Annotated in this window: 53 protein-coding genes, 12 tRNA genes and 3 rRNA genes (2 of these 68 running past the window's edge); 59 read left to right on the top strand and 9 right to left on the bottom strand. The window is 37.4% G+C overall.

Going from position 1 to position 57,671, the window contains the following annotated elements; genetic code table 11:
* A protein-coding gene (locus G7081_RS06655; protein WP_238786679.1) for a YxeA family protein crosses the window boundary here: on the top strand, positions 1 to 225 show its 3' portion. 354 nt of this gene lie to the left of the window's left edge; the window shows 225 of its 579 coding nt (coding positions 355-579); its start codon lies off the left edge, out of view; it ends in the stop codon at positions 223 to 225.
* Between the two features lie 178 nt (positions 226 to 403).
* Positions 404 to 1,051 carry a CatB-related O-acetyltransferase gene (locus G7081_RS06650; RefSeq protein WP_166008154.1) on the top strand — a complete coding sequence of 216 codons (648 nt, stop codon included), beginning with the start codon at positions 404 to 406 and terminating at the stop codon, positions 1,049 to 1,051.
* 36 nt (positions 1,052 to 1,087) lie between these two features.
* Here the strand turns inward: G7081_RS06650 and mscL are convergent, their stop codons facing one another.
* On the bottom strand, positions 1,088 to 1,567 hold the full coding sequence (mscL, locus tag G7081_RS06645; protein WP_166008153.1) for a large conductance mechanosensitive channel protein MscL: 480 nt from the start codon (positions 1,565 to 1,567) through the stop codon (positions 1,088 to 1,090).
* A 197-nt stretch (positions 1,568 to 1,764) separates the two neighbouring features.
* Here mscL and G7081_RS06640 point away from each other — a divergent pair, with 197 nt between their 5' ends.
* The 3 genes from G7081_RS06640 to G7081_RS06630 all read left to right on the top strand — a co-directional run bounded on the left by G7081_RS06640 (position 1,765) and on the right by G7081_RS06630 (position 4,938).
* Entirely contained in the window at positions 1,765 to 2,190 is a 426-nt protein-coding gene (locus tag G7081_RS06640) for an N-acetyltransferase (protein ID WP_166008152.1), read from the top strand.
* Positions 2,191 to 2,333: 143 nt separating this feature from the next.
* Positions 2,334 to 3,104 (top strand): ABC transporter ATP-binding protein, encoded by a 771-nt coding sequence (locus G7081_RS06635; RefSeq protein WP_166008151.1) that lies wholly within the window; start codon positions 2,334 to 2,336, stop codon positions 3,102 to 3,104.
* A 4-nt stretch (positions 3,105 to 3,108) separates the two neighbouring features.
* Entirely contained in the window at positions 3,109 to 4,938 is a 1,830-nt protein-coding gene (locus G7081_RS06630; RefSeq protein ID WP_166008150.1) for an FtsX-like permease family protein, read from the top strand.
* Positions 4,939 to 4,970: 32 nt separating this feature from the next.
* Here G7081_RS06630 and G7081_RS06625 read toward each other — a convergent pair whose 3' ends face one another.
* Complete coding sequence (locus G7081_RS06625; RefSeq protein WP_166008149.1) at positions 4,971 to 5,402, bottom strand: GtrA family protein; 432 nt, start codon at positions 5,400 to 5,402, stop codon at positions 4,971 to 4,973.
* Positions 5,402 to 6,361, bottom strand: a complete 960-nt coding sequence (locus G7081_RS06620) for a glycosyltransferase family 2 protein (protein WP_166008148.1) — start codon at positions 6,359 to 6,361, stop codon at positions 5,402 to 5,404. Before G7081_RS06620 ends, G7081_RS06625 begins: the two co-directional genes overlap by 1 nt.
* 174 nt (positions 6,362 to 6,535) lie before the next feature.
* On the opposite strand from G7081_RS06620, the gene G7081_RS06615 reads away from it, so the two are divergent.
* The 3 genes from G7081_RS06615 to G7081_RS06605 all read left to right on the top strand — a co-directional run bounded on the left by G7081_RS06615 (position 6,536) and on the right by G7081_RS06605 (position 9,457).
* Positions 6,536 to 7,543 carry a YdcF family protein gene (locus tag G7081_RS06615; protein WP_166008147.1) on the top strand — a complete coding sequence of 336 codons (1,008 nt, stop codon included), beginning with the start codon at positions 6,536 to 6,538 and terminating at the stop codon, positions 7,541 to 7,543.
* A gap of 104 nt (positions 7,544 to 7,647) precedes the next feature.
* On the top strand, positions 7,648 to 7,971 hold the full coding sequence (locus tag G7081_RS06610; RefSeq protein WP_166008146.1) for a hypothetical protein: 324 nt from the start codon (positions 7,648 to 7,650) through the stop codon (positions 7,969 to 7,971).
* Positions 7,972 to 8,113: 142 nt separating this feature from the next.
* On the top strand, positions 8,114 to 9,457 hold the full coding sequence (locus tag G7081_RS06605) for an amino acid permease (protein ID WP_166008145.1): 1,344 nt from the start codon (positions 8,114 to 8,116) through the stop codon (positions 9,455 to 9,457).
* Positions 9,458 to 9,471: 14 nt separating this feature from the next.
* Here the strand turns inward: G7081_RS06605 and G7081_RS06600 are convergent, their stop codons facing one another.
* The 3 genes from G7081_RS06600 to G7081_RS06590 form a co-directional block, all read right to left on the bottom strand.
* Positions 9,472 to 10,806 carry an amino acid permease gene (locus G7081_RS06600; protein WP_166008144.1) on the bottom strand — a complete coding sequence of 445 codons (1,335 nt, stop codon included), beginning with the start codon at positions 10,804 to 10,806 and terminating at the stop codon, positions 9,472 to 9,474.
* A gap of 141 nt (positions 10,807 to 10,947) precedes the next feature.
* Positions 10,948 to 12,267 carry a Sapep family Mn(2+)-dependent dipeptidase gene (locus tag G7081_RS06595; RefSeq protein WP_202982263.1) on the bottom strand — a complete coding sequence of 440 codons (1,320 nt, stop codon included), beginning with the start codon at positions 12,265 to 12,267 and terminating at the stop codon, positions 10,948 to 10,950.
* 21 nt (positions 12,268 to 12,288) lie between these two features.
* Positions 12,289 to 13,014 (bottom strand): GntR family transcriptional regulator, LSA1692 subfamily, encoded by a 726-nt coding sequence (locus tag G7081_RS06590; RefSeq protein WP_166008142.1) that lies wholly within the window; start codon positions 13,012 to 13,014, stop codon positions 12,289 to 12,291.
* Between the two features lie 232 nt (positions 13,015 to 13,246).
* Here G7081_RS06590 and G7081_RS06585 point away from each other — a divergent pair, with 232 nt between their 5' ends.
* The 27 genes from G7081_RS06585 (at position 13,247) to G7081_RS06455 (ending at position 28,225) form a co-directional block, all read left to right on the top strand.
* Entirely contained in the window at positions 13,247 to 13,564 is a 318-nt protein-coding gene (locus G7081_RS06585; RefSeq protein WP_166008141.1) for a PTS lactose/cellobiose transporter subunit IIA, read from the top strand.
* A gap of 40 nt (positions 13,565 to 13,604) precedes the next feature.
* Positions 13,605 to 14,567: a glycosylasparaginase gene (locus G7081_RS06580; RefSeq protein ID WP_166008140.1), complete on the top strand. Its 963-nt coding sequence runs from the start codon at positions 13,605 to 13,607 to the stop codon at positions 14,565 to 14,567.
* 61 nt (positions 14,568 to 14,628) lie between these two features.
* Positions 14,629 to 14,955 (top strand): PTS sugar transporter subunit IIB, encoded by a 327-nt coding sequence (locus tag G7081_RS06575; protein ID WP_166008139.1) that lies wholly within the window; start codon positions 14,629 to 14,631, stop codon positions 14,953 to 14,955.
* A 20-nt stretch (positions 14,956 to 14,975) separates the two neighbouring features.
* Positions 14,976 to 16,328 (top strand): PTS sugar transporter subunit IIC, encoded by a 1,353-nt coding sequence (locus tag G7081_RS06570; RefSeq protein WP_166008138.1) that lies wholly within the window; start codon positions 14,976 to 14,978, stop codon positions 16,326 to 16,328.
* An 11-nt stretch (positions 16,329 to 16,339) separates the two neighbouring features.
* Entirely contained in the window at positions 16,340 to 16,861 is a 522-nt protein-coding gene (locus G7081_RS06565) for a GrdB-related putative oxidoreductase (RefSeq protein WP_166008137.1), read from the top strand.
* Between the two features lie 76 nt (positions 16,862 to 16,937).
* The gene (locus G7081_RS06560; protein WP_166008136.1) at positions 16,938 to 17,996 is read left to right on the top strand and encodes a M42 family metallopeptidase; all 1,059 of its coding nucleotides are present in this window, start codon (positions 16,938 to 16,940) and stop codon (positions 17,994 to 17,996) included.
* A gap of 23 nt (positions 17,997 to 18,019) precedes the next feature.
* The gene (locus tag G7081_RS06555; protein WP_166008135.1) at positions 18,020 to 19,120 is read left to right on the top strand and encodes a M42 family metallopeptidase; all 1,101 of its coding nucleotides are present in this window, start codon (positions 18,020 to 18,022) and stop codon (positions 19,118 to 19,120) included.
* A 62-nt stretch (positions 19,121 to 19,182) separates the two neighbouring features.
* Positions 19,183 to 19,461 carry a hypothetical protein gene (locus G7081_RS06550; protein WP_166008134.1) on the top strand — a complete coding sequence of 93 codons (279 nt, stop codon included), beginning with the start codon at positions 19,183 to 19,185 and terminating at the stop codon, positions 19,459 to 19,461.
* Positions 19,462 to 19,599: 138 nt separating this feature from the next.
* The gene (locus G7081_RS06545; protein WP_166008133.1) at positions 19,600 to 20,514 is read left to right on the top strand and encodes a hypothetical protein; all 915 of its coding nucleotides are present in this window, start codon (positions 19,600 to 19,602) and stop codon (positions 20,512 to 20,514) included.
* 76 nt (positions 20,515 to 20,590) lie between these two features.
* A complete protein-coding gene (gene perR, locus G7081_RS06540) occupies positions 20,591 to 21,010 on the top strand; it encodes a peroxide-responsive transcriptional repressor PerR (protein WP_166008132.1) in 420 nt (139 codons plus the stop codon).
* Positions 21,011 to 21,357: 347 nt separating this feature from the next.
* Positions 21,358 to 22,916 (top strand): 16S ribosomal RNA (locus G7081_RS06535).
* A 260-nt stretch (positions 22,917 to 23,176) separates the two neighbouring features.
* Positions 23,177 to 26,090 (top strand): 23S ribosomal RNA (locus tag G7081_RS06530).
* A 93-nt stretch (positions 26,091 to 26,183) separates the two neighbouring features.
* Positions 26,184 to 26,299: ribosomal RNA gene (gene rrf / locus G7081_RS06525) — 5S ribosomal RNA — on the top strand.
* Together the 16S, 23S and 5S rRNA genes with 12 tRNA genes alongside form the textbook arrangement of a ribosomal RNA operon.
* An 11-nt stretch (positions 26,300 to 26,310) precedes the next feature.
* Positions 26,311 to 26,384: transfer RNA gene (locus G7081_RS06520), tRNA-Asn, on the top strand.
* A gap of 32 nt (positions 26,385 to 26,416) precedes the next feature.
* Positions 26,417 to 26,503 (top strand) — tRNA-Ser (locus tag G7081_RS06515).
* A gap of 22 nt (positions 26,504 to 26,525) precedes the next feature.
* Positions 26,526 to 26,597 (top strand) — tRNA-Glu (locus G7081_RS06510).
* 39 nt (positions 26,598 to 26,636) lie between these two features.
* Positions 26,637 to 26,710 (top strand) — tRNA-Asp (locus G7081_RS06505).
* An 11-nt stretch (positions 26,711 to 26,721) separates the two neighbouring features.
* Positions 26,722 to 26,797: transfer RNA gene (locus tag G7081_RS06500), tRNA-Phe, on the top strand.
* 3 nt (positions 26,798 to 26,800) lie between these two features.
* A tRNA-Tyr gene (locus G7081_RS06495) sits at positions 26,801 to 26,881 on the top strand.
* 18 nt (positions 26,882 to 26,899) lie between these two features.
* Positions 26,900 to 26,970, top strand: a tRNA-Trp gene (locus G7081_RS06490).
* A gap of 12 nt (positions 26,971 to 26,982) precedes the next feature.
* Positions 26,983 to 27,055, top strand: a tRNA-His gene (locus G7081_RS06485).
* A gap of 29 nt (positions 27,056 to 27,084) precedes the next feature.
* A tRNA-His gene (locus tag G7081_RS06480) sits at positions 27,085 to 27,157 on the top strand.
* An 11-nt stretch (positions 27,158 to 27,168) separates the two neighbouring features.
* Positions 27,169 to 27,240 (top strand) — tRNA-Gln (locus tag G7081_RS06475).
* A gap of 11 nt (positions 27,241 to 27,251) precedes the next feature.
* Positions 27,252 to 27,322, top strand: a tRNA-Cys gene (locus G7081_RS06470).
* Between the two features lie 12 nt (positions 27,323 to 27,334).
* Positions 27,335 to 27,418: transfer RNA gene (locus G7081_RS06465), tRNA-Leu, on the top strand.
* Positions 27,419 to 27,544: 126 nt separating this feature from the next.
* Positions 27,545 to 27,772: a CsbD family protein gene (locus tag G7081_RS06460; RefSeq protein WP_166008131.1), complete on the top strand. Its 228-nt coding sequence runs from the start codon at positions 27,545 to 27,547 to the stop codon at positions 27,770 to 27,772.
* A gap of 252 nt (positions 27,773 to 28,024) precedes the next feature.
* Positions 28,025 to 28,225: a cold-shock protein gene (locus G7081_RS06455; protein WP_166008130.1), complete on the top strand. Its 201-nt coding sequence runs from the start codon at positions 28,025 to 28,027 to the stop codon at positions 28,223 to 28,225.
* A gap of 82 nt (positions 28,226 to 28,307) precedes the next feature.
* Here G7081_RS06455 and G7081_RS06450 read toward each other — a convergent pair whose 3' ends face one another.
* The gene (locus tag G7081_RS06450) at positions 28,308 to 28,850 is read right to left on the bottom strand and encodes an HdeD family acid-resistance protein (RefSeq protein ID WP_166008129.1); all 543 of its coding nucleotides are present in this window, start codon (positions 28,848 to 28,850) and stop codon (positions 28,308 to 28,310) included.
* 158 nt (positions 28,851 to 29,008) lie between these two features.
* On the opposite strand from G7081_RS06450, the gene racE reads away from it, so the two are divergent.
* From racE to ccpA, 7 genes are all read left to right on the top strand, one after another.
* Entirely contained in the window at positions 29,009 to 29,818 is an 810-nt protein-coding gene (gene racE / locus G7081_RS06445) for a glutamate racemase (protein WP_166008128.1), read from the top strand.
* Positions 29,819 to 29,829: 11 nt separating this feature from the next.
* Positions 29,830 to 31,179, top strand: coding sequence for a ribonuclease PH (gene rph / locus G7081_RS06440; RefSeq protein ID WP_166008127.1), 1,350 nt, complete (start codon positions 29,830 to 29,832; stop codon positions 31,177 to 31,179).
* A gap of 3 nt (positions 31,180 to 31,182) precedes the next feature.
* Positions 31,183 to 31,701 carry a metallophosphoesterase gene (locus G7081_RS06435; RefSeq protein WP_202982262.1) on the top strand — a complete coding sequence of 173 codons (519 nt, stop codon included), beginning with the start codon at positions 31,183 to 31,185 and terminating at the stop codon, positions 31,699 to 31,701.
* A gap of 98 nt (positions 31,702 to 31,799) precedes the next feature.
* Positions 31,800 to 32,252, top strand: coding sequence for a cyclic-di-AMP-binding protein CbpB (gene cbpB, locus G7081_RS06430; protein ID WP_166008126.1), 453 nt, complete (start codon positions 31,800 to 31,802; stop codon positions 32,250 to 32,252).
* A gap of 103 nt (positions 32,253 to 32,355) precedes the next feature.
* The gene (locus G7081_RS06425; protein ID WP_166008125.1) at positions 32,356 to 32,790 is read left to right on the top strand and encodes a DUF948 domain-containing protein; all 435 of its coding nucleotides are present in this window, start codon (positions 32,356 to 32,358) and stop codon (positions 32,788 to 32,790) included.
* 22 nt (positions 32,791 to 32,812) lie between these two features.
* Positions 32,813 to 33,283: a YtxH domain-containing protein gene (locus tag G7081_RS06420; protein WP_166008124.1), complete on the top strand. Its 471-nt coding sequence runs from the start codon at positions 32,813 to 32,815 to the stop codon at positions 33,281 to 33,283.
* A 166-nt stretch (positions 33,284 to 33,449) separates the two neighbouring features.
* Entirely contained in the window at positions 33,450 to 34,451 is a 1,002-nt protein-coding gene (ccpA, locus tag G7081_RS06415; protein ID WP_166008123.1) for a catabolite control protein A, read from the top strand.
* Positions 34,452 to 34,488: 37 nt separating this feature from the next.
* Here the strand turns inward: ccpA and G7081_RS06410 are convergent, their stop codons facing one another.
* Positions 34,489 to 36,903, bottom strand: coding sequence for a transglycosylase domain-containing protein (locus G7081_RS06410; protein WP_166008122.1), 2,415 nt, complete (start codon positions 36,901 to 36,903; stop codon positions 34,489 to 34,491).
* A gap of 191 nt (positions 36,904 to 37,094) precedes the next feature.
* Between G7081_RS06410 and G7081_RS06405 the strand changes: the two genes are divergently transcribed.
* The 5 genes from G7081_RS06405 to G7081_RS06385 all read left to right on the top strand — a co-directional run bounded on the left by G7081_RS06405 (position 37,095) and on the right by G7081_RS06385 (position 43,567).
* On the top strand, positions 37,095 to 37,982 hold the full coding sequence (locus G7081_RS06405) for a deoxyribonuclease IV (protein ID WP_166008121.1): 888 nt from the start codon (positions 37,095 to 37,097) through the stop codon (positions 37,980 to 37,982).
* A gap of 109 nt (positions 37,983 to 38,091) precedes the next feature.
* Positions 38,092 to 38,301, top strand: a complete 210-nt coding sequence (locus G7081_RS06400; protein WP_166008120.1) for a YneF family protein — start codon at positions 38,092 to 38,094, stop codon at positions 38,299 to 38,301.
* 88 nt (positions 38,302 to 38,389) lie between these two features.
* On the top strand, positions 38,390 to 40,144 hold the full coding sequence (locus G7081_RS06395) for an ABC transporter ATP-binding protein (RefSeq protein WP_166008119.1): 1,755 nt from the start codon (positions 38,390 to 38,392) through the stop codon (positions 40,142 to 40,144).
* Positions 40,144 to 41,925, top strand: coding sequence for an ABC transporter ATP-binding protein (locus G7081_RS06390; protein WP_166008118.1), 1,782 nt, complete (start codon positions 40,144 to 40,146; stop codon positions 41,923 to 41,925). Before G7081_RS06395 ends, G7081_RS06390 begins: the two co-directional genes overlap by 1 nt.
* A 166-nt stretch (positions 41,926 to 42,091) precedes the next feature.
* Positions 42,092 to 43,567 (top strand): leucine-rich repeat domain-containing protein, encoded by a 1,476-nt coding sequence (locus G7081_RS06385; protein ID WP_166008405.1) that lies wholly within the window; start codon positions 42,092 to 42,094, stop codon positions 43,565 to 43,567.
* A 28-nt stretch (positions 43,568 to 43,595) separates the two neighbouring features.
* On the opposite strand, the gene G7081_RS06380 is transcribed toward G7081_RS06385, so the two are convergent.
* The gene (locus G7081_RS06380; RefSeq protein WP_166008117.1) at positions 43,596 to 44,954 is read right to left on the bottom strand and encodes an MATE family efflux transporter; all 1,359 of its coding nucleotides are present in this window, start codon (positions 44,952 to 44,954) and stop codon (positions 43,596 to 43,598) included.
* A gap of 193 nt (positions 44,955 to 45,147) precedes the next feature.
* On the opposite strand from G7081_RS06380, the gene trxB reads away from it, so the two are divergent.
* From trxB to whiA, 12 genes are all read left to right on the top strand, one after another.
* Positions 45,148 to 46,065 (top strand): thioredoxin-disulfide reductase, encoded by a 918-nt coding sequence (gene trxB, locus G7081_RS06375; RefSeq protein ID WP_166008116.1) that lies wholly within the window; start codon positions 45,148 to 45,150, stop codon positions 46,063 to 46,065.
* Positions 46,066 to 46,146: 81 nt separating this feature from the next.
* Positions 46,147 to 47,322, top strand: a complete 1,176-nt coding sequence (locus G7081_RS06370; protein WP_166008115.1) for a nucleotidyltransferase — start codon at positions 46,147 to 46,149, stop codon at positions 47,320 to 47,322.
* Between the two features lie 74 nt (positions 47,323 to 47,396).
* A complete protein-coding gene (locus G7081_RS06365; RefSeq protein WP_166008114.1) occupies positions 47,397 to 48,110 on the top strand; it encodes a YebC/PmpR family DNA-binding transcriptional regulator in 714 nt (237 codons plus the stop codon).
* A gap of 191 nt (positions 48,111 to 48,301) precedes the next feature.
* Positions 48,302 to 48,814: a CDP-diacylglycerol--serine O-phosphatidyltransferase gene (gene pssA, locus G7081_RS06360; protein ID WP_238786673.1), complete on the top strand. Its 513-nt coding sequence runs from the start codon at positions 48,302 to 48,304 to the stop codon at positions 48,812 to 48,814.
* Between the two features lie 3 nt (positions 48,815 to 48,817).
* A complete protein-coding gene (asd, locus tag G7081_RS06355) occupies positions 48,818 to 49,591 on the top strand; it encodes an archaetidylserine decarboxylase (protein ID WP_238786632.1) in 774 nt (257 codons plus the stop codon).
* A 17-nt stretch (positions 49,592 to 49,608) separates the two neighbouring features.
* Complete coding sequence (locus tag G7081_RS06350) at positions 49,609 to 50,100, top strand: DedA family protein (RefSeq protein ID WP_166008111.1); 492 nt, start codon at positions 49,609 to 49,611, stop codon at positions 50,098 to 50,100.
* Positions 50,101 to 50,213: 113 nt separating this feature from the next.
* A complete protein-coding gene (locus tag G7081_RS06345; RefSeq protein WP_166008110.1) occupies positions 50,214 to 50,549 on the top strand; it encodes a thioredoxin family protein in 336 nt (111 codons plus the stop codon).
* A gap of 75 nt (positions 50,550 to 50,624) precedes the next feature.
* The gene (uvrB, locus tag G7081_RS06340) at positions 50,625 to 52,622 is read left to right on the top strand and encodes an excinuclease ABC subunit UvrB (protein ID WP_166008109.1); all 1,998 of its coding nucleotides are present in this window, start codon (positions 50,625 to 50,627) and stop codon (positions 52,620 to 52,622) included.
* Between the two features lie 13 nt (positions 52,623 to 52,635).
* Positions 52,636 to 55,458 carry an excinuclease ABC subunit UvrA gene (gene uvrA, locus G7081_RS06335; protein ID WP_166008108.1) on the top strand — a complete coding sequence of 941 codons (2,823 nt, stop codon included), beginning with the start codon at positions 52,636 to 52,638 and terminating at the stop codon, positions 55,456 to 55,458.
* Between the two features lie 99 nt (positions 55,459 to 55,557).
* Positions 55,558 to 56,442 (top strand): RNase adapter RapZ, encoded by an 885-nt coding sequence (gene rapZ / locus G7081_RS06330; RefSeq protein WP_166008404.1) that lies wholly within the window; start codon positions 55,558 to 55,560, stop codon positions 56,440 to 56,442.
* Entirely contained in the window at positions 56,439 to 57,431 is a 993-nt protein-coding gene (locus G7081_RS06325; protein WP_166008107.1) for a gluconeogenesis factor YvcK family protein, read from the top strand. Before rapZ ends, G7081_RS06325 begins: the two co-directional genes overlap by 4 nt.
* A gap of 14 nt (positions 57,432 to 57,445) precedes the next feature.
* On the top strand, positions 57,446 to 57,671 hold the beginning of the coding sequence (whiA, locus tag G7081_RS06320; protein ID WP_166008106.1) for a DNA-binding protein WhiA. The gene runs 704 nt beyond the window's last position; only the first 226 of its 930 coding nucleotides appear in the window; the start codon lies at positions 57,446 to 57,448; its stop codon lies beyond the right edge, outside the window.

Here is a 57,671-nt window from a genome sequence, read left to right as displayed (position 1 = left end):
CCTCAGTATCCAGATCCTTATAAGGATATTTGGGCAGTGACAGATGCTTTTGGTGGAGGACAAAGACTAACCTTCAAAGGTGGTCAAGCGCCAGAAGACAAAGGCTATGCCATGATTCGTCACAAAGGAATCTTTGTTAAACAAATGACATTTGTCTCTTGGGATACTATTCCAAAGTCAATCAGCAACCAAATGACAAAAGAGTATCTAGACTTCAACGAATAAAAGTCTCTCTATGAGAGGCTTTTTATGTTGACCTTCTTTAAAAGAGAGCGTAAAGTATAGTTATTAATTATAAAGGGAGTGACGTCAATGGTTCGTCGTTTAAAACAACTAAAAAATGTCGCTACGGTAAGTAGCTTCTAGGTTAACCAAATTAAAACTTAGAAGCGAGGAATTTATTATGACAACATTTAATCATTGGTCAGAAACAAAATACATTAAGGATATTATTACAAATCCGCTGATTGAAGCGGGGGAGTATTCCTATTATTCTGGCTATTTTATTAATCAAAATTTTGAAGACGGCTGTGTCCGTTATATGTGGGGAGACGCGGTCTCTCGTAGCATGTTTAATCCGATTGAACAAATGGGTTGGCATGTTGATAAACTAATCATTGGCAACTATGTTTGTATTGCTAGTGGTGTGATTATCTTAATGGGTGGTAACAATAACCACCAAGCAAGCAGTATTAGCGTCTATCCATTTCCAGAAACTATTGCAGATACGTATCAGCCAAAAGGTGATACACAAATTAAAAGTGATGCTTGGCTAGGGATGAATGCGATGCTTATGCCAGGGATAACAATTGGCGAAGGTGCCATCGTAGCGGCAGGTTCTGTCGTAACAAAAGATGTCGCACCGTATACAATCGTTGGCGGTAATCCTGCTAAAGAAATAAAAAAACGTTTTTCGGATAAAGAAATTGAGCAATTACTTGAAATACGTTGGTTTGATTGGCAACGTGAAAAGGTAGAACCGGTTTTACCAATTATTTCTAATGGAACAGTCCAAGAATTATATGACTATTATTTAAAAGAAGTGAAATAAAAAAAGACCTGACAACATGTCAGGTCTTTTTATTAATTATTTATTTTCTTCAATTTCTTCGTTATCTTTTTCAATTGCTTCAATTAATTTTTTGGCATCTGCCGCAGAAACACCGTTCATGTTTGCTAAGTATTTAGTCATTTCTTTCATTAAGTCACGAGTTTCCATGGCAACTTTTGTTGGATTTTCTAAACCTTCAACAGCAACTTTTTCTTTCGTTTTATCTAGACCTTTAATGATCATGAATAAAATGAAGGCAGTGATGATAAATGTAATAATAGCAGAAATTAAATCACCAATATGGAAGTTAACACCAAAAATGTTAAGTGTCATTTCAAATTCAGCATTTTTACTACCTGTAATTAATTTAACGATTAAACTGATTAAAGGTGTGATAACAGAACCAGATAACGCATTTACTAAAGTAGTGAACGCACCCCCGATTACTAACCCAATCGCAACGTTTAATTTGTCACCTAAGATAAAACTTTTAAACTCTTTTAAAATATTCTTCAACTTCTATTCCTCCAAATGTTTAATTAATACGGATTATTCGTATAGAGAATAATATAACACTTATTAGACGTTTTGGGAACAAAATATTCATTAGAATTCCAACAAAATTGTGATATATTTATGAGATTAAATAACTCATTAATAAATATTGACCTTAGGACTACCCGAAGGTTTATAATAATGATGAGGTGAAGGAAATGATTAGAAAATATAACGAGGGTGATCTGGATCGCTTAATGGAAATATGGTTGAATGAAAACTTATCTGCACACGAATTTGTAGATGCTGACTATTGGAAAAACAATGTTCCTTATGTCAGAGAAGCTTTGACAGAAGCAGATTTGTATATATATGAAGAAGATAATCAAATTAAAGGGTTTGCTGGAGTCGTTGATGGGTATTTAGCAGGTATATTTGTTACTAACAGCTATCACCGACAAGGCATTGGTCAAAGGTTGTTATCAACTGTTAAGGAAAACTACAATGAGATTGCGTTGGATGTTTATGAAAAGAACAAACAAGCTTATCAGTTTTATTTGAAGAATCAGTTTGACGTCATTGCTAAAAAGGTAGATGAAGAATCTAATGAAGTTGAATTAACAATGTTATATAAAGCAGAATAAGAAAAGAGTCCCGACTAACGTAGGGGCTCTTTTTGGTTAATAAGTCTGACTGGATAATCAGACTATAGGCTGATGGTTGAGATTTTTATTGGGTGTATGCTTATTTATGTAAGAAACAAAGAGATGAGATGGAGGAAAATAAAATGAAACAACCAGTTGTATCAGCAGAACACATCAAGAAAGTCTATGGTAAAAAAGGGGAACGTCAACATGAGGCGTTAAAGGATATTAATTTCCAAGTAGAATCAGGAGAGTTTGTAGGGATTATGGGACCATCAGGATCCGGTAAAACAACTTTATTAAATATTTTGTCAGCCTTAGATACACCAACTCAAGGAGATATTAAAATTTCGGGAAATAGTCTAAAAGGGTTAAATGATAACCAGTTATCAGATTTCAGAGCACAAAAGATTGGTTTTATTTTCCAAGATTTTAATCTGTTAGAAAACTTAACAATGGAACAAAATATTGCCTTGCCATTATCGTTACAAGGGGTTTCTAATCGTCAGATTAAATCAAAGGTACATCAAATTGCACGTATCTTAGGTATTCAACAAATTTTAAAAAGCTATCCAACAGAAGTTTCTGGTGGACAAAAACAACGTGTGGCAGCAGCGAGAGCGCTGGTTCACCAACCTGATTTATTATTAGGAGATGAACCAACAGGGGCGTTAGACTCGAAAAATGCCAAGAATTTGTTAGAAGCATTAAAACATTTAAACGAAGAGTACGATACAACAATTTTAATGGTGACTCATGATGCAGTCAGTGCAAGTTATTGTAAACGTATTTTATTCATTCAAGATGGTGAAATCTATCGCGAGTTAGAACGAAAAGGTAGTCAACCAGAGTTTTATCAAGAAATTTTGGGAGTCTTAGCGAACTTAGAATTACCTGAAGAAAGTTTGGTGTAGTCCTATGATGTTAAAACTTTCCTTAACTAACGTGAAAAAACGTTGGCAAGATTATTTAGTCCTAATGATGGGCTTAATTATTTCAGTCGCCATTTTTTATATGTTTCAAACAGTCTCACTGAATACAGAGTTCTTAAAAGATAATATTCCAAGTGTTCAAATGGTTTCATTTGTTTTCCAATTTGGAGCAATCTTATTGGGGATTATAACAGTCGTCTATATTATGTATGCCAATAGCTTCTTGTTATCTATGCGTAAAAAAGAATATGGAATGTACATGCTGTTAGGTGCGAAGAAACGTAAAATCAGTCAAATGATTGCAATTGAAACAATCTTTATCGGACTTGTTTCAATGTTTGTGGGAGTTATCTTGGGAACCTTATTAGCAATCGGGGTCGGTGGTTACTTAACAAAAGCGATTGACCTGCCATCACAAACCTATGTCCCATTTGTCCCAATGGCAATTATTGTGACAGTCATTTTCTTCGGCATTTTATTTGTTATAACAACCATTATGAATGTGTTGAAATTCAAACGTAGTAAAACATTAGAATTATTATATAGTGAAGCGACATCTGAGCGGAAGAAAAAACAACCAGTAAAAACATTGGTTAAATTTATCTTGTCATTAGTATTATTAGCGATTGGTTACTATGCGATGGCTAAAATTACGACGTTACAATTAGTTGCAGTACCACTGGCAATCTTTACTATTACCCCAGGGACATTTTTATTCTTTAGCGCAGTTTTCCCAACAGTGGTAGAAGCTATGAAGAATTGGAAGTGGTTTAGTCAACGCAAATTAAAAATGTTCACGTTGTCTCAACTAAGCTTTAAAGCAAGTTCGTTAACAAAAGTTTTGGGCTTGGTAACAATGCTCTTAGCTTTGTCACTAGGTGCGGTAACGGTAGGGCAATCCTTTGGAAACTTTTTAAATAGTGCCATGAAGTTAAATCCAAATGATGCGGTATCGTATAATCCAACAGCGGAAATTAAGGCAGAGATGGCTAAAATTGATGCCAAAGAATCATTTGTTTATCACGTTAAAGCGACAGATGACGGTATAACATATCGAGAAGATGAAGTGAAAGCTCATCCTTTATTGACACCTGCTCAAGATGTGACAACAACAATTGATTTCAATAAAGAGTTATTAGAGTTTTCTGATTTCAAATTGAATCAACCTTATACTTACGGAAACGATTCTTTTGAAGTGATGCAAGCGTTTAGCCAATTGAATAATCCTTATGAACAAGGTCAGCCGACACAATATTTAGTCGTTTCTGAGTCAGATTTTGATAGACTTGAAGGTGAAACAATTGTTGTTAATATCGTTCGTGCCGCAGATTTCAAAGGAGAATTAAGTCATTTGAAAGCTATTGAAAAGCTTGAAAAAGGTCGTACAGATACCTCTGATTATTCAATCTCGAAGTACCAGATGTATCAAGAAATAAATTCGATGTCTAGTGGTTTTATGTTTATGGGCTTCTTCTTAGGGATTGCTTTCCTAGCTATGTTAGCAAGTTGCTTAATGTTCAAAATTTTATCAGGTGCGTACCAAGATGTCTCACGTTACAAAATGTTAGATAAAATGGGTGTTCGAAGAAGTTTATTAAGCCGTTCGGTTAACAAAGAAATTTTGATTGTCTTTGGTGTTCCAGCAATTGTCGGTGTTGTGCACGTTTTATTTGGATTGAAGATGTTCAGTATCTTCTTAGGGGATCCGTACAAACATATTGCTATGCCGTTTATCTTATTCGGTGTCATCTACTTTGCATATTATTTAGTGACAGTCATATTATACAAACGAATTGTTTTACCAAAGAAAGTCTAATAAAAAAGCTAAGTGCTTAGGCACTTAGCTTTTTATTTTTTAAAGATAAATAATTTACTAAAAATATAGTTTAGGATTAAAACGACTACATTTGCTAAAACTTTAGCAATTAAAGGATTCATTTTAAGTAAACTAATACAAATCCACATAACGATTAAATCGAATACTAATGATAGAAGTCTTAAACTAAAGAAAGAAGTGATTTCTTTAAATAATTCAGAAGTCGTTAAACCGCGACTTTCAAAGACGTATAGTTTATTTGAAACATAAGCAAATAATACCGCTGCTACCCATGCTATGATGTTCGCAATAGTATAGTTCCAACCAATCACAGATTCAAATACCCAAAATGTCACGATGTTGATCAGGGTAGTGATACCACCAGTAATTAAATAGATTAAGATAGAATAGCGAGATTCGTTCATGAATGAAAAACTTAAGACAAATTCTTTGAATTGCTTCATTAGGTTATGTCCTCATAATCGTCTTCAATTTGATCAAAGTATTCTTGAATTAAATAGGGTGGACGGTTTTTAACTTCTGTATAAATCTTTCCAATATATTCTCCCATCACACCTAAGAAAATCAATTGTGTTCCACTTAAGAATAAAATGAGAATCGTTAAAGTTGGAAAACCAGGAGTAGAACTACCAGTTACAATTGTTTTAACAAAAATATAAATCATATAGATGAAGGAAATAAGTGAAATGATTAAACCTGAATAGAACGAAAAATGAAGAGGTTTCGTTGAATCAGAAATCATACCATTAACTGCAAGTTTAATAAGATGTTTTAAGCGCCATTTAGTTTTACCAGAATAACGTTCGTTAGAAGTGAATTGAACTTCTTTCTTTTCAAAACCAATCCACATGTACATGCTTTTTGTATACCGTTGGCTCTCTCGTAAGCGAATAATACTATTCACACACTTACGATCAAGTAATCTAAAATCACCAACAGCTGGCAAAACAGGGACTTTAGAAAACATACCTAAGATTTTATAATATACTTTTGATCCCAGTTTTTTGAAGAAAGATTCTCCTTTTCGAGCAATGCGTTTCCCATAAACATCATCATAACCATTTTCCCATTCGGTAATCATGCTGGGGATGATTTCTGGTGGATGTTGCAAATCGGCATCCATAGTAATAACGGCATCACCTTTTGCATGATCAAAACCAGCTAACATGGCCAGTTCTTTTCCGAAGTTTCGTGATAAATCGACAAAATTGATACGCTTGTCATCTTTTGCTATCTGACGAACAATATCTAAAGAATCATCTAAACTGCCATCATTTATAAATAAAAATTCAAATTTATAACGTGTATCATAGAAGTCTGCTAATTTTGTCAGTTCTTTATGCAAAGCAAGTATATTATCGCTCTCATTATACATGGGAATACATATCGTAATTAATTTCATTTTATCATCCTTAACTAATCTGTCATAATAGGCTAATGATACATGAAAAGGGGAAAAGTGTCTATTCTAGAAAGTTGAAAGCAGGTCAAAACCTTATCTTTAAACTTGCAAAAAAATCTGGTTTTAGTACTATTAAAAAGTAAAGAAATTTTGGAGAAAGAATAGGGTTTGAGTATGAATGTTTGGGTTATTGTTGTAGGAGCTATTAGTCTTTTATTTGGTGCTTATCGCTTAAGACAAGATTTAAGAGACTTCTTCGGGGCTATTTTTGTCAGTCTAGGAGGATTGATTGGCTTAGGTTGGTTGATCATCAAATTTTTAGAGTGGACTGGTAAGTATTCAATTATCTGGCCAATTCTTTTGTCGTATGGTGGAGGAAGCCTGATTATCATTGGAACAATTTGGCTGTTAATTAAAAATACGAGCGTCATGGAATCAAAAGAAGGACGCAGTACGGCAGGGAAACTTTCCCTAGTAATGGGTGTTAACTTAATTTTCATTTTAGTAGTTTCAATTTTCTTATATCAGTTTAGAGGGATCGATGCTCTGCATCATATTAACGTGATATTGATGACGATTTTGATGATTGATTTAACATTTACCTTATTATTTTTATGTTATTTATTATATTCCTTGTTTTATCAAATGGTTCCAATCAAAGAGCACATGAACTATATCATTGTGTTAGGTGCGGGGATTCGTAGTGAAGAAGTTACACCACTATTAAGAAGCCGTTTAGATAAAGGGATTCGTTATTACAAAAAAAATAACGGTGTAAAAATGATTGTCAGTGGTGGGCAAGGTCCGGATGAGCCAATCTCTGAAGCCGCAGCAATGAAACGCTATCTATTATCACAAGGGATACCTGAACACGATATCATTGAAGAAAATCAATCAAAAACAACTTATGAAAATATGTTATTCTCTAAAAAAATTATTGAGATGCGCGAAGGGGATAAAGACTATTCAGTCATGTTTACAACGAACAATTATCACGTCTTCCGTGCAGCCATGTATGCTCGTCGTGCTGGCTTAAAAGCAGATGGTGTGGGCTCGCCAACCGCATTATATTTCTTGCCGACCGCAATGATGCGAGAGTTCATTGGTATTTTATCTAGACAAAAAGTATTAGTAGCGCTTATTTGCCTATTTTGGATAGCCGTTGGCTGGTACAATTTTTAAACTACCTGACTAGGTAGTTTTTTATTTGATGAAAAATTTATAATGAAAGTGCTATTGATACGAATTTTTGGTATGATTAAGGAACTAAGCCTAAGGAGATTATCATGATCAGACTTGAAACATTTACAATCGAAGAATATGACGAAAAAGGAAGTACCACTTATACAGTAAAACAAGAGGAAAAAGAAGTGGGAGAGCTACGTTTAATCACAACTGATGGTCATCGCGTGAAAATTGATTTGATTGTAATCGAAGATGAATTTAAACGTCAAGGGAATGGAACAGCGGTTATTGATATCGTACGGAGTATGTATCCAGGAGCACATTTTTACGGCGAAGTTCTGACAAGAGAATCTTATAGTTTTTGGAAATCAATTATGCCGGATTTAATTCCGTATTATGGTCGTATGCCATTTGAATTCCAATAAAAAGAAGCCAAATGGCTTCTTTTTTTGTTATTTGTGAGTTATTTAATCATTTTCGGTAAAAATAAAGTTAATTAATTTCACAAATTTAAAGTATACTTGAGGTGTCACAGAAGCTTTTTTGCATGAAAGAAAGGGTGAGGAGATGGAACTTGAAAGAGGGTTAACCAATCGTCACGTTCAGTTAATTGCAATTGGAGGAGCTATCGGCACAGGATTATTCTTAGGATCTGGTAAAACAATTGAGTTAGCCGGACCGTCAATTTTATTGGCATATTTAATTATTGGTATTTTTATCTTGATTGTTATGCGTGCACTTGGAGAGTTGTTGCTATCTGATCTCGACAAACATTCTTTTGTTGATTTTGCGAATGTTTATTTAGGAAGACGGATTGCTTTTATTACCGGTTGGACCTATTGGTTTTGCTGGATTGCAGTAGCTATGACCGATTTGACGGCAGTTGGGATATATATTAGGTATTGGGCGCCTGGGGTTCCACAGTGGTTACCAGCGTTAGTTTGTTTAGTAATATTAGTCTTTTTAAACTTGTTGTCTGTAAAGTTATTTGGTGAAATAGAGTTTTGGATTTCGATGATTAAAATTGTTGCAATTATTGCCTTAATAGTGATTGGAGTTTACATGATTGCGACTAAATTTGAAACAGCTTCAGGCACAACTTCATTGAAAAATATTTATTCCCATGGTGGTTTCTTTCCAACGGGAGTTAAAGGGTTCATGCTTGGATTACAAGCTTCAGTGTTTGCGTTTGCTGGTGTTGAGTTAGTTGGCTTGACCGCTGCGGAAACAGATAATCCATTGAAGGTTATTCCAAGTGCGATTAATAGTATTCCGATTAGAATTTTATTATTTTATTTAGGTTCATTAACAGTTATCATGAGTATTCAACCGTGGGATACAATCGTAGCGAGTGAAAGTCCTTTCGTAACAGTCTTTGCGACTGTAGGAATTGCTGGTGCAGCTAGCATCGTCAACTTTGTGGTTCTAAGTTCAGCAATCTCAGCATGTAATAGTGCAGTGTTTAGTACGAGCAGAATGCTATATGGACTAAGTGAGAGTGAAAATGCCCCTAAATCATTTTCTAAATTAAGCTCTAAGAAGATACCGGCTGTGGCCTTGTATTCTTCTGCTTTAGTTATCACAACGACAGTTATTTTAAATTACATCATGCCTGAGGGCGTGTTTTTGTTAATAACATCTATTGCCACATCTTGCTTTATTGTCATCTGGGGAGTGATTGTTGTTTGTCACATGAAATTTGTGAAACAAACGAAAAAAAGACCAAACTTCAAGTTACCATTTACGCCTTATCTTAATTGGCTGACAATTCTATTCTTCATCATGATTGCCTGTTTACTAGGGGTCTTGCCAGAAAGTAGAGTTGCGTTGTTTGTTTCACCAGTTTGGTTTATTTTCTTAAATATTATGTATAGTCTATTTTATAAGAAGAGTGAACCTCCTAAAGAATAAAAAAACAGAAGCCTTTAGGCTTCTGTTTTTTTGTATTTAACTTGATACCAAATGTATAATCCGATGAACCATAAGGGGCTAATCATAAGTGATAAACGTGTATCAGGTAAAATTGCCAGGATAACAATAATCAACAGTAAGAATGCTAAAGAAGCATAGTTTGAATAGGGTGCGAAAGGCATTCTGAATTTACCACGTTCTTTTGTTTGTTGAACGTATTTTAAATGACAGATAACAATGATTGCCCAAATATATAAGAAACAAACGGTCGAGATACCAGCTACTAAACTAAAAGCTCCTTCGGGAATTAAATAGTTTAAAACAACTGTTGAACCAACAACAAGTGTTGAAAAGAATAAAGCTTTTGAAGGAGTATTGCGGCTTGATAAATCTTTGAAGCCTTTTGCGGCATGACCGTTACTAGATAAACCGTAAAGCATACGGCTAGTACTGAATAGCGCGCTGTTACCGGCTGATAAGGCAGAACTTAAAACAACAAAGTTAATAATGCTGGCTGCTCCTAAAATACCAATTGTTGAGAAAACTGTAACGAATGGGCTCTCCGCTGGATTAATAGTGTTCCATGGTTGGATACTCATAATAATAGCTAGCGATCCAATATAGAATAAAAGAATTCGAATCGGGATATTATTAATAGCTTTTGGAATCACTTTTTCAGGATTTTTTGTTTCACCAGCAGTTAATCCAACAAGCTCCACACCTGTGAATGAGAAGACTGCTAATTGGAAAGCTAAGATAAACCCTGAGAAACCGTTGGGGAAGAAACCACCATGTTTATAGATGTTGCTGAATGACGCAGTTCCTAAATCAGTTGTAAATTGAGTAGCAATCATGAATAATCCCACAGCGATTAAAGCAACAATGGCAATGATTTTGATTAATGCTAACCAGAACTCGATTTCACCGAAAAGTTTAACCGATGTTAAGTTAAGTAGCAATAATCCGATTAAAACGACTAGGGCAGGAATCCATTGATCTAAATTGGGGAACCAATATTTAGTATAAATACCGACTGCTGTTAAGTCTGACATCGCCACACTGATCCAACAGAACCAATACGTCCAACCAGTGATAAAGGCTGTTCTTTGACCTAGGTATTGGTTGGCTAAATCTACGAATGAGTGACAGTCTAGATTAGAGAGTAGTAACTCTCCTAAGCCTCTCATAATTAAAAAAATAAATGCTCCAACAATTAAATAAACTAATAGAATGGAAGGTCCGGCCAATTCAATTGATTTACCTGATGCTAAGAATAAACCAGTACCGATAGCTCCTCCGATTGAAATGAGTTGGACATGACGATTACTTAATCCACGTTCTAATGACATATAAACATCCTTTCTTACACATAAACTAAAATCTTATTTTATTAGTATACCGTAAGAATAATGAGAAAACAATTAAAATGAAAAGTGGTATTGAAAATATAAAAAGCCTTCCATTTCATATGGATAGGCTTTTTATATTTTCTATTTAATTAATTCCGCCAGAGTCAAGGTGTAGATTTCCATATTTTTCATCAAATCGTCTACAGTCATCCATTCGTTTTTGTTGTGCGCAATTCCTTTTTGACCAGGGAAAGATGGTCCAAATGCAATAATGTTAGGCATTGATCGAGCGTAAGTAGCTCCAGTTGTTGTAACGGGTGTACCGTCTAAACCAGTACATGTTTCATAGATGTCACTCATGATGTTAATCATTGGATGCGTTTTATCGAAAACAGTTGATGCCATTCGACGTGTCACGTTAATTTCACTATTTTGGAATAAGTTTTCTGTAATCGCAGAAATAACATCTTCCTCAGTTGCTGAGATAGGGTAGCGAATTGAAATTGATAAGATAGCTTGATTATTTTCTAGTTTTAATTCATAGGGTGTTAACTGAAGTGAACCAGAATCTTCATCTGAGAAGGTAGCTCCAACACCTTCACCTGAATGTTTATCATGGAAGCTAGTTGCCAACCAACTCATGTACTCGTGAAGTTCACCAGTTAACAACTCTTCTGTTTGATCTTTTAGAGCGAATAGAGTGATAACATTTTCACCCATTTCAGGTGCATTACTAGGAGCACGTTTTCCAGATAGTTCAACGATTGAACCGTTTGAAAGTTCAACTTTCAATGTGTCGGGTACGCTACTACGATCAAAGTTTCCAGAAAACTCTTTAACTTGTGATAGTGAATTATCAGAGAAGGTTGTGACGATATCAAAACCGACAACTCCGCGTTCACCATAAACAGCAGGGTATTTGCAGTCAGGTGTATAACCATAAGCGGGAGCTTTTTCAGCAGCTAAGTACATTGGAATATCAGCAGATCCACTTTCCTCATCTGATCCAAACACGATTCGAACTGTTTTGTTATTCTTAATACCTAGTTCTTTTAAAACAGATAAAGCGTATAAGTTACTCATAATAGGACCTTTATTATCAAGGACACCGCGACCATATAAAATACCATCGTCTTCAGTTAAATCAAATGGTTCATAATCCCAGCCAGTACCTTCTGTTACGACATCTAAATGACCGACTACACCAATGTAATCCTCATTGTCATTTCCCCACTGGGCGTAGCCCATAGCGTTGTTAACCATTTTTGTTTCAAATCCCATACTTTTAGCAATCTCTAAAGCTTTTAAAACAGCATCTTTCGCGCCTTGACCAAAAGGGGCGCCGTCGACTTCTTTAGCTTTCACGCTATTGATTTGCATGACAGATTTTAGACCAGTAAAAAAATCACCTTTTCTATTATAGACAGCCTCTTTGATTAATTGTTGTTGTTCATTCATCATGTAGTCTCCTTCAGAGTTTGTTTATTGATTTCTTTGTAAGATATTTTTGAAGATATATTTATCTGAGCGGTAGTATGAATTATCAATTAAAATTGGTCCGCCTTGGACAGAGTAGGTAGTTGTGTTAACTAATAAAATAGGTGAGCGGTGTTCAATTTCCAACAATTCCGATGAGGTACGAGAAACTAGCTCAGCACTGACTTCTTGTTGCGAGTAACCAATTAAAATTTGTTTTTCAATAACTTCAAAAATTGAATCATTTTCAAAATCAATCGAGTTGATATCGCCTAAAAATTTTTTAGGGATATGTAAATTCTCGATAACAAGTGGTTCATCGTTAGCATAGCGAACGCGTTTGATATAGATGACAGATTCATTTTTTTCTAATTGCAGTCTTTCGACAATATCTTGTTCTGGCAAATAAATCTCATTCATTTCAATTAATTTGGTAGTAGGAGTCATCCCTAAATTGCGGATACTTTCTGAAAAGCCAGCTAATCCCATTGCGCCACTTTGGATTTTACTTTGCTCAACCACGTAAGTTCCGTGGTTTTTTTGTTTGATTAAAACATTTCGTGCAATTAAATAGTCAATTGCTTTACGAATCGTTAAGCGGCTGACTTGAAATGTTTCAGCCAGCTCATATTCAGTTGGAAGTCGTTCGCCTCCAGCTAATGATCCAGATTTAATATCTTTTAAAAGTTCCTCAGCAATCTTCTTATATATAGGAAGAGTTTTATTGTTCAAGGTAGTGCTCCTTTCAGAATTTTGAGAATGTAATCGTTTTCCTTAAGTAGTTATATTTATTAGTATATACCTTTGTATATAAATAAACAAGGCTTATATATCAGTGTTTTTATATATGTCGTTTATCATTTTACATACAATATTAATAAAATATAAAATAAAGTATATACAATATCAAGAAAATGTTGTAAACTGTGTGTAAGCGGTTACGAATTATTAAGGAGGAATTAAGATGGATCAACAAATGATGGCATTTCAAATTATTGCCAAAGCGGGTGATGCTTTTTCAAAACAAATGGAAGCGTTAACAGAAGCTAAAAAAGGCGAATTTGAACGTGCAACAGAATTAGTTCGAGAAGGGAAAGATGATTTAACAGCAGCGCATCATGTCCAAACTGAAATTTTGACAGCGGAAGCACAAGGTGTAGAAATGCAAATTACACCAATCGTAGTGCATGCTCAAGATCATTTAACTAAAGCAATCATCGGTGATTTCTTTGTCAAAGAGTTAATTGGAATGCAAAAACAAATTAATGAGTTGAAAAAATAATACTTGTTTGTAGGATTGATAGAAAGAGAGTGTAAGACTTATGTGGGGAATTATTGCAACATGGCGCATGGCGCATGATGGTATCGTTGCTGCATCAGAACAGTTGAAAAATTCTGGAAAAGCAGGCGATGCTGCAGAAACTTGTATCAAAATGGTTGAGGACTATCCATATTATAAATCTGTTGGTTACGGCGGTTTACCAAATGAAGAAGGTATCTTAGAGATGGATGCTGCTTACATGGACGGTGACACTTTTAAAATTGGTGGTGTTGCTGGAATTGTTGATGTAGCGAATCCGGTATCGGTAGCACGTTCATTGAGTGATCACAAATTTAATAGTTTCAGAGTTGGAAATGGGGCAACTAAGTTTGCTCAATTAGAAGGCTTTGAACGTAAGAATATGATGACTGAACGCTCTAAAAAAATGTACGACCTACGATTGGAAGAAATGAAAGAAAAGGGTTTAAGTGCTTACGATGGTCACGATACTATTGGTGCTGTCAGCTTAGATCAAAGTGGTAGCATGGTTGCGGCAACATCAAGTTCAGGCTTGTTTATGAAAAAAGCTGGACGTGTTGGTGATTCACCGTTATCTGGTTCAGGTTTCTACGTCGATAGTGAAATTGGTGGAGCAGCTGCGACTGGGTTAGGTGAAGATTTAATGAAAGGTTGCCTAAGCTATGAAATCGTCCGTTTGATGGGCGAAGGAATGCATCCCCAAGAGGCTGCTGATAAAGCAATGTATAGCTTCCACCATAAATTAACAAAACGCTATGGTAAAGCAGGGGCATTTTCTTTAGTTGCAATGAACAATAAAGGGGACTGGGGCGTAGCTACTAACGTTGAATTCACTTTCTCAGTTGCCAATGACAAAGAAGAGCCGGCAATCTATATTGCACAAATGGGTGATGACGATAAAACAATTATCGAACCGATTACTCAAGAGTGGTTAGATGCTTATGAAAAACGGATTAAAACACCTATCGATCAATTAGGTAAATAATTGGCTTTAATCGTTCAACGTAGTTGGACTTAAAAAATAATTTTTAAGGAGTGTTTGGAACATGAAGAAGAAAATTTATTTATTTTGTAGTCAAGGTATGTCAACAAGCATGCTAGCTCGTAAAATGCAAGAGGTAGCAGATGCTAACAATATGCCGGTTATCGTGGAAGCGCATGCTCACGGTACATTGGATGAGAAAATCAAGACTGAACATCCAGATGTTATTTTACTTGGTCCACAAGTTAAATATTTATATAACGAAACTGTAGAACAGTTTGGTGATTATGGTGCTCCAATCGAAGTGATTAGTTCTGAGGACTATGGTGTTATGGATGGGGCAAAAGTTCTGAAGATGGCTCTTGTTGCTTTAAAAAACAATAAAAAATAATATTTTAGGAGGAGAAAGAAATGTTTGATAAGTTAGAAAAAGTTTTAATGCCGATGGCAGACAAGCTTGGTAAAAACAAGGTTTTGCTTGCAATTAGAGATGGTTTCTTGATAACAACACCATTAATCATTGTAGCTTCATTGTTCTTATTATTTGCGAATTTTCCGATTACAGGTTGGTCAGAGTTTTGGGCCGGTATGTTTGGTGAAGGCTGGGAGTCATGGTTTACAAATGTTTCCCGTCCAGTATTTGAAATGGTTGGTTTCTTATCTTGTTTTGGTACAGCTTATGCTTATGGGCGTCAGCTTGAAGGGGATGCAATTCAAAGTGCCGGAATTGGTATGATTGCTTTCTTAATATTAACACCAACTCGTATTTTCTTTGATGGTGTTCCAGCTGTTGAAGGTGGAGATGTCGCTGGTGGTCTAAGTTTCTTATACTTAGGTTCACAAGGTATTTTCTTAGGGTTATTCGTTTCAATTATTGCTGTATGGCTATTTAACTGGGTATATCGTCGCGGTTGGACTATTAAAATGCCAGATGGTGTTCCGCCTGCAGTGAGTCAGTCTTTCGAAGCATTAATTCCAAGTGCTGTAGTAATGTTATTATTCTTCTTTATCCGTATTGGATTCGAATTTACACCATATGAAACAGTTCATAATTTTATTTATTCAGTACTACAAACACCGTTAAAAGGTGCTGGTAATACATTGACTGCGCAATTAATTTATGGTGTTGCTACGACAGTGTTCTGGTTCTTTGGTATTAATGGACCTGCAGTTGCTAACTCTGTATTCGGACCAATCACAAAAGTTTTAACAATGGAAAACTTAGAAGCGTTCCAAAATGGTACTGATTTGCCAAATATCTTCACAGATCCATTTTCTAACTTCTTCACTAACTGGGGTGGTGGTGGTAGTACACTATCATTAGTTATCGTTATGATTCTATTCTGTAACTCAAAACGAATTAAACAATTAGGTAAACTTGCTTTAGTACCAGGTATTTTCGGAATCAACGAACCGATTATTTTTGGTTTGCCAATCGTTTTAAATCCGATTATTATTATTCCGTTTATTTTAGTACCACAAGTTAACTTGATTCTATCAACAATTGCAACTAACTTAGGTTGGATTCCGTATACAACAGGTGTAGCCTTACCTTGGACAACACCAATTGGTTTCTCAGGTTACTTATCAACAGGTAGTTTGTTTGCTGCTGTTTGGCAGATTGGTTTGTTAATCTTAGGTTGTGCAATGTACTATCCATTTATTAAGATTTTAGATAAAAAATATTTAGAAGAAGAAGCTTCAGCTGTTGCTGTTGAAGAAGAAGAAATTTCATTTGATGATATCTCATTTGATGATTTATAGGAGAGATTGATATGAAAGTAGTTATGATTTTTGACCAAACTCAAGCAGGATTAGGCGGGAAAGAAAATCCGATGTTGCCATTAGGTGGTAAAAACATGGTGATAGGTTCTGCTAATATGCTAGATCCGTATTTAAAGAAAAATGACATGCAAATTGCAGCTTGTTTATATTGTGGTGATGGCTTCTTTGAGGCAAATAAAGAAGAAGTGACTAAAAAAATGGCTGCAATGTGCAAGAAAATAGGTGCAGACGCAGTGTTATGTGGCCCAGCATTTAATTACGAAGGTTATGGTGAAATGTGTGCACATGTAGGTGAGTTCATTGAACAACATGTTGGTATTCCGACAGTTGCGGCAATGTCAAAAGAATGTGCATCGACAATTGAAGCTTTTAAAGATAAAGTAAACATTATTGATATGCCTAAAAAAGGTGGTATCGGTTTAACTGAGTCGTTATCAGCTATGTGCGAATTGGCTAAAATGAAAGTTGACGGTGTAGATACAACAGCATTTGTTGAAGCTCACTGTTACTAGTACTTAGATAACTTGGAGCTCTTAGTTAATCGTTAGATTGCTAAGAGCTTTTCGTTTAAAATCAAGGAGGTATAATATGAATACGTTAGAGTTATTAAAAAAATATACAGAAGTTAGTGGTATTTCTGGTAACGAAAAAAATGTGTCTAATCTATTAAAAGCTGAGTATGAAAAAATGTGTGATGAGGTAATTTATGATAATTTAGGTTCGATTTTTGGTGTTAAAAAAAGCGCGAAAAAAAATGCTCCAAAAGTTATGATTGCCGGTCACATGGATGAAGCAGGATTTATAGTAAGAGAGTTGTTAGATAATGGTTTAGTGAAATGTTTAGGTTTAGGCAAACACCACAAAAATGCCTTATTAGGTGCGGAGATTAAATTAGAAACTAGAACGGGTAAGGTGTTTCCTGGAACGATTGTTAGTTTAGATGACAAAGGGACAGTTCTTAACGATGAAGGTGATGTTTTAATTGATTTAGGAGCTGAATCTAAAGAAGAGTTATTATCTTTAGGACTAACTTTCGGTGATAGTGCTTCATTCAAACGAGATATGTCAGTTTCTCCAAATGGCAATCGTATATTCGCTAAAGCAATCAACGGTCGTTACGGTTGTGTTTTAGGTCTTGAATTATTAGACGCGGTTAAAGGTGAAGAGTTGGATTTTGACTTGTACGTCGGTGCGACTGTTCAAGAGGAAGTTGGATTACGAGGTGCTCAAACAGCTACGCAAATGATTAAACCTGATTTAGCTGTATGTTTAGACACTCTAGATGCTCTAGAAAACAAAGTAGAGTTCGATAAACAAGGCTTTCTTGGGAAAGGCATGCTAATTACATACTATGATAAAGTGATGCTTCCTAATCGCAAACTTGTTTCTGATTTGAAAGAGATTTGCAAGGAAAATGATATTCTTAGCCAACACTATTTCTCTATGGGGGATTCTGATGCTGGTTGGATTCATAAGTTAGTTTTAGGAACACCAACTTTATTTGGTAATATTCCAGTGCGTAATATTAATACATCTTCATCTGTGATGGACATTCGTGATTATAATGCTGCTAAGGAATCGCTGACGATTTTTATTAAAGGGTTAAATCCTGAATCTATTCAAGGTTATAAAGAAGAAAATAGATAATGCGAGAAAGGAGGTTGCGTGAAATGGAACAACCTTATGGAAATGTTGATTTAGAACTACTTAAAGAGTTAAGCGAACAGGGAGCGATAGGATCTTGCGAAAGACATGTTAGTCGTATTGTTAAAAAGCATCTAGAACCTATAGTTGACGAAATCACTTATGATAATTTTGGCTCTATTATTTGTAAAAAAACAGGAAGTGAGTCTGGACCGAAAATTATGATTTCATCACACATGGATGAGGTTGGGTTTATGGTTCGTTCAATTGATGAACAAGGATTTATTAATCTTTTACCTATAGGCGGCTGGTGGGGGCATGTTATGCCCGCTCAAGAAATGAAGGTGACTACTGAATCTGGTGATGAATTTATAGGTATAGTTGGCTGTCGAGCGCCCCACGGTATGTCAGCGGATGCGAAAAGTAAAGTTATTAATCCGATGGAACTTTATTTAGATATGGGTGTCAGCTGTAAGGGTGAAATTGAAGAGTTGGGAATTGACGTTGGCGATATGATTACTCCGAATTCTGATTTTCGTGTAATGGCTAACCCTAATTATCTTTCAGGTAAAGCATGGGATGATAGAATTTGTGTTGGGGTTGGAATCGATGTTATTCGTCAACTTCAAGATAAGGAACATGAATCACAAGTTTACATGGTTGGCTCAACACAAGAAGAAGTTGGGATACGTGGAGCCCGTGCGGCTGTACATCAAATAAAACCGGACGTAGCAATTGCATTAGATGTTACTACGAGTTTTGATACACCGTTAGATAATGGTGGTGGAATGGCATTGGGGAATGGAGCTATTCTGTCGGTTTTAGATGGATTAACAATCGCGAACAGAGGGCTTTTAGAGCATATGGAAAAACTAGGGATGAGTTTAAAGTTAGATTTGAACTATGACTTCATGACAATTGGCGGGACTGACGCATGTAATATTCATAAAGCGATGGATGGTGTTGTTACAATGACATTATCATTACCAACTCGCTATATGCATTCGTCTCATCTGATTATTCACCGTAAAGACTATTGGCAAACTGTTGAATTGTTAACTGAATTTTGTCGTAGTTTAACCCATGAGCAACTTGAAGATATAAAAAAATCATTCTTAGGTCAATAATATGTTTCAATAATTTCGAACATGTGTGCTAGACTATAACTATTAAAAGATGGAGTGTTAAAATGCAATCAAATAGAATTTTAAAAAATGCGTTCAAATTTGCTGGAATATTCTTTTTAATCAAATTAGGCAGTCAGAGTGTCTTTAATTTTTCTGACACTAAAGCGCTGTTTGTGGATATCACTTCATCAACAAATGGTTTTGGTCGAGGATTCTTAATGTTGATTTCTGTACTAATAGGCTATGTGATAGTTAGTTTGATATTTGCTTTAATAATGCTAGTATTCATGAAACTATATTCATGGCTAGATAAACGTAAAAAAGAAAAAATAATTAAATAATTATAAAAAAGGTGCAGATCATAGTCCGGCACCTTTTTTATTTGTTAAGACTTTATTAAGTGGAAGTTCTTAAAAATCATGTGTTCCGAGACACTAGTGTATAATAATAGTAATAGAGTGGCATATCGGAGGAATTAGATGTTTAAGAATAAAGTAAACAAACCAAAAGTGAAGAATAATTCAGTAGCTATTGTTAGGCAGTTGCTAAAGATACCAGGAGTTAAAGTGAAGCGTGATCAATACTTATTAGAAACTTTTTCTAAGCAAGTTAAAACAAGAGAGGCTAAGATGCGTTTGTTGGAAGAAGGACCTGTGTCGATGTTCTCTCAAACTGAGATTGATCAGATTGCTAAGAGATGTGTTATAGATGCAACTCATAAAGCAACAATGATGTCTTTTGTCACAGGTTTACCTGGAGGATTAGCAATATTAGGTACATTGCCAGCAGATATGATTCAAGTTTATGCGAGCACTTTGAAGATGGCCCAAGAACTTTCTTACCTATATGGCGCAGAAGATATTTGGCAAAGTCATAAAGAAATTGACAATGAGGCAGAGGATAAATTAATTGTTTATTTAGGAGTCATGTTAGGCGTTAACACTGCAGCTTCGGCAACGCGTTTATTATCAAGTACAGTGACTAAAGTTTTGATGGAGCAAGGTTCGCAACAATTGTCACATCAGGTCGCTAAAAAAGTACTGAAAGTAATTGGGATAAAATCAAGTAAAAAAGGATTATCTAAAGGAATGGCAAAAGCGATTCCGCTTGCAGGTGGCGTGATTTCTGGTAGCTTGACATACTTCGGTGTGAAACCGATGGGCTTACGGTTGCAAGCCGTATTAAGTGAAGGAGCTTATTCTTATAACAGGAAATCAATTTTAGATGATATTCAGGTAGTTGAGTCTGATAACGAAACAATTACTTCGGAGAATAAGTTTAGTATTAATTTGGAAAGTATGAGCGAGCGCTTTGATTCAGCGAAACGATTATTTGATAAGGGATTGATTAGTAAAGAAGATTTAATTAACTTAAAAGATAAACTTATTAAATGATAGTAAGTAAGGATGATTTCTTGAAACGAATCAAGAAAAGTAGTATCATTAATTAACTAATAAAGGAGGGTGAGTTATGGAAAAGAAATTAGCTGAAGCGTTACAACAACTAAAAGCATCTGATATCCGAATCACACCACAACGACAAGCGGTTTTAGAATTTCTAATTAATAGTCATGCTCATCCGACTGCAGATGATATTTATAAAGGATTAGTAGATAAGTTTCCAGGAATGAGCGTAGCGACCGTTTATAATAACCTACGCTTGTTTACAAAAATTGGGTTCGTTCAAGAGATGGCCTATGGCGATGCCTCAAGTCGATTTGATTTCTCGTCACAAAAGCATTACCATGCCATTTGTGAATCCTGTGGTAAAATCGTCGATACTTATTACCCAGGTTTAGATGATGTTGAAACGGCTGCTGAGCAGTTGACTGGTTTTAAGATAAACGAGCATCGGATGGAACTTTACGGTATTTGTCCAGATTGTCAGTAATATCTATTAATATAGTAGAAAGTAGTTAATCAGATTAGATTAGCTGCTTTTTTTTGTTTCTTTTTTGGACAGTAAAAATAACTTTAAATATTTTTTAGAAATATCCTAGAAATATTGTTGACAGAGTCAACTAATCTTGTTATTATGATTAAGTCGCTAAGGCACAGCCCGAACGACAGAATAGACCTTTGAAAACTGAACAAAGTAAGACGAACCAAACGTGTAGGATGTTGTTCTCATTAGTTGAGACAACAAACTAAATTTTAACGTTTTTTATAAAAACGTAAGTGAAGTAACATTCGCTAGCAAACAACAAATGAGCTGTTTCGTAAGAAACAATCAAAACTTTTATTGAGAGTTTGATCCTGGCTCAGGACGAACGCTGGCGGCGTGCCTAATACATGCAAGTCGAACGCTTCTCCGAACCGGTGCTTGCACCAGTTCATATGAGAAGAGTGGCGGACGGGTGAGTAACACGTGGGTAACCTGCCCTTCAGCGGGGGATAACATTTGGAAACAGATGCTAATACCGCATAATTGGTTTCACCGCATGGTGGAACTATGAAAGACGCTTTACGGTGTCACTGAAGGATGGACCCGCGCTGCATTAGTTAGTTGGTGAGGTAATAGCTCACCAAGACCGTGATGCATAGCCGACCTGAGAGGGTGATCGGCCACACTGGGACTGAGACACGGCCCAGACTCCTACGGGAGGCAGCAGTAGGGAATCTTCGGCAATGGACGAAAGTCTGACCGAGCAACGCCGCGTGAGTGAAGAAGGTTTTCGGATCGTAAAACTCTGTTGTTAGAGAAGAACAAGTGGGAGAGTAACTGTTCCCGCCTTGACGGTATCTAACCAGAAAGCCACGGCTAACTACGTGCCAGCAGCCGCGGTAATACGTAGGTGGCAAGCGTTGTCCGGATTTATTGGGCGTAAAGCGAGCGCAGGCGGTTCTTTAAGTCTGATGTGAAAGCCCCCGGCTCAACCGGGGAGGGTCATTGGAAACTGGGGAACTTGAGTGCAGAAGAGGAGAGTGGAATTCCATGTGTAGCGGTGAAATGCGTAGATATATGGAGGAACACCAGTGGCGAAGGCGACTCTCTGGTCTGTAACTGACGCTGAGGCTCGAAAGCGTGGGGAGCAAACAGGATTAGATACCCTGGTAGTCCACGCCGTAAACGATGAGTGCTAAGTGTTGGAGGGTTTCCGCCCTTCAGTGCTGCAGTTAACGCATTAAGCACTCCGCCTGGGGAGTACGACCGCAAGGTTGAAACTCAAAGGAATTGACGGGGGCCCGCACAAGCGGTGGAGCATGTGGTTTAATTCGAAGCAACGCGAAGAACCTTACCAGGTCTTGACATCCTTTGACCACTCTAGAGATAGAGCTTTCCCTTCGGGGACAAAGTGACAGGTGGTGCATGGTTGTCGTCAGCTCGTGTCGTGAGATGTTGGGTTAAGTCCCGCAACGAGCGCAACCCCTATTGTTAGTTGCCATCATTAAGTTGGGCACTCTAGCGAGACTGCCGGTGACAAACCGGAGGAAGGTGGGGATGACGTCAAATCATCATGCCCCTTATGACCTGGGCTACACACGTGCTACAATGGATGGTACAACGAGTCGCAAGGTCGCGAGGCCAAGCTAATCTCTTAAAGCCATTCTCAGTTCGGATTGTAGGCTGCAACTCGCCTACATGAAGCCGGAATCGCTAGTAATCGCGGATCAGAACGCCGCGGTGAATACGTTCCCGGGCCTTGTACACACCGCCCGTCACACCACGAGAGTTTGTAACACCCGAAGTCGGTGAGGTAACCTTTTGGAGCCAGCCGCCTAAGGTGGGATAGATGATTGGGGTGAAGTCGTAACAAGGTAGCCGTATCGGAAGGTGCGGCTGGATCACCTCCTTTCTAAGGAATATAACGGAATCCTACAGGTTCGTTCTTACTTTGCTCAGTTTTGAGAGGTCTACTCTCAAACATTTGCTCATTGAAAACTGGATAGTTAAAGAAATTAATCAAAACAAACCGAGAACACCGCGTTGTGATAGTACTTTAGTACTATTCATAAGAGTTTTTAAACAAAGTTCAAAACGCTGTTTAAAGGATCAGTGGAGCCTGTATCGCTACAGAGTGGAAACTGAAAGTCTAACATCATTGTTAGCAACATAGGTTAAGTTAATAAGGGCGCACGGTGGATGCCTTGGCACTAGAAGACGATGAAGGACGGGACTAACTCCGATATGCTTTGGGGAGCTGTAAGTAAGCTATGATCCAGAGATTTCCGAATGGGGAAACCCGGCAGCTGTTATAGGCTGTCATCATATACTGAATACATAGGTATATGAGGTGAGACGCAGAGAACTGAAACATCTAAGTACCTGCAGGAAGAGAAAGAAAATTCGATTACCTTAGTAGCGGCGAGCGAAACGGTAAGAGCCCAAACCAAGAAGCTTGCTTCTTGGGGTTGTAGGACTCAAATATGGTAGCTGTAGTTGATAGTCGAATTGACCTGGAAAGGTCAGCCGTAGTGGGTAAAAGCCCCGTAGGCGAAATGGACTGCACACCTATGAGTATCCTGAGTACGGCGGAACACGAGAAATTCCGTCGGAATCCGCGGGGACCATCCCGCAAGGCTAAATACTCTCTAGTGACCGATAGTGAACCAGTACCGTGAGGGAAAGGTGAAAAGCACCCCGGGAGGGGAGTGAAATAGATCCTGAAACCGTGTGCCTACAACAAGTTAAAGCCCGTTAATGGGTGATAGCGTGCCTTTTGTAGAATGAACCGGCGAGTTACGATAGCATGCGAGGTTAAGATGAAGAGTCGGAGCCGTAGCGAAAGCGAGTCTGAATAGGGCGAATGAGTATGTTGTCGTAGACCCGAAACCATGTGATCTACCCATGGCCAGGTTGAAGGTGCGGTAAAACGCACTGGAGGACCGAACCCACGTACGTTGAAAAGTGCGGGGATGAGCTGTGGGTAGCGGAGAAATTCCAATCGAACTTGGAGATAGCTGGTTCTCTCCGAAATAGCTTTAGGGCTAGCCTCGGATTAAGAATTGTGGAGGTAGAGCCACTGTTTGGACTAGGGGCCCATCTCGGGTTACCGAATTCAGATAAACTCCGAATGCCATATATTCATATCCGGGAGTCAGACTGCGAGTGATAAGATCCGTAGTCGAAAGGGAAACAGCCCAGACCACCAGCTAAGGTCCCAAAATATATGTTAAGTGGAAAAGGATGTGGGGTTGCATAAACAACTAGGATGTTGGCTTAGAAGCAGCCACCATTTAAAGAGTGCGTAATAGCTCACTAGTCGAGTGACCCTGCGCCGAAAATGTACCGGGGCTAAACATATTACCGAAGCTGTGGAGTGCACCATTAGGTGCATTGGTAGGAGAGCGTTCTAAGGGCGTTGAAGGTAGATCGTGAGGACTACTGGAGCGCTTAGAAGTGAGAATGCCGGTATGAGTAGCGAAAGACAGGTGAGAATCCTGTCCACCGTATGACTAAGGTTTCCTGGGGAAGGCTCGTCCTCCCAGGGTTAGTCGGGACCTAAGCCGAGGCCGATAGGCGTAGGCGATGGACAACAGGTTGATATTCCTGTACCAGTAATTATTGTTTGACCAATGGAGGGACGCAGTAGGCTAAGAAATCCGTGCGAATGGAAGTGCACGGCCAAGCAATGAGTTTTAGGGTGAGTCAAATGCTTACTCTTTTAAGAACAAGTTGTGATGGGGAGGGAAATTAAGTACCGAAGTTTCCGATGTCACACTGCCAAGAAAAGCTTCTAGTTAGATGATTACTGCCCGTACCGCAAACCGACACAGGTAGTCGAGGCGAGTAGCCTAAGGTGAGCGAGCGAACTCTCGTTAAGGAACTCGGCAAAATGACCCCGTAACTTCGGGAGAAGGGGTGCTGGTCTCCGGACCAGCCGCAGTGAATAGGCCCAAGCGACTGTTTATCAAAAACACAGGTCTCTGCAAAATCGAAAGATGACGTATAGGGGCTGACGCCTGCCCGGTGCTGGAAGGTTAAGAGGATGGGTTAGCTTCGGCGAAGCTCAGAATTGAAGCCCCAGTAAACGGCGGCCGTAACTATAACGGTCCTAAGGTAGCGAAATTCCTTGTCGGGTAAGTTCCGACCCGCACGAAAGGCGTAACGATTTGGGCACTGTCTCAACGAGAGACTCGGTGAAATTTTAGTACCTGTGAAGATGCAGGTTACCCGCGACAGGACGGAAAGACCCCATGGAGCTTTACTGTAGTTTGATATTGAATGTCTGTGACACATGTACAGGATAGGTAGGAGCCTTAGATGCCAGCACGCTAGTGTTGGTTGAGGCGTTGGTGGGATACTACCCTTGTGTTATGGCCATTCTAACCCGCACCACTAATCGTGGTGGGAGACAGTGTCAGATGGGCAGTTTGACTGGGGCGGTCGCCTCCTAAAGAGTAACGGAGGCGCTCAAAGGTTCGCTCAGAATGGTTGGAAATCATTCGTAGAGTGCAAAGGCATAAGCGAGCTTGACTGCGAGACCTACAAGTCGAGCAGGGTCGAAAGACGGACTTAGTGATCCGGTGGTTCCGCATGGAAGGGCCATCGCTCAACGGATAAAAGCTACCCTGGGGATAACAGGCTTATCTCCCCCAAGAGTCCACATCGACGGGGAGGTTTGGCACCTCGATGTCGGCTCGTCGCATCCTGGGGCTGTAGTCGGTCCCAAGGGTTGGGCTGTTCGCCCATTAAAGCGGCACGCGAGCTGGGTTCAGAACGTCGTGAGACAGTTCGGTCCCTATCCGTCGCGGGCGTAGGAAATTTGAGAGGAGCTGTCCTTAGTACGAGAGGACCGGGATGGACACACCGCTGGTGTACCAGTTGTTCTGCCAAGGGCATTGCTGGGTAGCTACGTGTGGACGGGATAAACGCTGAAAGCATCTAAGCGTGAAGCCCCCCTCAAGATGAGATTTCCCATTTCTTCGGAAAGTAAGACCCCTGAGAGACGATCAGGTAGATAGGCTAGAAGTGGAAGTACAGTGATGTATGGAGCGGACTAGTACTAATCGGTCGAGGACTTAACCAAGAATAAAACGTAGGATTCAAGGAATGTTTTGATTAAACTTTACTATCCAGTTTTGAGTGAGCAATTACTCAAAAGAAAATAATACATCACAAGTGTGGTGGCGATAGCAAGAAGGATACACCTGTTCCCATGCCGAACACAGTAGTTAAGCTTCTTAGCGCCGATGGTAGTTGGGGGTTTCCCCCTGTGAGAGTAGGACGTTGCCACGCTTTAGTATTATTCCGGCATAGCTCAGTTGGTAGTAGCGCATGACTGTTAATCATGATGTCGTAGGTTCGAGTCCTACTGCCGGAGTCATCTTTAATATAAGAGAAGTAAGAGAATCTGGAGAGTTGTCCGAGAGGCCGAAGGAGCACGCTTGGAAAGCGTGTAGGCGGGAAACTGTCTCAAGGGTTCGAATCCCTTACTCTCCGTAATAAAGAATGAATTTAATAAGGCCCGTTGGTCAAGCGGTTAAGACACCGCCCTTTCACGGCGGTATCACGGGTTCGATTCCCGTACGGGTCATTTAATGTATGTTATAATACATTAATACTTATATATAATGGTTTGGTAGTTCAGCTGGTTAGAATGCCTGCCTGTCACGCAGGAGGTCGCGGGTTCGAGTCCCGTCCAGACCGTTTTTATATTAGGCTTGATAGCTCAGTTGGTAGAGCACTTGATTGAAGCTCAAGGTGTCGGCAGTTCGATTCTGTCTCAAGCCACCATTTGGAGGAATAGCGAAGTGGCTAAACGCGACGGACTGTAAATCCGTTCCTTAGGGTTCAGTGGTTCGAATCCACTTTCCTCCATTTTTTATGTTTTATGCTAGGGGTATAGTTTAGTGGTAGAACTACGGTCTCCAACACCGTCAGCGTGGGTTCGAGTCCTACTACCCCTGTTAATATTTATGGCGGATGTGGTGAAGTGGTTAACACATCGGATTGTGGTTCCGACATGCGTGGGTTCGATTCCCATCATCCGCCTATTTTAATATTATGTCATTTTTATTATGGCGGATGTGGTGAAGTGGTTAACACATCGGATTGTGGTTCCGACACGCGTGGGTTCGATTCCCATCATCCGCCTATTTTATTTATGGGCTATCGCCAAGCGGTAAGGCAACAGACTTTGACTCTGTCATTCGTTGGTTCGAATCCAGCTAGCCCAGTTTTATATTACGGCGGTATAGCCAAGTGGTAAGGCAGAGGTCTGCAACACCTTTATCATCGGTTCAAATCCGGTTACCGCCTTATTTATAATTTGCCGGTGTGGCGGAATTGGCAGACGCGCTGGACTCAAAATCCTGTGATCTCACGATCGTGCCGGTTCGACCCCGGCCACCGGTACTATATGAAAACACTAAATCCTTTGATTTAGTGTTTTTTATTTTTGATAAGTCACTTTATTAGACATAATTTAGTTTATTGGATACAGTAAGGGTGTAGTAAAAATAAATTATTGGAGGTTTTTTCATGACAGACAAAGGCGCAATGGATGAAGTAAAAGGTAAAGCAAAAGAAGTTGCAGGAACTGTTACAGGTGATGGCAAGAAAAAAGCTGAAGGTATTTTAGATCAAGCTATTGGTAAAGCGAAGAAAGTAGCTTCTGATGTTAAGGAATCTGCAGAACACGTAGTTGATGATGTTAAAGAGTCGACAGAACATGTTATTGACGAAGTAAAAGAAAAGTTTGATAAATAGTTTAACATATTATTATTAATGAAAACGTTGTCCTTTGGACAACGTTTTTTTTTCTGAAATTTAGAAAAGAAAATGATTTGAGGTTTTTAAGGTTTTACTGTTTACTTATTAAGAATTGTGAGCTATACTAAGTATTGTAATAAGTTAGATACACATACAGGTAATTAAACATTTATTGTTTTGAGACACCTCTTTTGTAGCATCGATATTTATTGCAATAATAAGCGCTATGCGCACTAGGAGGAAACAACAATGGCTCAAGGAACAGTAAAATGGTTTAACGCAGACAAAGGTTTCGGTTTCATCACTCAAGAAGACGGTTCAGACGTGTTCGCACACTTCTCAGCTATCCAAGGTGAAGGATTCAAAACTTTAGAAGAAGGTCAAGCAGTAACTTTCGACGTTGAAGAAGGTCAACGCGGATTACAAGCGACTAACATCGAAAAAGCTTAATTTGAATTTAAACTTTCAACAACTAAACTTCGGTTTAGTTGTTTTTTTGTGCAAAAAAAAGAAGCCGAAGCTTCTTTTTAGTTTATAGTAAGTATTGATCTTTAGTGTAGTGGTTTAATAATTCTGCTGCACCCATCACAACTAATACTGTTCCGAAGACACGTAGCATTGTTGTATCAGTTCCAAATGGATTGAAAATTAATGTAATACCAGCGATTAATACCATAACGCTATAAATAATGATTGTTAAACGATATTTAGGATTTACCTCTTTAATTGAAGCACCTAAGCTTAATTGGATTAAAGCATTTAGAATTAATAAGACACCTAAAATAATTGGAATGGATTTAGTAATTAAGTCCATGAAAACAATGTTGATGATTGCTAAAAGAATTAGCATCGCACCAATGATAAATTCAATACCGAATAGGTTGCCTGTTTCTTGTTTACGTTTAAAGGCAGTTACTAAGTTCATGATTCCGAAGAATCCTAGGTAAGCACTAATTAAGTAAAATAAAACTTTCTTAACTGCTAGTGGTGCGAATAAAATAACAATTCCTAAAACGATGTAAATGATACTGCGTGTTAATGAATAATTGCGTAGTTGATCTAAAATATTTTTCAAAATAACCCTCCTAAAATTGTGTAGACTTTATTTTATAATAAAATAACTTCAGATGCCAACTATAAGCTATTCTGTAGTTGGTTTTGTTTATTTATGTACTGGTTTTAGGGTATAATAGATGGGTGAGAGAAATCAGATGATAATTGAGGTGAAATGAAATGAGTAATAATAATCCAATCGGCTTTATTGATTCAGGAGTGGGTGGCTTGACAGTTGTAAAGGAAGCGTTAAAACAATTGCCACATGAACAAGTTTTATACCTTGGTGATACAGCACGCTGTCCTTATGGTCCAAGACCAGTTGAACAGATTAAAGCCTATACATGGGAAATGACTCGTTTCCTTTTAAATAAAAATATAAAAATGTTGGTGATTGCTTGTAACACAGCAACTGCTGTTGTTTTAGATGAAATTCGAAATGAATTAGATATTCCTGTAGTCGGTGTGATTGGACCAGGAAGTCATGCGGCATTGAAATGTACTGAAAAAAATATTATTGGTGTGATTGGGACAGAAACAACGGTCAATCAAAAAGCATACAGTCAAATGATTCAGCATAAGTCAGTTGAAACTGAAGTCATTGAGTTAGCCTGTCCAAAATTTGTTCCTTTAGTAGAAAGTCAACAAGCCAATTCATCAATTGCTAAAAAGGTTGTAGCTGAAACTTTGCGACCTTTGTTGAAAACGGGTATGGATACGTTAGTCTTAGGATGTACGCATTATCCATTACTAAAGAAACCGATTCAAAATATTGTTGGTTCGGCTGTAACCTTAATTGACTCAGGTGCTGAGACAATTAGCGAGGTTAGTTTCGTATTAGATTATTTTGACATTACTGCTGATAAGGAAAGAAATCATCCAAGTCATGAATTTTATACAACTGGATCAGAAGAATTATTTAAATCAATTAGTGAAGAATGGTTAACAACAGATCAGATACCAGTCACTCATGTAGTGATTGATAATTAGGAGGAAATAGCATGAGACATGATGGACGTGACTATAATAAATTACGTGAGGTAACAATTGAGACAGATGTTTTGAAGCATGCAGAAGGATCAGTTTTAGTTTCATTTGGGGATACAAAAGTGTTATGTGCAGCGACCTTTGAGGATCGTGTTCCCCCTTTTTTAAGAGGTCAAGGAACGGGTTGGGTAACGGCTGAGTATAGTATGCTTCCTCGTTCAACGCATTCACGGATGATTCGTGAAAGTGCTAAAGGAAAATTAAAAGGACGTACCATGGAAATTCAACGTTTAATTGGCCGTAGTTTACGAGCAGTTGTTGATTTAGAAAAACTAGGTGAACGTTCTTTAATCGTCGATTGTGATGTGATTCAAGCGGATGGTGGTACACGTACAGCTAGTATTACGGGAGCTTTCGTGGCGATGAAATTAGCTGTTCAGAAGTTAATTGTTGAAGGGCAATTAGAAGAAGATCCCTTGAAAGAATTTGTTGCAGCTGTTAGTGTCGGTGTCTTGCCAACGAAAGAAGTTGTATTGGATTTGGATTATGTGGAAGATTCAGCAGCAGCAGTTGATATGAATTTAGTAATGACTGAATCTGGTGAATTTGTGGAAATTCAAGGAACCGGCGAAGAAGCAACGTTTACGCGTCAAGAACTAGCTGCAATGCTAGAGGTTGGAGAAGAGGGACTAGTTCAATTGATTGAAAAGCAAAAATTAGCGTGTTCAGGCTCTTCAGTAAAAGCGATGCCTGTTGAAGGTAGCCAAAAAACGATAGTGATTGCAACTGGGAATCAAGGTAAAGCTAAGGAGTTTGAAGCGTTATTTGGAGCGAAAGGCTATCAAGTCAAAACGTTATTGGACTATCCAGAAATTCCAGAAGTCGAAGAAACAGGGACGACGTTTGCAGCTAATGCTACTTTGAAAGCCGAAGCGATTGCTAAGACGTTGAATTGTTTAGTTGTCGCGGATGATTCGGGTCTAATGGTAGATGCCTTAAGTGGACAGCCTGGTGTTTATTCTGCCCGTTATGCTGGAGAACAAAAAAGTGATGCCGCTAATAATGCGAAATTATTACATGAGTTAACAGGTATTGAAGGGGCTAAACGTAGCGCAAAATTTCACTGCACATTAGCAGTGGCCGCTCCAGGTAAAGAAACTTTATTAGTCAGTGGTGAAGTTCCTGGTGAAATTTTAACTATCCCACGTGGAGAAAATGGTTTTGGCTATGATCCATTATTCTATGTACCGGAATTTGATAAATCAATGGCGGAGTTGCCTGCTGAAACGAAAAATAAGATTAGTCATCGGTCGGTGGCGTTGAAAGAATTAGATAAGGTTTGGGATAAATGGATGGAGGCGTAAATTATGCAACGCTTTTTAGTCGTTAGTGATAGTCACGGCAATCGTGATTGTCTTGTTGAACTAGCTGATCGTTATCGCGGAGAGGTAGACGGTATGTTTCATTGTGGTGACTCACAGTTGGAACCGGATGATTCATTGTGGTCAGATTTTTTAGTCGTAACTGGTAATTGTGATTTTGATCCTCGATTCAAAAAAGAGCAATTAGTCAAGCTAGGTGATGAAACTATTTTTATGACCCATGGCCATTTATTTAATGTGAATTCCTCAATTGCAAATTTGTTGTATCGTAGTCAGGAGCTAAATGCGTCTATGGCTTTTTACGGTCATACGCACGCCCTAGGAGCGGAGTTAATAAATAACGTATTAGTTGTTAATCCAGGGAGTATTTGTTTCCCAAGAGGGCGTTATCGCATTAAAACCTACGCCGTGGTGACAGTAGATGAAAAGTCTTACCAGGTTGAGTTTTATAATCAAAATCATGAATGTCAGAGAGAGTTGAGTTGTTCTTTTTCAAAAGGTTAATAATGTCTTAAGAGGTTTAAGAGTCTTTAAAAAATAGCTGTTACTTGCTGATAGCCAATAGTTATATGTTAGGGTTGGTTAGGACAGGGGGAATTAAAATGATTAGCGAAGCTGTAGAAAATATTCTATTGAAGAATGCAGATTGTTTTTTAGTTTCAGATGAGAAAGTCGCACATGTGATGGATGAGAATCCATTAACACATGCCTTATTAATGTTGACACAAGTGAAGTATACAAGAATTCCAGTTTTAAATCGTGAAGGCCATATTGTTGGCTTAATCGGCTTGTCTAATATCGTCAATCAAATGTTTGATCTAGCTGAAATTGATCCGAGCAATCTAGAAGGATTATTGGTTAAAGATGTGATGGAAACTGAGGTACCCATTATTACAGATCCATTTGATGTGGAAGATATTTTACATAAGTTAGTAGATCACCCATTCCTAGCAGTTGTTGATGAATATAACTGCTTTACAGGAATTGTGACACGTCGCGAAATTTTGAAAAGCGTTAATCATTTAGTACATGAAATTGATCTTGAAAATCATTAAGAATGTTTGAAGAAGAGTAATGTAAATTGTTATCAATTGTGTTAAAAAACAAATGGTGTTATTCTGTTATTGAATAAGGTTACCAACAGAAAGGAAGTTTAAGATGTCAGGTGGAGAAATTGCAGCATTAGTTGCAGCAGGATTTTTTGGGCTTTTAGTCTTAGTCATTTGTATTATGATTTTACCTAAGTTATCAAAAAACTTGAAATCGTCAGATATTGCAATCAATAAAGTATCTGATATGTTAGATGAAACCAATGTAACAGTCAAAGAGATTACCAATGATATTAATGTTTTAACTTACCAAGTAGAAGAGCTTTTAGTTAAGAGTAACTTACTGTTAGCAGATGTTAATCAAAAGTCTGAAACAATCGATCCATTGTTTACAGCGGTAGCAGATTTAAGTTCAAGCGTTTCAGATTTAAACTCATCAAGTCGCAATGTAGCTAGTAAGGTGACGACAATGGGAAGTAGTGCAGCCAAAGCAACAGCGGCAAGCAAATTAGCTAATACAGCGTTTAAATTATTTAGAAAATAATGAACATATAGGAGGAATTACAATGAGTAAAAAATCAGGTGGATTTTTATCAGGAGCAATTTTAGGTGGGGTTGCAGCAGCAGCGGCAGCGTTATTATTAACACCAAAATCAGGAAAAGAAATGCGTGATGATTTAACAGATCAAGCCAATGATTTTAAAAACCGTGCCATTGAGAATGGTGAAGAGGGCAAACCAGATTACGCTGGTCAAGCCGCAGAATTAATGTCAACATTAAAAGATAAAGCTGTTAAAGGTTCAGAAGAAGCCATGACAGTTATCAAAAAACAAACAGAAGAACTTTCGAATAAAATTAAAGCAACAACAGATGAAATGACTGATCTTGCAGAAGAATCTTTTGACGATATTGAAGAAGATATTGTTATTGAAATTCCAAAAGATGATAACTTGTCTGAACTTGTTCAAGAAGTAACTGAGGCTGAAGAAGCTGCTGTTGAAACAGTAGAAAAAGCAGTTGAAGAAACAACTAAATAGATAACATTTTAAAAGCCTCCAAGTGAGGCTTTTTTTGTTTGCAAGTTTCATGAAAGGAATTAGTAAAACGCTTGCATTATTGATATAACTTTGTTAATCTGAAATTAAGAAATGTAAATCGCTTTTTCAGAAAATAGACATTAAAAGTAATTTAGGAGGAAGTATAATGGAAAATCAAACAATTACAATTTATGATGTTGCTCGTGAAGCAAGTGTTTCAATGGCAACAGTGTCACGCGTTGTGAATGGCAATCCAAATGTTAAACCGGCAACAAGAAAGAAAGTTCTGGACGTGATTGATCGTCTTGACTATCGACCAAATGCAGTTGCGCGTGGTTTAGCTAGTAAGAAAACAACGACGGTTGGAGTTATTATTCCTGACGTTAGCAATGTTTACTTTTCATCATTAGCCCGTGGGATTGATGACGTGGCTACGATGTATAAATATAATATTATCCTTGCCAACTCTGATGGTAGCGATGAAAAAGAAGTCAATGTATTAAACACATTACTTGCAAAACAAGTAGACGGCATCATCTTCATGGGACATCACATTACAGATGCGATTCGCGGCGAGTTTTCTCGTTCGAAAACACCAGTTGTTTTAGCCGGTTCAATCGACCCCGATAAACAAGTTGGTTCGGTCAACATTGACTACAAAGAAGCAACGGCTGAAGCTGTTTCAGTTTTAGCAGCTAACAATCATGAAAAGATTGCTTTCATCAGCGGCTCTTTACTAGATCCAATTAATGGTCAAGAGCGCTTAGCTGGTTACAAACAAGGTTTGAAAGATAACAAGCTATCTTATAATGAAGGACTTGTATTTGAAACAAACTTTAACTATAAAACAGGTTATGGCTTAACAGATCGTTTACTTAACACAGGTGCTACTGCAGCTTACATTGCTGATGATGAATTAGCCGTTGGTGTGATGAATGGTTTATTAGACCAAGGAATTAAAGTGCCAGAAGATTTTGAAATTATCACTAGTAATAATACGTTGATTACTGAAATGGCACGTCCACAGTTATCAAGTATCTCTCAACCGTTATATGATATCGGTGCAGTTTCAATGCGTTTATTAACAAAACTTATGAATAAAGAAGAAGTGGAAGAGAAAACAATTATCTTACCACATGGACTTGCTAAAAAAGGTTCAACTAAATAATAAAAAAGACTTCGCATTGTGCGAAGTCTTTTTTGTTTTAATCTTTTTTCTTATCGTTTTTTTCTTTATCCGAGTCTTTATCTTTGTCGGCAGTATCTTTTTTCTTATCGTCTTTTTTAGCAGGTTTCTTAGCTGCATCATTCCATGCATCTAAATATTCTCCGTCAGTTCCTCCAATACCAAAGCGGAAGGTAGAGTTTCCCGGTCCGTTTTGAGCCCAAAGTGAAAGGGTTGATTTACCAGGGATAGAGCGTTGTTTTCCTTGTACATCAACAGTTCCATCTGGTAGTTGACCAGTAAAACTTGAAACAGTTGTTTGGATAACGCTAGGGTCTAAAGTGAATTGTTGTCCAACACCAAATAAATCAGGATTAGCTTGATAGGCAGCATTTGTTAAGTCTGCCCAAAGTTGTTTGTTGCGGATATCCCAATCTGCATATAGAGACGTATTGTCATCATATCCCATCCATGAACTGATTGTAATGGTAGGAGTAGAAGCAATAAACCAGTAATCTTTAAACTCTTGAGAGGTTCCGGTTTTACCAACCCAGTCACCACCAACAGCGCCGCTACCTAAGTTTGCTAATGAATTTTTAGCGTCAAAGCCAGTCCCGTAATTAACAACATCACGCATCATATTGTTCATGATAGAAGCAGTAGCAGGCGAGTAAACTTGAACAGGTTTTACTTCGTGTTGATATAAAACAGTGCCATCATTTTTAGTGATTTTTTCAATGGCGTAGCCTTGACTATATTGTCCTTTGTTAGCTAATGTTGCAAAGGCGTTAGTTTGTTCGAAGACCGTTGGACCGTAGTCTGTACCACCAACAGGAATTGATTCGTATTTAAATTCTTTAGAGTCCATTACCATATTCATTTTTTTGAAATAGGCTTCTGGATCTGCATGGTTTAATAATTCTTGATAAAGTTCGACAACAGGAACGTTATCAGAGACTTTAAGAGCTTCACGAGCAGATTTAAAGCCTTTAGAAGATTCACCACTATAGTTTCGTAGTTCATCACCATCACGGTATTTACGTGAGTTATTTGAAAGCATCGAGTCACTGCCGATTAAACCAACATCAATAGCAGGAGCGTAGGCTATAAGAGGTTTAATGGTTGAACCTGGTGAACGACGTGTTTGAAAGGCATGATTGTTTTGATTTTCTGAATAATCGCGTCCACCCACAAAGGAAATGACACGTCCTGTTTGGTTATCCATGATGACACTACCGTTTTGGATAGTGCCACGACCATCATCAATTTTCCAAGCAGAGTTCTTTTCTGCTTCTTGCATGGCATCGTACACAGCTTTATCGATAGTTGTTTCAATCGTAACACCGCTTCGGCGTAATTCTCTTAAGGCGACGTCATTATATTTTTGTGCTAAGTCATCATTCTTTTTAATATCATCCTTAGTTAAGCCGTCTTTTTCATAGAAGGTAGGCATTAATAAGTTAACAGCTTCTTGTTGAACGTATTGATATAAGAAGCCGTTTGTATCGTTACTTGCTGACTCTTGATCTTTAAAGTCTGCGGATAAATCATAAGCTAGGGCATCGTCATATTCTTCTTTTGTAATAAAGTCTTCTTTATACATATTGAAAAGAACATTATCTTTACGTTTCAATCCAAGCGCTAAGTTTTCTTCATTTTTTAATTCACCGGTATTTAAATAAGGACTATAAACAATCGGACTTTGTGGTAAGCCAGCAATGAAAGCGGCTTGAGGAATCGTTAAGTTATCTGCATGAACCCCAAAAATTCCTGTAGCGGCTTCTTCTACGCCGGCAATATTTTGTCCTGTGTTATCACGACCAAAAGGTGAAACATTTAGATAGGCAGTAATGATTTCATCTTTATCAAAGTATTTTTCAGTTTTTAAAGCAAGTAGAATTTCGTTGGCTTTCCGTTTATATGACGTTTCACTTGTTAAGACTTGTTGTTTGACTAATTGTTGGGTAATGGTTGAACCACCAGAACCACCAGATCCCAAAACATCAGAAATCAATGCACGAAAGATTGCTTTAGGGACAACACCATTATGTTCATTGAAGTTTTCATCTTCAGTCGAAATAAGTGCTTTTTTTACAAGGGGAGAAATCTGTTCAGATGTCACACTTGTTCGACTAAGGTCAGATTTGATATTAGCAATTTTATCACCATTTGAATAAGTTAATGTTGAAATTTGTTCCACATCATTGATTTTATTTTGTAAGGTCTTTTTATCAGGTACTTTTGTGTCACTGACTAAGTTTGCAAAATATCCCATACCGACTCCTAACCCAAGAGTTCCTAACAAGAAAATAGTTATAATAGCAGCTTTTGCTAAGGATTTCATGACGCCTAAGAAAATATTGAAGCCAGAAACTGCGGATTCTTTCGAAAGTTTGAGTTCCTTTTGAGATTTAGTTATTTTATCAGTTGCTTTTTTCTTTTTAAATAATGACATTCTTTCACCTCGACTGGTTGAATTAGATTGGTTTTATTATACCAAATAAATAGGCAACTGCCTATAAGTAGAAGATTGCTCAAAATGAGGAGCTAAATGAGCGTCAAGGTTGTGAAAGCGAGCAGTTTAACGTAAAATTTATAAAGTAAAGAAGGATGGCGTTAATCCTTTAATAAATGGAGGTTATAGATATGTTAATTGGCTCTCACGTTAGTATGAGTGGTAAAAAAATGTTAGTTGGTGCTGCAGAAGAAGCGGCTGGTTATGAAGCAAGTACCTTTATGATCTATACAGGTGCACCGCAAAACACGCGCCGTAAAGCAGTTGAAGAAATGAATATCGAAGCGGGACAAGCGTTAATGAAAGAAAAAGGGTTAAGTGATATGGTTGTTCACGCACCCTACATTATCAACTTGGGAAATACGGTTAAACCGGAAAACTTCCCTTTTGCGACTCAGTTTTTAAGAGAAGAAATTCAACGTGCGGAAGCTTTAGGAGCAACGCAAATCACCATGCATCCAGGTGCTCATGTTGGTGCTGGTGCTGAAGCGGGGATTGCCCAAATTGTTAAAGGCTTAAATGAAGTCTTGACAGAAGATCAAATTCCTCAAATTGCTCTAGAAACAATGGCTGGTAAAGGAACTGAAATTGGTCGCACATTTGAAGAAATTGCTGCAATTATCGCTGGCGTTAAATTAAAAGATAAATTATCCGTGACTTTAGATACTTGTCATATTCACGATGCAGGTTATGATTTAAATGATTTTGATGCTGTCTTAGAAGAGTTTGATCGTGTGATCGGCTTAGATAAATTAAAAGTGATTCACGTGAATGATTCTAAAAATGTTCGTGGTGCACATAAAGACCGCCATGCCAATATTGGTTTTGGTGAGATTGGATTTGAAGCCTTAAGTAACGTTGTTCATCATCCTAAATTAGCTAATTTACCAAAAATCTTAGAAACACCTTATGTCGGTGAGGATAAGAAAACAGCTAAAGCACCATACAAACATGAGATTGCCATGTTGAAATCAGGTGTCTTCAACGAAAATCTTTTAGAAGAGATTACAAATTCGTAGAAATTGGCTAAATAAAAGAACGAGATTTCTAAAATAATTCTTTTATTCCCCGTGATTTTTTAGTACAATTAATCTAGTTACTATTAGACAAGAGGAAGGAGTGTTAGATATGACAATTTTATATGTAGTTATCGCCCTAATCGTAGGACTAGTTGCTGGATTTTTCCTAGCACGTAAATATATGGAAACTTATTTGAAAAAGAATCCTCCAATCAATGAGGATATGTTACGTATGATGATGATGCAAATGGGACAAAAACCATCTGAGAAAAAGATTCGTCAAATGGCGCAAAGCATGAAAAACCAAGCGCAAAAATAAGCTTAATTTATATTTAGTACGATATGGGAGCGGGCAGATATTCTGTCTGCTCTTTTTATGTTTTGGAATAAAGGAGTGAAGAAAGAAAATGGGAATATTTAAAAAGCTAGGCTGGTTTTTTAAACAGGAAAAGAAATCTTATGTGATTGGTGTGACCTGTTTAATTTTAGTATCAGTCTTACAAATTATTTCACCGCGAATTATCGGGATTACCATCGATGATATCGGAGCGAGTCGTTTAACGATGAGTATCTTATTAACAAGAATCGGTATTTTAGTGGCGGTAGGTGTGGCCCAGTATTTACTGCGTTATGTTTGGCGTACGAATATTTGGGGAAGTGCTGCGAAACTAGAAAAAACAATGCGTCGCCGTTTGTTCCATCATTTTACCCAAATGGACAACAAGTTTTATCAAAAATACCGGACAGGTGATTTGATGGCCCATGCTACAAATGATTTGGGGGCGATTGAAGGTGTGGCTGGTTCAGGAATCTTAACCTTTGCGGATTCCTTAGTAAATGGTGGGGTAACCATTATTGCGATGATTTTATTCGTCGATTGGCGTTTAACGTTAATTGCTTTATTACCATTACCGTTATTAGCAATTACTTCTCGTCGTTTAGGAAGTAAAATGCATGAAGCCTATAAGGAAGATCAAGCAGCCTTTTCAAGTATTAATGAAAAAGCCCAAGAGAGTATCACTGGGATTAAAGTGATTAAAACATTCGGACAAGAAGAAGAAGATATTGCTGATTTTGATTCAAAGATTGATTTTGCCATCGGGAAAATCAAACGAGTGATGTGGTTAGATTCAATGTTTGATCCGTTAATTACTTTAATCATTGGGATTTCTTATGTCCTAACAATTATTTTTGGTAGTTTGTTCATCATGCGCGGGGATATTACGATTGGACAATTAGTGTCATTTATCGATTATATCGCCATGTTAATTTGGCCGATGTTTGCTATTGGTCGTCTCTTTAATGTTTTGGAAAAAGGGAGTGCCAGTTACGACCGTGTCCAAGAATTATTAGATGAAGAATCAGTGATCAACGAACCAGAAAATCCAATTCGTGAAAAAGCACAAGGTGATTTGCATGTTAAAGTTGATGAGTTTAAATATGAAGCCGCTGAAGAAAAGATTGATTTGAAACAAATTGATTTCACGATTAAAGAAGGTCATACGTTAGGGATTGTTGGCAAGACAGGTGCGGGTAAAACAAGTATCTTAAAACTGATTATGCGTGAGTATGATAACTATCAAGGAGCCATTACTTTTGGTGACCACGATATTAAAGATTATGCTTTTGATTCATTATTAACCTCGATTGGTTATGTACCGCAAGATCATTTCTTATTCTCTATGACCATTCGTGATAACATCCGTTTTGCTGTTCCTAAAGCAACAGAAGAACGTGTGATTAAAGCCGCTGAATTAACAGCAGTTCACGAAGATATTATTGGGATGCCTGAAGGTTATGACACAATGGTTGGGGAACGTGGCGTTTCCCTTTCTGGCGGTCAAAAACAACGATTATCAATCGCTCGTGCTGTTTTAGTTGAACCTGAGTTATTAATCTTAGATGACGCTTTATCAGCGGTTGATGCGAAGACAGAAGAAAAGATTTTAAGTAATCTAAAAGCTAGTCGTGGTAATAAAACAACCATTATTTCTGCTCACCGTTTGAGTAGTGTGATGCACGCTCAGGAAATTATTGTGGTAGATGAAGGTCAGATTATCGAGCGTGGAACGCACCAGGAATTATTAGCTTTAAATGGGTGGTACACGAAGATGTTTGAACAACAAAAACTAGAAAGTAAAATTGAAGGAGGTGACGCATAATGGCAGAAAACAATGAAAATGCATGGTCCGAAGCAATTCCCTTAAAAGAACAAATGACGATTGTGAAACGGATGCTAAGTTATGCGAAACCTTTTAAGAAATTGTTTATTGTTTCAATTTTATTATCAATTGTCTTATCAGTTATCAATATTATGATGCCAAAAATCATTCAAGTATTGATTGATGATTATTTAAAACCAGAATCAGCAACAACAGCGATTGTTCTATTCTTTGCTGCATTGTATGTAGCTGGGACATTAATGAAAGCAATTGTCTGGTTTATTGAAGCCTATGTTTATTCGGTAGCAGCAACAAAAACCTTCCAACATATTAGAAGTTTATTGTTTAAGAAAGTTCAATCTATGGGAATGCGTTATTTCGACCAAACACCAGCTGGTTCAATCGTATCCCGTGTGACGAACGATACAGAATCATTATTTGATTTCTGGGGTGTTTTTTTACAAGTCTTAACAGGTTTCTTCAGTGTGACGACAGCCTTAATTGCGATGTACTTTATCAGTCCCACATTAGCTAGCTTGGCTTTAATCTTCTTACCGATTTTATTAGTGGTTGTTTGGTTCTATCAAAAGATTAGTTCTCGTGTATACCGTAGTATGCGTGAGAAGCTAAGTCAGTTGAATACGAAGCTAAATGAATCAATTTCGGGAATGAGTATTGTGCAACAGTTCAGACAAGAACAACGTTTAGAAGAAGAGTTTGAGAAAACAAATGAAGAGTACTTGCAAACGCGTTTTAAAATGATTAAAACGAATTCTTTGTTACTAGCACCAATTATTAACTTGTTAGTAGCTTTAGCAATTGCGATGGTATTAGGTTACTTTGGTTACATTTCGTTAGATCAACCATTAGAAGTTGGGTTAATCTATGTCTTCATCTCTTATGTTAGAGCATTCTTCCAACCAATGGTTTCTATGATGGATTACTTAAGTGTCTTCCAAGACGGAACGGTTGCTGGTAGTCGTATTTTAAAAATTATGGATTATGAAGAAGTAGCCCCTCAACAAAACGAAGGAGCATCAGAGGTTATTCAACAAGGTAAGATTGAATTTCGTAATGTTAGCTTTTCTTATGATGGGAAACACAATGTTTTAAATAACATTAGTTTTGTAGCAAATCCAGGTGAAACGGTGGCTTTAGTTGGTCACACAGGTAGCGGTAAAAGTTCGATTATCAATGTCATGATGCGCTTTTATGAGTTCTATGAGGGCGAGATTTTAATTGATGATAAGAACATTCGTGATTATCCAATGGAAGAGCTACGTCAGAAAATGGGCTTAGTTTTACAAGATGCCTTTATGTTCTATGGGGATATTAAAGGTAATATTCGTTTGTTTAATGAATTGATTACAGATGAAGAAATTAAAGCTGCCGCAGAGTTTGTGCAAGCTGATAAATTTATCGAAGCTTTACCTGACGGTTATGATTCAAAAGTAATTGAACGTGGGGCAAGTTATTCTAGTGGTCAACGTCAATTGTTATCATTTGCAAGAACTATTGTTACCGATCCAAAGATTTTAGTCTTAGATGAAGCAACAGCAAACATTGACACGGAAACTGAGAGTCTGATACAAGAAGGCTTAAAACGAATGCGTGAAGGTCGTACGACTTTAGCCATCGCTCACCGTCTATCAACCATTAAAGATGCTGAATTAATCTTAGTACTAAACAAAGGTTCGATCGTTGAACGTGGTAATCACGATCAATTAATTGAACAAGAAGGTCTTTACTACGATATGTACCGTCTGCAAAAAGGCGAATAAGATAATCCCTATATATTTAATTATATAGGGATTATTTTTTTTGTATTTTTTTTAAAAAAATAAAGTAAAATACTATTATTTAATTAGAGTATAATTAATGTTATATATAGGTTAAATATTTTATATTTTTTATAATTATATATGATTACCTTAAAGGAGAAAGAATATGAAAAAGTATGGTTATTTATTATTTGCAAGTATGTTGTTATTTCAACCAATCCTTGTGAAAGCAGTTGATTATACAAGTGACGAGAGTGATAAGGTAGTTCAAATTCAAGAACAGTTGGAGAATGCAAATAATAAGGATGAAGAAAACGTTGATAGTTGGATGCCGGATAAAGCTTTACAAGAGCAAATACGGATAGAATTAAATTTAGATAATGTCAATGAGATTACAAAGGAAAGTTTGAGTGAGATTAATTATCTTACGATTGATTATGTTATTCACGATGAAGAAGAACAGAAAAATAAAATTGAATCATTAGAAGGTTTACAGTATGCCAATAATTTAAAGAGCCTGGCAGCATCATGGAATTTAATTTCTAACTTAACACCGATAAGTGAATTGACTCAATTAACAGAGTTGAGGTTGAGAGATAATAAAATAACTGATATTTCGACTTTAGCTAAAATTATTCCAAACCTAGAAATATTGAGTTTAGCTCAAAATAAGATTGATGATTTTTCGGTCTTAGAGTTGGGTATTAAAAACATTACAGAGTTGAACTTATCAGATACATCATTTAGTGATTTTAATATGCTAGCTGGAATGGAAAATATCTATATGTTAGATTTAAGTAATAATAACTTAGCAGATTTGAGTCCAGTTGCAGAAGGTTTAAAGAAATCTGTTAGTAATAAGCAAGCCGCTGGAGACTCATCAGGCTTTGATTTGTATATTGGAGGTAACCATATTAACGATTTTAGTCCTTTGGAGGAAGTTAGAAATAAGGTCAATAACGATGGAAACGAATCTTATTATGGTGTTTACGCAGATTACCAAACGATTGAAACAACTATTAATTTGAAAAAAGGTGAGCCGATACCACAATTTCTTAAGTTTTATTCTGGTATTAATTTAACAGCTGCTAATTTTATTTCAAGTAATGACTCTGTTCAGGTAACAGATAATTTAACAGAATTTGATACAAAAGGGTTATCTGAAGAAACGACTCAACTTGATTTAGTCTTCACAACGTCTTTATTATCTCAAGATGAATATGAGCATGCGGAGCCTGGAATGTTCCCTGAATATGATGAACCAACGCTTATTTTCAATCCTAAGGGATTTGATCAAGCTGTGGGTGAATATACTGAAATTGGGAAAGGTCGTTGTTCGGGATACTCTATAAGAAATCGCGTTACAATTAATTGGATTGAAGAAGAAACGTCAAAGCCAACAGAAGAGCCAACGGAATCAACTGAAAAACCATTAGAAACGACAACAGATATAAAAGATGGAAGTTCATTAATCCCAGGTGAAACTAAAGCAAAAGAAGATAATCACAGTAACCATTCGAACACAAATAAAGATGACTCATTACCTCAAACTAATGAGGCTAGTCAATCATTATTAATTACTTTAGGATTGGTAATTTTATCATCATTCTTTGGAATTATTGGGTATAAAAAGATTTCATAAAAAAACACTCCCAAAGTGGGAGTGTTTTTTATTGTTCTTGAACAATCGTTGATTTAGTTCGCCAGACACCTGAGCGCCAGCGGTGAATCATTAAGAAACTTCGTAAGACTTCATCAATTGAATAGGCCATCCAAACACCGACTAAACCTAAGCCAGCTGGAATAGCTAGTGTGTATGAGAAAGGTAAGCTAATAACCCATAGGACCATTAGACTAGCGAATAGTGGAAACTTAACATCACCAGAAGCATTAAGAGCATTAACCATCACCATATTGACTGCACGAGCAGCTTCTAAAATAATATCCACAAGGAAGACCCATTTAGCAATCGTGATGACTTCTGGGTTAGTTGTGAAGATACTCATGATTGGTTCAATAAAGATGAATGTTAGGATACTAAAGAATAAGGTAATCAGGGTAGCAATTACGATGGTTCTAACACCACGAGTATAAGCGCCATCTAAATCGCGAGCCCCAACTTTACGCCCGATGATAATTTGATTCCCTTGTGCTAGGGAATTAGCAATTAAATAAACAAACTGAGTAATAGCGGTAATGTATGACTTGGCTACTAGTACGCTTTGTCCAAGTGTTGCCACAATCATTGTCACAACGATTTGTGCTGCTTGGTAAGAGAAGGCCTCACCAGATGATGGTAAGCCAAGGGTTAAGATACTCTTGATATAATCTTTTGAGAATAAACTTGTTTTGGTTTTTAAAATATTAAAGTTTACAAATTTGAATAATAGACGACTGGCAATTAGTAAACCAATGGTATTACCAAAAACACTGGCCCAAGCTAAACCGTTAACACCAAAGTAAGGTAAACCGAAGGGGCTATATAGAGCAACGAAGTTACCGCAGACAGCTAAGATACTTGCCGTCATTGGAATAAGTAGGGCTGGTTTCGTTAAACCGTGGCTACGTAGCACCGCTACGATAGTTGCAGTAATTGAAGAGATGAATAAACTACCACCATAAATTTGCATGTAACCTTTACCGATTGAAACTAGATCAGCGTCTAGATTCATAAATTGCAATAACTGTGTTGGGAATAATAAGAAACTTAAACTAATTAGCATACCAATTCCTACTGCACCGAATAGAGCAGTAGTGATGACTTTTGGTATTTCTGATTGACGTTTCGCACCAATTAACTGAGCGATGATAATTTGGGTGCCGACTGTGATGAAGCCATAAACGTAAACAGATAAGTTTAGTAATTGGTTAGCTGCCCCAACAGCAGCAACAGCTGGTTCAGAATGACTAGAAATCATAAAGACGTTAATGTTACTGATAACAACACGTAAAAAGATCTCAACGAAGATCGGCCAACTTAAATAAAACAGTTCTCGATCGGATAAATTAATTTTCCAAGATTTTGGCATGTGTTTCCTCCTATATATATGACGGTTACGTAGACTAAGATTCTTCTTTTAATTTTAAAGTAGTGGCAGTGAAAGTCAATCAGAAGAGGAGGTTTTTTGAAAATAAATTTCTAAGGGCAGAACGCTAGACAAAGATGTGTCTAAAAGGTAAAGTAATGATAGACATTTACAAGAGATGAAAGGACGTGTCAAGATGCGTGACGTAATTATTATTGGAGCTGGACCTGGCGGTATGACTGCTGCGTTATATGCTTCGCGTGCTGAATTATCAGTTTTAGTATTAGAGGGAGGAATCCCAGGTGGACAAATGAACAATACAGCCGAGGTAGAAAACTATCCAGGTGTGGGGATTGTTCAAGGACCAGAATTAGCAGAAAAAATGTTAGCTGATTCAAGTAACTTTGGAGCAGAACATGCTTATGGCTTCGTAACAGAAATCGAAGACCATGGTGATTATAAAACAGTCGTAACAGATGATGAACGTTATGATACAAAAGCAGTTATTATTGCGACTGGGTCAGAGCACCGTAAATTAGGCGCTCCTGGCGAAGAAGAGTTTGGCGGACGTGGGGTTTCTTATTGTGCCGTCTGTGATGGTCCATTCTTCCGTAACAAACATTTAGTTGTTGTAGGTGGAGGCGACTCTGCTGTAGAAGAAGGTAGTTACTTAACACAAGTGGCTGAGAAGGTTACAGTCATTCACCGCCGTGATAAATTAAGAGCCCAAAAGATTTTACAAGAGCGTGCGTTTAAAAATGAAAAAATGGAGTTCATTTGGAATACAACAGTGGAAGAAATTGTTGGGGATGATCGCCAAGTCACTGGCTTACGTTTGAAAAATACTGAAACAGGTGAAGTCACAGACTTCGCTGCGGATGGTGTCTTTATCTATGTTGGCTTAGATCCATTAAGCAAACCGTTTGCTAGTTTAGGTATTACAGATGAGTCTGGTTGGATTGAAACAGATGCGCACATGGCGACTAAGGTACCTGGTATCTACGCGATTGGTGATGTTCGTGCAACAGTCTTACGTCAAGTTGCCACAGCTGTTGGTGATGGTAGTATCGCTGGTCAAGAAGTCTACAAATATATTGAAGCATTAAATGACTAATCATGTTAAAATAGAAACAACCTAATAGGGAGAGAAATCTTCCTATTTTTTATTTGAGTCTAAAAGAAAGGAGGTCAGAGGATGTTAACAAGTTGTGGTGTCATCGTAGAGTACAACCCATTTCATACTGGTCATCAGTATCACTTAATGAAAGCGCGTGAAGCATCAGGAGCTGATGTGGTGATAGCGGTGATGAGTGGGAACTTTTTACAAAGAGGTGAACCAGCAATCGTTGATAAATGGCAACGAGCAGAAGCGGCCTTAGCGAATGGTGCCGACTTAGTGATTGAGTTACCAACAGCCTATGCTGTCCAATCAGCAGATTACTTTGCTGAAGGTGGGGTCTCTCTATTGCATGCGTTAGGTGTAGATAGCTTGTGCTTTGGAACAGATAGCGAAGAAATCTTAGACTATGAAGCTTTTGCTAAGTTCAATCAAACCAATAAAGCTGAGTTAGAACAGTCTTTTCAAGAGCTACAAGGTCAAGGTTTAAGTTATCCGCAACAAATGACAGCAGTTTACCAAAAGTTATATCCAAACTGGCCTCTGAAAGATAATTCACCTAATCATATTCTAGGAATGAGTTATGCTAAAGCAAATCAAGAGTATCCCGAACCAATGACATTGTATCCGATTCAAAGACAGGGTGCGGGGTATCATGAAAAAGGCACGGATAATCATGATTACTTAAGTGCGACGGCAATTAGAGAAGCGCTTAAAGAAAATCGGGTTGAGGAGATTAAGTCCTTTGTACCCCGAGAAACAATGACAGCTTTAATCAACAGTTCAGCGATTGATTGGGAAACGGCTTGGCCGTTATTAAAGTATCAATTGATTAGCCAAACAGTTGAGGAGTTAGGTCAAATTTATCAAATGACTGAAGGCATTGAGTATCGTTTGAAAGAAATGAGTATTAAAGCCCAAAGCTTTGATGAGTTTGTTAGCTTAGTTAAAAACAAACGCTTTACTTGGACGCGGATTCAACGCTTGTCTACCTATGTGTTGTTAGGAATAAAGCACAGCGATATTGAAGCAGTCCGTACTAATCCCTATATTAGAGTGTTAGGTTTCAATACAGTGGGTAAAGACTTTTTAAATCAACAGAAGAATGATTTAGAATTACCACTCATTGTTAACGTCAATCAAAAGAATCATGGCTTAGTAAACTTAGACATAAAAGCAGGTCAAGTCTATGACCTGTTAACGAATAGTCAGCAAGAGCAAGACTATCGAAGAAAACCAATTGTGATTGACTAAAAAGCCTTAACAAATCATTCAATAATGAGTATAATAAACAAGAATAAAAACATTTAGGAAAAGAGATGACATAAATGGGACGTAAATGGGAGAATATTAAAGAGAAAAAAGCTGGGAAAGATTCAGCTAATAGTAAGATTTATGCGAAATTTGGGGTAGAGCTTTATGTAGCTGCTAAACAAGGTGAACCAGATCCAGCCTTAAACCAAAAATTACAATCAGTTATTGATCGTGCTAAAACATACAATGTACCAAAACACATCATTGACCGCGCGATTGAAAAAGCTAAAGGTGCAGGCGATGAAACATATTCAGAATTACGTTATGAAGGTTTCGGTCCAAATGGTTCTATGGTCATTGTTGATGCGTTAACAAACAATGTTAACAGAACAGCTTCAGACGTTCGTGCTGCTTATGGTAAAAATGGCGGTAACATGGGTGTTAGTGGAGCAGTTGCTTACATGTTCGAAAATACAGCAGTCTTTGCCTATGAAGGGGATAATGCTGACGAGATGTTCGAAACATTATTAGAAGCTGATATCGAAGTGCGTGATGTTTTAAATGAAGCTGGTCAAGTAATTATTTATGCAGAACCAGAAGATTTCAGTAATGTCAGAGATGCTCTAAAAGCTAATGGAGTTGAAGAGTTTACTGTAGCTGAATTAGAAATGATCGCCCAAAACGAAGTCGAACTTGAAGGTGACGATTTAGAAAATTTTGAAAAAATGATTGATGCTTTAGATGATTTAGAAGATGTTCAAAAAGTTCACCACAATGTGAGCCTGTAATAAAAAGAGATAGAAACGTTTCAATGACAGTTTTGAAGCATGCTGTACAGCACTGGCCTTCGAAACTGTCTTTTTAAATACCAAATGATTAGTTTAAAATGTTTAAGATTTATTAATCATTCTAAGGTCTGATATATTATTTTTAAATAATGTCCTATAATCAAGATTATCAAGAAGGAGAGATTAATTTGATGAAACAGTTACCCAACTTATTAACTTTAAGTAATTTATTGTGTGGTGTGCTAGCAATGAATAGTTCAATGCATGGCTATTTTGATGTTGCAGGAGTCTTTATTTTATTAGCCGCAGCTTTTGATGCTGTTGATGGCCGCGCAGCTAGAAGAGTAGGCAATGCCTCTGAATTTGGTAAAGAGTTAGATTCGCTAGCTGATATTGTGTCATTCGGGGCAGCACCAATGATTATCTTGTTAGGCACAGCAGGTAACGGTTACTTGAAATTTTTTGTTGCAGCAGTCTTTTTAAGTTGTGCAGCGATTCGTCTGGCGCGTTTTAATTCAACACAAAGTAACTTGAAATATTTTGTTGGGATTCCAGTACCGTTGGCGGCGCTGTTGTCATTATTAGCAAGATTCACAGTTAATAGTAATTTTGTTTATTACATCATAGTCTTATCATTAGGAATTTTGATGATCAGTAATGTTCGTCTACCTAATTTTAAAAATTTAGAAAGTACTGAGGAATAAAGTTTGGATACATTGAAGAAGTATTTTTTCTTAGCGTGGACTGGCGTTTTAAAACAACCCTGGTTTGCTAAGATAGTGGATAAGTTGACTAGCTCTAAACTGAGCGCTAAATTAATTCCATTTTATATTAAGCACTATCAAGTAGAGGAGTCGTCGATTGAATTACCTTTATCAGAGTATCCCTCGATTCAAGCGTTTTTCACTAGAAAGTTAGCTGCTGAAAAGACTAATTTTCAAACAGATGAGAAGACTTATGCTAGCCCCGTTCAAGGGCTAGTAAAAGATTTTGGTGAGCTGACGTCTGATAAAGAGTTTTACATTAAAGATAAAATGTACTCGCTTGAAGAACTTGTGGGAGTGAAAGACTTAGATACAACTAATAGTCATTTTGCTATTTTATATTTGAGTCCAAAAAACTATCATCGTTTTCATGCTCCAATTAAGGGGCAATATGATGTGCTACGTTATTTAGGTAAGACATCGTATCCTGTCAACCAACAAGCAGTTGATTATGTGGACGGCTTATTCACCAAAAATTATCGTGGTGTTTATGCTATGAATGATGATTTTTATGTACCAGTGGGAGCAGTTAATATTAATTCAATAAAAGATACTTTTGTATCGGGCTCAGAATTAGCTGCTGGAGAAGAACTTGGGTATTTTAATTTTGGTTCAACAGTTGTCTTATTCTTTATGAATAAATCAATTGAATGGGATTCACAGATTAAAAAAGAAACACCGATAGAACTTGGTCAGGTGTTAGCAACTATCAACTAATAAAGAGGCGTCTTGTTATGACAATGGAGCATATTGAATATTACGTATTGAATTATGGTTATATCACTATTTTTCTTTCGTTAATTCTTGGTCTAGTAGGCTTACCAATTCCAGATGAAATCCTAATGACGATTATCGGTTATTATTCAAAAACCCCAGCAATCAATTTTTGTATGGGATTTTTAGTAGCTGTAATTGGGACTTTATGTGGTATGACAATTAGTTATTTTTTAGGGAAATTCATTGGTGATAAAGCATTAAGTGGCGTTTTTAAATGGTTAGGAATTAATCATAAAAAAATAGCCCGTGTGGAACAGTGGATGGATAAGTATGGTTTCTTAACAATTGTGTTAGGATTCTTTATTCCAGGTTTTCGCCATATGACATTCTATTTTTGCGGCATGACTCATTACTCGTTGAAAAAATATATTACAGTAGGTTTAATTGCTGCAATAATCTGGACTTTGTTTTATTTATCAGTTGGTCGTTTCGTTGGAATCATGCATTAATTAAAAAGCTCTTACCTTTTAATGAGGTAGGAGCTTTTTTTAAGCGTTCTTCTGTTGTTTTATTTTAGATTGTCATACACTAGTAGTAAGAGAAGTAGTGGAGGAGATTGTATATGAAATTTATTAAAGAGTTAAATCATGCAAAAGAAATTATTAATGAAAATGAATTAGTATTCGTTTATATCGGTCAAGAAAATTGTAGCGTTTGTCATGGGTTAAAACCACAAATTAAACAAATTATGAATCAGTTTGAAGGAGTGACTCAAATTGAGCTGGACGCTCTTCGAACACCAGAAGTTGCGGAAGCTTTTCAAGTTTTGACGGTACCAGTGTTGTTATTATTTGTTGAGGGTCATGAGTATTTGAGGAAAGCACGAATTGTTAACACACGAGAATTTAAACAAGATATCGAAAAGATTATCTTAGGTTATCAAGGAATGAAAAAGTAAGATAAGATAATAGCGAAAGTATGTTCGGTATGGTAAAATAAGTCTATGAGTTTTTATAGATAAGGAGGATGGCCAGTGATTGAAAAAGAAGAACAGAATCTCTTTCAAGTGGTGTCAAAATATGAACCAGCAGGAGATCAGCCAGAAGCCATTCGTCAGTTAGTCGAAGGGGTTAAGAATAATCAGAAAGAACAGATTTTACTTGGCGCAACAGGAACGGGTAAAACTTTTACGATTTCTAATGTAATCCAAGAAGTCAATAAACCGACTTTAGTCTTGGCACACAATAAAACATTAGCAGGACAGCTTTATGGAGAATTAAAAGAATTCTTTCCAAATAACGCTGTTGAATATTTTGTTAGTTATTATGATTACTATCAACCAGAAGCCTATGTACCTTCAAGTGATACTTTTATTGAAAAGGATGCTAGTATCAATGATGAAATTGATAAGCTTCGTCACTCAGCGACGAGTTCTTTACTTGAACGTAATGACGTGATTGTGGTAGCTTCCGTGTCGTGTATTTACGGATTAGGAAATCCCAAAGAGTATCAAGAGCAAGTCTTATCTATTCGTGAAGGAATGGAAATGGATCGTAGTCAGATTATCAATGCTTTAGTTGATATTCAATTTGAACGAAATGACATTGATTTTCAACGAGGACGTTTCCGTGTTCGGGGAGATGTGGTAGAAATTTTCCCTGCCTCACGTGATGAACATGCTATGCGCATTGAATTTTTTGGTGATGAGGTAGAACGTATCAGAGAAGTGGATGCCTTAACAGGTGAGATTTTAGGAGAACGTGAACATGTGGCGATTTTCCCTGCGAAACACTTTGTTACAAACGATGATCAAATGGAAGATGCGATTAAAAAGATTGAAGTTGAGTTAGAGGCTCGCTTAGAAGAGTTAAGAAAAGAAGATCAATTAATCGAAGCACAACGCTTAGAACAACGAACTAATTACGATATCGAAATGATGCGTGAAATGGGTTATTGTTCGGGTATTGAAAACTATTCTCGCTTCATGGATGGTCGTGCAGTGGGCGAAGCTCCCTATACGTTATTGGACTTCTTCCCAGAAGATTTCCTAATTGTTGCTGATGAATCTCACGTGTCGTTACCGCAAATTCGGGGGATGTTTAATGGGGATAGAGCACGTAAACAAATGTTAGTTGATCATGGTTTTAGATTACCAAGTGCTTTAGATAACCGTCCCTTGCGATTAGAAGAATTTGAAGAACATGTGAATCAAATTATTTATGTCTCTGCCACACCAGGTCCTTATGAAATGGAACGGACTGATAAGGTTGTTCAACAAATCATTCGTCCAACTGGCTTGTTAGATCCACTAGTTGAAGTGCGTCCAATTATGGGACAAATTGATGACTTAGTTGGTGAAATTAATGAACGTGTTGAACGAGATGAACGTGTCTTCATTACAACTTTAACGAAAAAAATGTCAGAAGACTTAACAGATTACTTAAAAGAATTAGGAATGAAAGTGAAGTACTTACATAGTGATATCAAAACGATGGAGCGAACTGAAATCATTCGTGATTTACGTCTAGGTGAGTTTGATGTCTTAATCGGAATCAACTTGTTACGTGAAGGTTTAGATGTGCCAGAAGTTTCTCTTGTGGCGATTTTAGATGCTGATAAAGAAGGGTTCTTACGGAGTGAACGGTCACTCGTTCAAACGATTGGTCGTGCTGCTCGTAATGCTGACGGTCGAGTTATCTTATATGCTGATAAAGTGACTGACTCAATGGAAAAAGCGATGTCTGAAACAGCACGTCGTCGTCAGATTCAAGAAGCCTACAATAAAGAACATGGCATTGAACCAAAAACAATTATCAAAGAAATTCGTGATTTAATCAGTATTACTAAAGTGGCTGAAAAAGAAGAAAGTTATTCAATCAGTGAACAGTATGCTGATATGACTAAGGCAGAACAAGCTGACGTTATTATGAAACTAGAAAAAGAAATGAAGGATGCGGCTAAGAGTCTCGATTTTGAACGAGCTGCAACCTTACGTGATACAGTATTAGAATTAAAAGCAGGAAATAAGTAGTGGAGGTAGAAAAATGGCAAATGATAAAATAGTCATTCAAGGTGCGCGAGCACATAATTTGAAAAATATAGATGTCACGATTCCTCGTGATCAATTTGTAGTCATTACTGGTTTATCAGGGTCTGGGAAAAGTTCATTAGCTTTTGACACGTTATACGCTGAAGGACAACGTCGTTATGTTGAAAGTTTATCAGCTTATGCTCGTCAGTTTTTAGGTCAAATGGATAAGCCAGATGTCGATAGTATTGATGGATTAAGTCCAGCGATCTCGATCGATCAAAAAACAACGAGTAAAAATCCCCGTTCAACAGTGGGGACTGTTACGGAAATCAATGACTACTTGAGATTATTATACGCTCGTGTTGGTCATCCGATTTGTCCAAATGATGGCACTGAAATTTCAAGTCAGTCAGTTGAACAAATGGTAGATCGAGTTCTTGAATTACCAGAAAGAACCAAGTTACAAATCTTAGCGCCTTTAGTCAATGGTAAAAAAGGGCAGCATAAGAAAGTCTTCGAAACGGTTAAACGTGAAGGTTACGTTCGTGTCCGTGTGAATGGTGAACTATATGACATCTCAGAAGTACCTGAATTAGATAAGAATAAAAAACATACCATTGAAATTGTTGTCGACCGTATCGTTGTCAAAGAGGGCGTTCGTTCTCGTTTATTTGACTCATTTGAAGCGGCCTTAAGATTAGCAGAAGGTTATGCTTTAGTAGATGTGATTGATCAAGAAGAAATCTTGTTTAGTGAACATTACGCTTGTCCACATTGTGGTTTTACAGTTGGTGAATTAGAACCCCGTCTGTTTTCATTCAATGCGCCATATGGAGCCTGTTCTGAATGTGATGGCTTAAGTATGAAGCTAGAAGTAGATGAAGAGTTAGTGATTCCAGATCCAAGTTTAACCTTACGAGAGGGTGCTTTTGTTCCTTGGAATCCAATTACGTCTAATTACTATCCGCAAATGTTAGAACAAGCTTGTAAGAGTTTTAAAATTGATATGGACATACCATACGAAAAATTAAAACCCGCACAAAAACAATTATTATTACATGGGTCAGAAGGTAAAAACTTCCACTTCCATTACGAAAATGACTTTGGTGGCGTTCGTGATGTCGATGTGCCTTTCGAAGGGATTCTAAATAATGTTCAACGCCGTTACCAAGAAACAAGTAGCGACTATGTCCGTGAACAAATGAAATTGTATATGACGGAACTACCTTGTCAAAGTTGTCACGGTTACCGCCTAAATGCTCAAGCTTTATCAGTAAAAGTAGGTGGGAAACATATTGGTGAAGTGAGTGACTATGCCATTGCCAACGCTCTAGCATTCTTTGACCAAGTTGAGCTGTCAGAACAAGAAAAAGCGATTGCGAAACCAATCTTAAAAGAAGTACACGATCGTTTAAGTTTCTTAGAAAATGTTGGACTAGATTATTTAACATTAAGCCGTTCGTCTGGAACCTTATCAGGTGGTGAAGCCCAACGGATCCGTTTAGCAACGCAAATTGGTTCAAACTTATCAGGTGTTCTTTACATCTTAGATGAGCCATCAATTGGGTTACACCAACGAGATAATGACCGTCTGATTGAATCCCTTAAAAAGATGCGTGACTTAGGAAATACCTTAATCGTCGTTGAACACGATGAAGATACGATGCGTGCAGCTGATTATTTAATCGATATTGGTCCGGGTGCCGGTGCTAAAGGTGGCGAAATTATTGCCGCTGGAACGCCAGAAGAAGTTGAGAAAAATCCGAATTCATTAACCGGACAATACTTGTCAGGTAAAAAAGAAATTGCTGTTCCTAAAACAAGACGTAAGGGAAATGGTAAGAAATTAAGGATTACTGGGGCTTCGGAAAATAACTTACAAAATGTATCGGTTGATTTCCCACTAGGTAAATTCGTAGCAGTTACTGGTGTATCAGGTTCAGGGAAGAGCACGTTAGTCAATCAAATCTTGAAAAAAGCTTTGGCGCAAAAATTAAACCGTAACTCGAATAAACCTGGGAAATTCAAGAAGATGACTGGTTATGAATCGATTGACAAGATGATTAGTATTGATCAAAGTCCAATTGGTCGGACACCAAGAAGTAATCCAGCGACTTACACAAGTGTCTTTGATGATATTCGTGACTTATTTGCTCAAACAACTGAAGCTAAAGTTCGTGGTTATAAAAAAGGGCGCTTTAGTTTTAACGTGAAGGGCGGCCGCTGTGAAGCCTGTCGTGGTGACGGGATTATTAAAATTGAAATGCATTTCTTGCCAGATGTTTACGTGCCATGTGAAGTCTGTCATGGGAAACGTTATAATTCAGAAACGTTAGAAGTTCATTACAAAGGTAAAAACATTGCAGACATTTTAGAAATGACTTGTGATGATGCTGTTGAGTTCTTCCAGCATATTCCAAAAATTAAACGTAAAATCCAAACGATTGTAGATGTTGGTTTAGGATATGTGACATTAGGACAGCCAGCAACAACTTTATCTGGTGGTGAAGCTCAACGAATGAAGTTAGCTAGCGAGTTGCATAAACGTTCAACTGGTAACAGTTTCTACATCTTAGATGAACCAACAACAGGACTTCACACAGATGATATTGCACGTCTGTTAGAAGTGTTGGATCGTTTAGTTGAAGGTGGTAATACAGTGCTAGTGATTGAACATAATTTAGATGTCATTAAAACGGCTGATCACTTAATTGACTTAGGTCCAGAAGGTGGTTCAGGCGGGGGAACTATTCTTGCCACTGGAACACCGGAACAACTTGCAAAAGTTGAAGAAAGTTATACAGGACACTATTTAAAAGAAGTTTTAAATAAGTAAAAGAAGAAGCTGCGGCTTCTTCTTTTTTGCTATATCGAGATAATTGAGAGGATACGCCCGGTATGTTATAATGAATCGACATAAGAGAGGGGTATGAAAATGGTTGATAGCTTACAGTTAGTCATTATTACAGGAATGAGTGGAGCAGGTAAAACTGTTGCCATGCAAAGTTTTGAGGATATGGGTTTTTTCTGTATCGATAATTTACCACCGCGTTTAATTCCAAAGTTTTGGGAGTTAATTAAAGAATCAGGTAAAGTGACAAAAATTGCGTTGGTTATTGATTTACGTTCACGTGCCTTCTTTAAAGAAATTCAAGATATGTTAGTTGAAATTGAAAATACGCAAATGGTTGAAACAAGCGTTATTTTCCTAGACTCGACGGATGAAGAATTAGTATCTCGTTATAAAGAAACCCGCCGTACACATCCGCTTGCTATGGATGGTCTAGTAACAGAAGGAATTCGTAAAGAACGTGGCATGTTAGAAGAAATTAAAGGTGATGCGCAGTTAGTCATCGACACAACAGAGCTAAGTCCACGTCAACTTCGCGAGATGTTAATTAAAGAATTTAAATCGAACGAAACTAAAATGTTCCGAGTTGAAATGGTCTCATTTGGTTTTAAATATGGTTTACCCATCGATGCGGATATCGTGATGGATGTGCGTTTCTTACCAAATCCACATTATATTGACCATTTACGTCCGATGACTGGTGTTGATCAAGAAGTCTATGATTATGTCATGTCATTCCCTGAAACAGAAGAATTTTATACAAAGTTCTATGATTTGATATCAACTATTTTACCTGGCTATAAAAAAGAAGGTAAAACAAGTTTAACAGTTGCTATTGGTTGTACGGGTGGTCAACACCGTTCAGTTGCTTTAACAGAACGTGTTGGTAAAGCGTTAGCTGAAAACTATCCAGTAAACATAACACATCGTGACCGTGGAAAACGTAAGGAATCGGTGAATCGTTCATGAAAACTTATCGTATAGAAAAACCGAAGATCGTTATCATTGGTGGTGGAACTGGCTTGCCAGTCATTTTAAAAGCATTGCGTAATGAGAGTGCTGATATTACAGCAATTGTGACGGTTGCAGATGATGGTGGAAGTAGCGGTTCATTACGTGAAATGATTAAAGTTGCGCCGCCAGGCGATTTACGCAATGTTTTAGTTTCTTTATCAGATATGCCTAAACTTTATGAAGATTTATTTCAATACCGCTTTAAAAAAGAAGATGAATTTTTAGCGGATCATTCAGTTGGGAACTTAATCATTGCTGCCTTATCAGAAATGCGTGGTAGTACTTATGAAGCCATTCAAATTTTATCTAAAATCATGCACGTAGAGGGGCATGTCTATCCCGTATCAGAAGAACCTTTGACGTTACATGCTAAGTTTAAAGATGGCACATTGCTATCAGGTGAGTCTAAGATTGCCAAAGCTCGGAAACCAATTGATCATGTTTTCGTTACGAATTCTGAAAATAATGAGTTACCAAAAGCTTCTCGTAAAGTCGTTAATGCGATTGAAGAGGCTGATATGGTCATTCTTGGCCCTGGTAGTTTGTACACAAGTATCTTGCCCAATTTAATGATTGGTGAAATTGGTGAAGCGATTTGTCGTACAGCAGCTGAAGTCATCTATGTCTGCAATATTATGACCCAAAAAGGAGAAACCGAACATTTCTCTGATGCCGAACACATTCAAGTGATTCATAATCACTTAGGACAAGAGTTTGTTAATACGGTGATAGTTAATGATCAAGAAGTTCCATCAGAGTATTTAAATGCTAGTGATGACGCTGATAAATTAGACCAAGTCACTCATGATCAAGTCGGTCTTGAAGAGGAAGGTTGTAGTATCATCTCAACTGACTTAATTCAATTACGTGATGGTGGGGTTTATCATGATGGTGAAAAAGTCGTGGATGAAATTTTTAAATTATTAAAAGTTAAAAGAAGTTAGAAAGGAGATTGGCAATGTCTTTTGCATCAGATGTCAAAAAAGAATTAACAACGCTAGAAGTTCATCGCGAACATGCTAAAGCCGAGTTAGCAGCTTTAATTCGAATGAATGGCGCATTATCGCTTGCCAATCGCCATTTTGTGTTAAACGTTCAAACGGAGAACGCTGCAACGGCTAGACGAATTTATACTCTGCTGAAAGATCACTATGATGTGCAAAGTGAGTTGCTAGTTCGTAAGA

This window comes from Vagococcus coleopterorum, from assembly GCF_011303955.1.
GTDB lineage: Bacteria > Bacillota > Bacilli > Lactobacillales > Vagococcaceae > Vagococcus_D > Vagococcus_D coleopterorum.
This window is presented reverse-complemented; position numbering and strand designations above follow the sequence as displayed.

Bases quoted from the DNA above. Each gene is read 5' to 3' on its own strand.
- G7081_RS06650 (WP_166008154.1), top strand. From the start codon at position 404: ATGACAACATTTAATCATTGGTCAGAAACAAAATACATTAAGGATATT.
- G7081_RS06640 (WP_166008152.1), top strand. From the start codon at position 1,765: ATGATTAGAAAATATAACGAGGGTGATCTGGATCGCTTAATGGAAATA.
- G7081_RS06635 (WP_166008151.1), top strand. From the start codon at position 2,334: ATGAAACAACCAGTTGTATCAGCAGAACACATCAAGAAAGTCTATGGT.
- G7081_RS06630 (WP_166008150.1), top strand. From the start codon at position 3,109: ATGATGTTAAAACTTTCCTTAACTAACGTGAAAAAACGTTGGCAAGAT.
- G7081_RS06625 (WP_166008149.1), bottom strand. From the start codon at position 5,402: ATGAAGCAATTCAAAGAATTTGTCTTAAGTTTTTCATTCATGAACGAA.
- G7081_RS06620 (WP_166008148.1), bottom strand. From the start codon at position 6,361: ATGAAATTAATTACGATATGTATTCCCATGTATAATGAGAGCGATAAT.
- G7081_RS06615 (WP_166008147.1), top strand. From the start codon at position 6,536: ATGAATGTTTGGGTTATTGTTGTAGGAGCTATTAGTCTTTTATTTGGT.
- G7081_RS06610 (WP_166008146.1), top strand. From the start codon at position 7,648: ATGATCAGACTTGAAACATTTACAATCGAAGAATATGACGAAAAAGGA.
- G7081_RS06605 (WP_166008145.1), top strand. From the start codon at position 8,114: ATGGAACTTGAAAGAGGGTTAACCAATCGTCACGTTCAGTTAATTGCA.
- G7081_RS06600 (WP_166008144.1), bottom strand. From the start codon at position 10,806: ATGTCATTAGAACGTGGATTAAGTAATCGTCATGTCCAACTCATTTCA.
- G7081_RS06595 (WP_202982263.1), bottom strand. From the start codon at position 12,267: ATGATGAATGAACAACAACAATTAATCAAAGAGGCTGTCTATAATAGA.
- G7081_RS06585 (WP_166008141.1), top strand. From the start codon at position 13,247: ATGGATCAACAAATGATGGCATTTCAAATTATTGCCAAAGCGGGTGAT.
- G7081_RS06580 (WP_166008140.1), top strand. From the start codon at position 13,605: ATGTGGGGAATTATTGCAACATGGCGCATGGCGCATGATGGTATCGTT.
- G7081_RS06575 (WP_166008139.1), top strand. From the start codon at position 14,629: ATGAAGAAGAAAATTTATTTATTTTGTAGTCAAGGTATGTCAACAAGC.
- G7081_RS06570 (WP_166008138.1), top strand. From the start codon at position 14,976: ATGTTTGATAAGTTAGAAAAAGTTTTAATGCCGATGGCAGACAAGCTT.
- G7081_RS06565 (WP_166008137.1), top strand. From the start codon at position 16,340: ATGAAAGTAGTTATGATTTTTGACCAAACTCAAGCAGGATTAGGCGGG.
- G7081_RS06560 (WP_166008136.1), top strand. From the start codon at position 16,938: ATGAATACGTTAGAGTTATTAAAAAAATATACAGAAGTTAGTGGTATT.
- G7081_RS06555 (WP_166008135.1), top strand. From the start codon at position 18,020: ATGGAACAACCTTATGGAAATGTTGATTTAGAACTACTTAAAGAGTTA.
- G7081_RS06550 (WP_166008134.1), top strand. From the start codon at position 19,183: ATGCAATCAAATAGAATTTTAAAAAATGCGTTCAAATTTGCTGGAATA.
- G7081_RS06545 (WP_166008133.1), top strand. From the start codon at position 19,600: ATGTTTAAGAATAAAGTAAACAAACCAAAAGTGAAGAATAATTCAGTA.
- perR (WP_166008132.1), top strand. From the start codon at position 20,591: ATGGAAAAGAAATTAGCTGAAGCGTTACAACAACTAAAAGCATCTGAT.
- G7081_RS06460 (WP_166008131.1), top strand. From the start codon at position 27,545: ATGACAGACAAAGGCGCAATGGATGAAGTAAAAGGTAAAGCAAAAGAA.
- G7081_RS06455 (WP_166008130.1), top strand. From the start codon at position 28,025: ATGGCTCAAGGAACAGTAAAATGGTTTAACGCAGACAAAGGTTTCGGT.
- racE (WP_166008128.1), top strand. From the start codon at position 29,009: ATGAGTAATAATAATCCAATCGGCTTTATTGATTCAGGAGTGGGTGGC.
- rph (WP_166008127.1), top strand. From the start codon at position 29,830: ATGAGACATGATGGACGTGACTATAATAAATTACGTGAGGTAACAATT.
- G7081_RS06435 (WP_202982262.1), top strand. From the start codon at position 31,183: ATGCAACGCTTTTTAGTCGTTAGTGATAGTCACGGCAATCGTGATTGT.
- cbpB (WP_166008126.1), top strand. From the start codon at position 31,800: ATGATTAGCGAAGCTGTAGAAAATATTCTATTGAAGAATGCAGATTGT.
- G7081_RS06425 (WP_166008125.1), top strand. From the start codon at position 32,356: ATGTCAGGTGGAGAAATTGCAGCATTAGTTGCAGCAGGATTTTTTGGG.
- G7081_RS06420 (WP_166008124.1), top strand. From the start codon at position 32,813: ATGAGTAAAAAATCAGGTGGATTTTTATCAGGAGCAATTTTAGGTGGG.
- ccpA (WP_166008123.1), top strand. From the start codon at position 33,450: ATGGAAAATCAAACAATTACAATTTATGATGTTGCTCGTGAAGCAAGT.
- G7081_RS06410 (WP_166008122.1), bottom strand. From the start codon at position 36,903: ATGTCATTATTTAAAAAGAAAAAAGCAACTGATAAAATAACTAAATCT.
- G7081_RS06405 (WP_166008121.1), top strand. From the start codon at position 37,095: ATGTTAATTGGCTCTCACGTTAGTATGAGTGGTAAAAAAATGTTAGTT.
- G7081_RS06400 (WP_166008120.1), top strand. From the start codon at position 38,092: ATGACAATTTTATATGTAGTTATCGCCCTAATCGTAGGACTAGTTGCT.
- G7081_RS06395 (WP_166008119.1), top strand. From the start codon at position 38,390: ATGGGAATATTTAAAAAGCTAGGCTGGTTTTTTAAACAGGAAAAGAAA.
- G7081_RS06390 (WP_166008118.1), top strand. From the start codon at position 40,144: ATGGCAGAAAACAATGAAAATGCATGGTCCGAAGCAATTCCCTTAAAA.
- G7081_RS06385 (WP_166008405.1), top strand. From the start codon at position 42,092: ATGAAAAAGTATGGTTATTTATTATTTGCAAGTATGTTGTTATTTCAA.
- G7081_RS06380 (WP_166008117.1), bottom strand. From the start codon at position 44,954: ATGCCAAAATCTTGGAAAATTAATTTATCCGATCGAGAACTGTTTTAT.
- trxB (WP_166008116.1), top strand. From the start codon at position 45,148: ATGCGTGACGTAATTATTATTGGAGCTGGACCTGGCGGTATGACTGCT.
- G7081_RS06370 (WP_166008115.1), top strand. From the start codon at position 46,147: ATGTTAACAAGTTGTGGTGTCATCGTAGAGTACAACCCATTTCATACT.
- G7081_RS06365 (WP_166008114.1), top strand. From the start codon at position 47,397: ATGGGACGTAAATGGGAGAATATTAAAGAGAAAAAAGCTGGGAAAGAT.
- pssA (WP_238786673.1), top strand. From the start codon at position 48,302: ATGAAACAGTTACCCAACTTATTAACTTTAAGTAATTTATTGTGTGGT.
- G7081_RS06350 (WP_166008111.1), top strand. From the start codon at position 49,609: ATGACAATGGAGCATATTGAATATTACGTATTGAATTATGGTTATATC.
- G7081_RS06345 (WP_166008110.1), top strand. From the start codon at position 50,214: ATGAAATTTATTAAAGAGTTAAATCATGCAAAAGAAATTATTAATGAA.
- uvrA (WP_166008108.1), top strand. From the start codon at position 52,636: ATGGCAAATGATAAAATAGTCATTCAAGGTGCGCGAGCACATAATTTG.
- rapZ (WP_166008404.1), top strand. From the start codon at position 55,558: ATGGTTGATAGCTTACAGTTAGTCATTATTACAGGAATGAGTGGAGCA.
- G7081_RS06325 (WP_166008107.1), top strand. From the start codon at position 56,439: ATGAAAACTTATCGTATAGAAAAACCGAAGATCGTTATCATTGGTGGT.